The sequence below is a fragment of the Streptomyces sp. NPDC004134 genome, assembly GCF_042874195.1.
Lineage (GTDB): Bacteria > Actinomycetota > Actinomycetes > Streptomycetales > Streptomycetaceae > Streptomyces.
In genome coordinates this window covers 230,687-287,086 of the sequence record NZ_JBIAMS010000006.1, presented here as the reverse complement: position 1 = coordinate 287,086, position 56,400 = coordinate 230,687, and the positions used below count along the sequence as shown (strand labels likewise).

Genomic DNA, 56,400 nt, shown 5'->3' with positions numbered 1-56,400 from the left:
CTGGTTCCGGGACACCGGGCGCCGCGACATCCAGCGTGAGCTGCAGGAGCAGGCGGGCTGGCCGGAGGGTCCGGGGTTCACCGTACGCCCGGCGGGCGAGCGGGCAGTGCGGCGTACGGGCCGGGTGCTGGGCGTCGGAATCCCGGTCGTCCTGAACGTCGTCGCGAACGCGCTGGGCGGCGGCGGTTCGCCGTTCGGCGGCGTCTCCGTGCGGGGCCGGCCGGACGAGCCGGAGAACGAGGTCGACGACTTCCCCGTCCTGTGGGCCGGCCCGGGCACCCTGGCCCGTGACGCTCCCTGGCAGCTCGACCCGGGACGGCGGCCGGACTCGTACCGTACGCACCTGGTGCTGACCGACCGCCGGCTGGTCTTCCTCGGCACCACTGCCGGCTCGATCGACCCGGCGGACGTGCTCTGGGAGGTGCCGAGGGACACCGTGGGGGAGCTGCGGCGGATGCCGTACAGCGAGCTGGAGTCCGATGTACGCCTCACGTTCACCGACTCCTCCTGGCTCCGGCTGACGACGAAGAACCCCGACGACGCCGCGCTGCTGCTCCGGCATCTGCAGGGGACGGTCGGCAGTCTGCGGAAGTCGGACCTGACGGAGGGGCAGCGGATCCGGGTGGCCCGCTTCATGGCCGAGCTGCCGAAGGGCGCGGAGGAGCCGGTGTTCACCGTGTTGCCGAGCGGGATCGTCCAGGTGACCAGCCAGGTCCCCCCGAAGCGGGCGGACGGCCACCACGCGACCCACGCGATCCTCATGGACTCCTCCGGCGCCCCCGCCGAGCCCCGTCCCGGCGACCTCTGACCCGTCCCGGCCGGTCACCCGATTGCCCCTCCGGCGGCGGTGGTACGGGGCCCTGGTCCCTAGCGTGGGGACGCGGGCAGGACCGCCCGCCGAGGGAGCCGGGACATGAGCAGCGATCCCATGCACGCCGAGGTCGACCGGCGGTGCGCCGCGATCGAACCGCAGGTCGTCCGGTGGCGGCACCACTTCCACCGGAACCCCGAACTGCCCAACCGCGAGGCCGGGACCGCCGCGCTGATCGCGGACCACCTCACCTCGCTGGACCTCGACGAGGTCCGCACCGGCGTCTCGGGACACGGCGTCGTCGGCGTCCTGAAGGGCGGCGCGCCCGGTGACGGCCGGGTGGTCGCGCTGCGCGCCGACATCGACGCGCTGCCCGTACGGGAGGAGAGCGGCGAGAGCTTCGCCGCCACCGTCGTGGACGAGGACTACCCCGGCGGACCGTTCCCCGTCGCGCACGCCTGCGGCCACGACGGGCACACCGCGATGCTCCTCGGCGCCGCCACCGTCCTGGCCGGGCTGCGCGACCGGCTGCCCGGCACCGTCCTCTTCCTCTTCCAGCCGGCCGAGGAGGGCGCGCCGGCGGACGAGAAGTCGGGCGCGAAGGAGATGCTCGCCCAGGGGGCGTGCGACGACCCGGTGCCGACAATGGCGTTCGGCATGCACCTGGGCCCGCTGCCCGACGGGCACGCCGGCTATCGGGTCGGCAACCAGTTCGGCGCCTCCTGCCTGGTCAGGATCGTGCTCACCGGGCGGCAGGTGCACGGCTCCACCCCGTGGGAGGGCGTGGACCCGGTGCCCGCGGCCGGCGCCATCCAGGTGGGCATCGGGCAGGTGTACCGGCAGGTGCCGGCCTTCGACCCGATCACCGTCACCATCGGGCACGTCGAGGACGTCGGCCGGTTCAATATCGTGCCCGGTGAGATCACGCTGTGGGGCACGATCAGATGCGTCGCCGAGGCCGACATGGGCGACGTACGGAGGCGGCTCACCACGCTCGCGGAGCAGACGGCGGCCGCGTACGGATGCACGGCCTCCGTGGAGTATCTGCAGGACGTGCCGGCCGTGCGCAACCGCGGGGAGTGGGTCGACGCGGTCCTGCCGACCGTCGTGCGCGTGGTCGGCGAGGACGCGGTCTTCGAGACCCCGCCGACCCTCGGGTACGACGACGTCTCCGAGTTCGTCAACAGATTCGGGGGCGTGTACCTGATGCTCGGCGCGCAGGACGGCCGGCTGGCGGACGACGGCGGGCTGGAGCCCGTACCGGGCGGGCGGGGGCTGGTCCCCAACCACAACCCGCGGTTCTACGTCAACGACGACGCCCTGCTGTCCGGTGTACGTCTGCACTGCCACGTGGCCTACGACCACCTGACCGGCGCGCTCCTGCCCCGGAAGTGACCGGGACCGAAGGAGCGAGGACCGGAGGAGCGGGGCCCGGCGGCTCGCGGCGCATCGCTGACTCCGCTTCCCGCGATGTCCGAATAGTCTGAAGTCTCCTGCGCGAGAGCCTGCGCGCACGCCGCCGCCGGAGAGATCGGACGGGCCGATGGACCAGACCGCATCACCGCCGGACACGGTCGTACTCATCCACGGCCTCTGGATGACGCCCCTGTCGTGGGAGCACTGGGTCACCCGCTACGAGCAGCGCGGCATGAAGGTGATCACGCCCGGCTACCCGGGGATCGAGCAGGGCGAGGCCGGCGTCGAGGCGCTGCGCCGCGACCCCTCGCCGCTGGCGGGGCTCGGCGTGCGCGAGATCTTCGACCACCTGGCCGGGGTGGTGGCGGCGCTGGACACGAAGCCGGCCCTGATCGGCCACTCGTTCGGCGGCACCTTCGTGCAGCTTCTCCTCGGCGCGGGGTACGGCGCGGTCGGCGTGTCCATCGACGGCGCGCCCGTCAAGGGGATCCGGGCGCTGCCGCTCAGCGAGATCAGGGCCACCTTCCCGGTCCTGCGCAACCCGGCCAACAAGAACCGCGCGGTGCCGATCACCGAGAAGGAGTTCCACCACGCGTTCGCGAACAACCTGAGCGAGGAGGAGTCGAAGGCCGTCTACGACCGCTACGCGGTCCCCGTCTCCGGCCGGATCCTCTTCCAGGGCGGCTTCGCCAACGTCACGCCGCACGCCGCGACGGCCTACGACTTCGCCGACCGCGACCGGGCGCCCCTGATGTTCATCGCCGGCGGCAACGACCGCATCCTGCCGCCGGCCGTGCAGCACGAGAACTACCGGAAGAACGAGAAGCACGGCGGGGCCATCGTCGCGTACCGGATGTTCCCCGGCCGCAGCCACTACACCTGCGGCGAGGACGGCTGGGAAGAGGTCGCGGACTTCGCGCTCGACTGGGCGATCGAGCCCGCGCCCCTGCACATCGACGCGAACTGAGCGCGACGGAACGGGACGGAGCACGACGGAGCACGTCGGAGTACGACGGAGCGGGACGCCGCCGGCGGCCGGGGTGTCAGTGCAGGGTGGCAGTATCCCGGGCATGAGCGGCGACGGGTTCGACTGGCACGGGTTCCTTGGGCGTTGGCAGGACGAGTGGGTTCCGCGGGCGGACGAGGACGAGGACGACGAGGGCGGTGAGGAGGCCCGTTTCGTGCTGGGGCGGGCCGGGGCGGCGGAGGCGGTGATCGTCGCGGCCGAGGAGCGGCTGGGGCTGCGGCTGCCGGAGTCGTACCGGGAGTTCCTGGCCGTCAGCGACGGGTGGCACGTCGATCAGATGGCCGGGGTCTACCAGCTCGGGGGTGCCGCGGACATCGACTTGTTCCGGGATCCGTACGACCAGAGCACGGTGTACGAGGAGCACCTCGGCGACGAGCCGCGCACGGAGGACGTCCTGCTGGCCGGGATGTGGCGGCGGGCGGTGCGGCTGGAGACGGACTCGGACATGTCCCACGCGCTGCTCGACCCGGGCGACGTCGGCCCGGACGGCGAGTGGGCGCTCTACCTCTCCCAGGGCTGGAGCGGCGAACAGCCCGACCGCTACCCGTCGTTCCGCGCGTACATGGAGGCCATGCACCGCGGATTCCACCGCGACCGGGCAGAGCTGGCCGACTTCGTGAACGCGACGACCCGAGCCCAGGACGCCCGCGTGGAGGACGCCCGCCGGCTGGCGCTGCGCGGGCGGTACGAGGAGGCGTTGCCCCTGCTCGAAGAGGCGGAGTCCTACGGCCGGCCCGGAAGTGCCGTCCTGCTGAACCAGCTTCAGTACGTGCGGGCGCCGGGGAGTCCGCGGGCCTACGGCGATCTGGTGGCGGACCCCCGCTATCAGCCGGAGTTGCTGCCCGTGGAGGCCGTGGCGGTGGGACGTGACAGTTGGCGGCGGGACGCGGACGATCAGTGGCTCGGGATGATGGTCGCCCGCGGGGTCGACCGGGAGACCGCAGACGCAGTGCTGAACGCGGTACGGAACGGGACCCACGTCTACGCGCCCCCGGGCACCTGGGGCCGGACCGTCGCCGAGGCCCGGGAGGCGGCCCGCTGGGGGCTGACCGACGACGCGTGGCGGATCCTGCGCGGGGCGCTGCCGTCGTGGGAGGCGCCCGGGCCCTCGCTGATCGCCCCGCTCGGCCTGTTCGCCGACCCCGTGCTGGGCCCGCTGGTCACCCCCGAGCGCGGGCGGGAGCTCCTGGCGACCCCGCGGGCCGGGGAGAGCGGACCCGCCCCCGAGCCGGTGCCCGACCTCGACCCGCCGGGCCTCGCCTGGCTGGCGGAGCGCGCGGCGAACCGGCAGCCGGGGGACGGATACCGCGCTGTCTGGATCGAGGGGGCGGACCCCTCCGGCCTGCCCGCCCTGATCGGCGAAGAGGGTGCCGGGCTGAGTGCGCCCACGGACCCCCGCACGGCATCCTGGGGGGCACCAGGACCCCACGAGCGGGAGGGCGTGGAGCTCTGGGAGGACCGGCCCGTGGTCGCCGTCGGGCGCATCGCGGAAGGCTGGGCGTTCGCCGTCGACGTCAACTCCCACCGCCGTCTGACCGGCCTGTTCCACTCGCCGGCCGCGGCCGCCTCCGCGGCCGGCCGCGCGGTGGTGGTCTGGCGCGAACCGACGAGCCGGTCGGCCGACCACCCGACCGCGTTCCACCTGTCCGTGGCCGAACAGGGCGAGGAACTCTGGGCGTTCACCCTACGAGGCGCGAAGACCGAGCGCTCCGGCGCGATACCCGACGCCCTGGACCCCGCCCGGCTGTGCCGCCCGGAGGACACCGAGCAGGAGCGCGAAGCGCGGGTGCTGGCGGCCCTCCACGCCGAACTCGGCCTCTCGCTGCCGCGCTTCGCGCTCACCCGGGGCAGACTCCCCACCCTCACCACCCGGTCCTGGACCCGCGAGCCCCGCGAGGGTGAGGGGTTCGGCTACGCCTACGTCACGACGGGCCCGCACCGGGCCTGAACGTCCGCCTCGGCGCGATCGTTGTGCCTATCCGTTGAGATGACGGCGCATCACCCTCCGTCGTCGGCCGTGGCGTCCCGCGGTCACGGTGTGTGTCGGGCATGATGCTCGGCGTGGCGGTATGGGAGCCGGTGGCGGTGCTGCTCGGCGTGGTGATCGGCGGGGTCGCGGCGCTGCACGGGCTGGGCGCGTGGCTGCGGGGCAGGCAAGGGGCGCTGGAGTCGGGGCCGTTCAGCGGCGGACTGCCGCCCGCGGAGCACGCGTTCTCCCGGTTCCATGTGCGCTGGTATCCCGTGACGATGATCTTCCTGGCGTTCGACATGGAGATGCTCTTCATGTACCCGTGGGTGCGGGTCGTCAGCGAGATGGGCACGCCGGCGGTGGTCGAGATGTTCCTCTTCCTGAGCATCCTCTTCGCGGCCGTCGTCTACGCCCGCCGCGAAGGTGCGCTGCGGTGGGCCTGAGGCAAGCGCTGCGCCGCATGGGGACCCGGCATCCCGCCGTCCTGCTGGCCGTCCACCCCGGAGGTACGGAGACGCGGCTGGCGGTGGAGGCGGGGCTGCGGAGACGTGGCTGGCCGGTGGCCGCGAGCCCGGCGGCGGCGAGCGGGCTGCTGGTCGTGGGTGCGGGCGGCGCGGGGACGGGGGAGTGGACGGACGCGCTCTGGCGGCAGATCCCGTACCCCAAGTCCCGGTCCGCGGTGACCGGGGCGGAGGGCGTCGAGACGGCGCTGAACGGGCTGCTGCGGACGCTGGTCGCGCCCGCCGGTGGCCAGGGCGGGGGCATGGCCGGTCGCCTGGGCCCGGGCGGGGGTGGCGCGCACGGGCGGCCCGGTGCGTGGCATGGCGGTCAGGAAGACGACGGCGGCCACGGGGGTCCTCGTGGCCGGGAGGACCACCGCGGCCACGGAGGCGCCCCCGGCCACGAAGGTCACACGGGCCGCGAGAGCGCTGGTGGCCACGACGCGCACGGGAGCCACGGTGGTCACGGTGGTCACGGCGGTCACGGCGGCCACGGCGTGCACGAGGGTACTGGTGGCCACGGCGCGCACGATGCGCACGCGGCGCATCTCCATCACCTGGGCCCCGTCGCCGGGTTGCCCCTGGCCGAACGTGCCGACGACCGCGACGGGCTCCGGCTCGACCGGCTGCATCTGCCGCTCGGGCCCGGTCTCGCCGACTGGCCCGCCGGGCTCGTGCTCGACGTCGCCCTGCAAGGGGACGTCGTGCAGGACGCCCAGGTGCGTACCACCACGCCCGCCGCGGAGGAACTGCCCTACTGGGACGAGCCGTGGCTGCGGGCCGCCCGTGGCGAGGACGTCCTGCGCGGCGCCGCCCACCGGCGGTGTTGCGCCGCGCACCTGGACAGCATCGCGCGGCTGCTCGCGGTCTCCGGGTGGCCCGATCCCGCCGCCCGTGCCCGCCGGTTGCGCGACGCGGTGCTCGACGGGGCGCCGTTCGAGGAGTGGGGTGCGGGACTGGAGCGGCTCGGGCGGCGCGTGCGGCGGTCGCGCGTGCTGCGGGAGTCGACGGCCGGGCTCGGCGTGTTGCCCGCCGCGCGGGCGCGGCGGTCCGGGGTGACCGGTCCCGCGCTGGCCGCGGACGGCGACGCGTACGACCGGCTGCTCGTCTGGCTCGACGAGGCCGCGCGCTGCGCCGCAGGCGTCGACGACGACCGGTCCCTCGCCCCGTACGGCCAGGAGGGCCCGCGCGGCCGGCTCGACGGCCCGCGGCCGCCGTCGCAGGCGCTCCTGGACGTCCTGCCCGGTCTGCTGCGCGGCGCCGAGTTCACCTCCGCCCGCGTGATCGTGGCCAGCCTCGACCCCGACCTCGACGAACTGGCGGTGGCCGTCCATGGCTGACACCGCGCCCGTGTGGGCCGTCGTGCTGCTGCCGTTCGCCCTCGCCGCCGCGGCGGCCCTCGTCGCCGGCTTCGACGCCGTGCTGGCCGCGGCGGCGGCGGGCGGCCGCCAGGGCAGCCCCCTGCGTGCCGCGCAGGCGCCGCTGCGCGCGGGGCTGCGGCTGCTGGGCCAGCAGCCGCGGCGTACGACCGCGGGCGACCCGTGGCTCGGCCGCATCGGGCTCGCGCTCGTCCCCGTTGCCGCCGTGCTCGCAGGCGCCGTGCTCCCGTGGGGGTTCCGGGCCGTCACGGATCCGGTCGTGGGCGTGGTGTGGTTCAACGCGATGGAGGCCCTGGCGTGGGCGGCGGTGTGGCTGGCCGGCTGGGGGCCGAACTCGGCGCTGTCGCTGGTCGGCGGCTACCGCTTCCTCGCCCAGGGCCTCGCGTACGAGCTGCCGCACATGCTCGCGCTGACCACCGCGGCGCTCGGCGCTGAGTCGCTGCGGGTCGGCGAGGTGGTGACGGCGCAGCGGGGGCTCTGGTTCGCGGTGTGGATGCCGGTGGCGTTCGCCGTGTTCCTCCTGAGCGCGCTGGCGATGGCCTTCTGGGGCCCGTTCGATCACCCCCTCGGGCGGGACGCCGCGGGCGGTGCGGCCGCCGAGTACGCGGGCGTGGACCGGCTGGTGCTGCTGGCCGGGCGGTGGCTGCTGCTGGTGGTCACCGCCGGGTTCAGCGTGCCGCTCTTCCTCGGCGGCGGCCACGGGCCGTGGCTGCCGGCGTGGGCGTGGACGCTGCTGAAGACGGCCGCGGTGCTCGGCCTGCTGGTGGCCGGGCGGCGGCTGCTGCCGACGCTGCGCATGGAGCGCTACATGGAGTTCGCGTGGACGGTGCTCGTGCCGCTGACCCTGCTGCAGGCCCTGGCCGTCGCCATCGTCGTGCTCGACCGGTGAGGGCGCAACCGGTGAAGGCGCGGCCGATGACGGAGGGAGGCCGGGAAGATGCCCGATGACGTGGTGTTCTGGGTGCTCTCCGTACCCGCGGTGGTGAGCGGCGTCATGGTCTTCCGCTACGACTCCATGGCCCGCGCGACGTACGCGCTGCTGCTCTCCCTGCTCTGCGTCGGCGGCCTGGTCATCCGGCTCGGCCTCGACTACCTGGGCGTCGTCGTCATCCTCATGATGACCATCGAAATGGCCCTCATGGCCGTGTTCATGGTGATGTTCATGATGAACCCGGCCGGGCTGCTGCCCATGTCGATGCTGCACAACAAGCGGGGCGCGGCGGAGGTCAGCGCCGCCGTCTTCGTCCTGCTGGCCGCCGGCATCCTGCTGGCGCCCTGGCCGGGGCGGCGCGGGAAGCCCGACGACGACCCGACGATGGCCCTGGGCGAGTCGCTGATGGGCCCGCACATGCTGACGATGATGACGCTGGGCCTCGCCCTCTTCACCACCATCGTCGCCACCGTCGTGCTCGCCACCGGCCGCGGCCGGTACGACCGCTTCGGCGACGACCTGCGCTCCCGCCGCCCCGCCGATCCCGTACGCCCGGGGGCGCGCCGGTGACGCTGGAGCCGCTTCTGCTCGTGGCCGCCGCGCTGTTCTGCGTCGGGCTGTTCGGCGCGCTCTCGCAGCAGTCCGTCGTGATGCTGATGATGGGCCTGGAGCTCATGCTCGGTGGCGTCATCCTCGCCGCCGCCGCGGTCTGGCACTTCGTCGCGCCCGCCGCCACCGACGGGCAGGTGCTCGTCGTGCTGGCCGTCACCGTGATGGCGGTGGAGATGGCCGTCGGCTTCGCCGTGGTCACGGCCCTGTTCCGGAACCGCGAGGTCGACATGACCGACGACGCCGCGGAGTTGAAGGGGTGAGCGCGGCGCTGTGGGCGCTGGTCGCCGTGCCGCTCGCCGCCGGGACGCTGCTCGCCGCGAGCGGCCGCAGGGCCGACCGGTACGCGCCCGCAGTCGCCGTCGCGGCCTCCGCCGCCGCCCTCGCCCTGGCCGTCTCCGCCGCGGCGGCCCCGGCGGAGGTGCGGGCGCCGCTGCTGGCGGGGCTGCCGTTCGGGCTCGGCGCGCACGGGCTGTCCGGGCTGATGGCCGTGACCGTCGCCGCCGTCACCCTGGCCGTGCTCGTCCACAGCACCGGCGACATCGGCGCCGGGCAGCCGCGGGCCCGCTTCTTCGGCCTCATGCTGCTGTTCGGCGGCGCCATGCTGGTCACCGTCACCGCGACGACCCTGCCGGCGCTGCTGATGGGCTGGGAGTTCATGGGCGCCACCTCCTGGGCGCTGATCGGCTTCCGCTGGCACGATCCGGTACGGGCCGAGGGGGCGGGCGTCGCGTACCTGACCACCCGGGCCGCCGACCTGGGGCTCTACCTCGCCGCCGGCGCTGCCCTCGCCGCCGGTCAGGCGTCCGGTCTGGCGTCCGGTCTGGCGCTCGACCGGCTGCACGAGGTGCCCGCCCCCTGGCTGCACCTGCTGACCGCGGGCGTCGTCGCCGCGGCGCTGGGCAAGTCCGCCCAACTCCCGTTCAGCTTCTGGCTGTCACGCGCCATGCAGGGCCCCAGCGCCGTCTCCGCGCTGCTGCACTCCGCCACGATGGTCGTCGCCGGCGCGTACCTGCTGCTGCGGCTCCAGCCGCTGCTCGCCGCCTCCGGCTGGGGCGACGACGCGGTGGCCTGGACCGGCGCGGCCACCGCGCTCGCCCTCGGCCTGGTCGCGGTGGCGCAGAGCGACCTCAAGCAGCTCCTCGCCGCGTCCAGTTGCGCCCAGATCGGCTTCATGGTGCTCGCCGCGGGCGCGAGCGCGACCACCGGCGGCACGCTGCAACTCATGGCGCACGCCGCGGCGAAGAGCCTGGCGTTCCTCGTGGCCGGCTTCTGGCTGACCGCGTTCGGCGCCGGTACGCTGCCCGCGCTGCGCGGCGCCGCCCGGCGGAACCGGATCGCGGGCGCGGCGTTCACCGTGGCCGCGCTGAGCCTCGCCGGGGTGCCGCCGCTGTCGCTGTGGGCGGCGAAGGACGTGCTGCTGGCCGGGGCGCTGGAGCACAGCCCGGCGCTGTACGCGGCGGGCCTGGCGGCGGCCGTCATCTCGGCGGTCTACGCGGTCAAGGCCCTCTGGTACGTAGGGCGCCCGCCCGGACCCGTACGACTCCCGGCCACGGCCCCGGCACCGCCCCCGGCGGCGGCCGGACGAAGCGGAGCCGGGCCACAGGACCGCGGCCCCCGTCCCCTCCCCGCACCCGAGACGGCGGCGTTCGCCGCGCTCGCCCTCGCCGTCGCCGCCCTGGCGGCCCTCGCCCTGCCCGGGCCGCGCACCGCCGTCGCCGACCTGATCGGCGCGGGCGGCGAAGCCGCCCCGTCCGCCTGGGAGTTCGCCCTCCCCGCCGCCCTCGCCCTCGCCGCGTCCGCCGCCGCCTGGGCGTGGGGCGACCGCCGCAGCCCCCTGCCCGCGCGGCTCACGGCCGCCGCGTCCGGCTGGCTCGGCCTGGAGGCCGGGGTCCGCGCCGTTCTCGTACGCCCCGTGCGCCGCCTCGCCGCCGCGCTGGCCGCCTTCGACGACCGGGTGCTCGACCGCGGCGTCGACGGCCTCGCCCGCGGCACCGTCCGGCTCGCCGGCGGCGTCGACCGCCGTGCGGAAGCGGCCGTCGACGGCGCCGTCGAGGGCATCGGCGCCCTGAGCCGCGCGCTGGGGCGGCTCGCCCGCCGCCCGCAGACCGGCCAGGTGCACACCTACCTCGCCCAGGCCGTCGCGGCCTTCACCGTCCTCGCCGCCGTCTTCGTCCTCGTGAGGTGACCGCCCCCGTGCTCACGGCCATCGTCTTCCTCCCCGCCGCCGCGGCAGGCGCGCTGCTGTGCGTGCCGCGCGCCGCCGGCCGCCGGGTCTTCCTCCTCGCCTGGGCCGCCGTGTCCGCCGCCGTCCTCGCGCTGACCGTCGCGCTGTGGCTCGGCTACGACCACGGCGGCGGCATCCAGTACGAGACGCACGCCCGCTGGATCCCCAGCGCCGGCATCGGCTACCACATCGGCGTGGACGGCCTGTCGCTGCCGCTGCTGGCCCTGACCGCCGTCCTCTTCCCGGCCTGCGCGCTGTACGCGCTGCGCGAGACCCGCCGGGTACGGGAGTTCGCCGCCCTCTTCCTCTTCCTGGAGACCACCAGCCTCGGCCTCTTCGCCTCGCTCGACCTCATCCTCTTCTTCGTCTTCTTCGACCTGTCGATCGTCGCGATGTACTTCGTCATCGCCGGCTGGGGCCACCCGGGCGCCGCGCGCGCCGCGCAGAAGTTCTTCCTCTACACCTTCCTCGGCTCGCTCGCGCTGCTCCTCGGCTTCATCGGCCTCTCGCTCGCCGCCACCCCGCACACGTTCGACATCGTCGCGCTGGCCGAGGAGAACCCGCTGGCCGGGCGGTCCGGCTACGGCGCCCTGGTGCTGCTGGCGATCGGCCTCGGCCTGGCGGTCAAGACGCCGACGGTGCCGTTCCACACCTGGCTGCCGCCGGCCCACACCGAAGCCCCCGCGGCCGGTTCCGCGATTCTGGCCGGGGTGCTGCTGAAGATGGGCACGTACGGGTTCCTGCGCATCGCGATGCCGCTGCTGCCGGGGTCGTGGCGCACGTACGCGGCGGTCTTCGTGGTCGTCGGCGTCGTCTCCGTGCTCTACGGGGCGCTGGTGGCCCTGGCGCAGACGGACTTCAAGCGCATGATCGCGTACACGTCGGTGAACCACATGGGTTACATCCTCCTGGCCCTCGGCGCCGCCGCCGCGCTGGGCGAGGACACCGCGGCCGCCCGCCGGCTCGCCGTGACGGGGGCGACGTACCAGATGGTCAGCCACGGGCTGCTGACCGGCGCGCTGTTCCTGCTCGCCGGCGCGCTCCACGAGCGCGGCCGCACGTACGCCATGGGTGCCTACTCCGGCGTCGCCGCCCGCGCCCCGGTCTTCGCCGCGCTCACCGGCGTCGCCGTCTTCGCCTCCCTCGGGCTGCCCGGGTTCTCCGGCTTCATCGCCGAGTTCCAGATCCTCGCCGGCAGCCTCGGCCCGCGCCCGGTGGCGACCGCGCTGGCGGTGCTCGGCATCCTGCTGACCGCCGCGCTGCTGGTACGGGCGCTACAGCGGATCTTCCTCGGCCCGCTGCGGCTGCCGGACTCGCCCGGCACCCCGCGGCCGTTCCCCGACCTGCGCGCACACGAGGCGGCGGCGATCGTCCCGCTGCTGGCGCTCGCCGTCGTGCTCGGCGTCTTCCCGCGCTTCGTCCTCGACGTCATCGAGCCGTTCTCGCGCGGCGTCCTGGAGCTCGTCGCCCGGTGAGCGGGACGGCGAACGGCATGAACGAGAACCCGCTCGACCTGCTGCCCGAAGTGCTCCTGGCCGGCTCCGCCGTGCTCGGCCTGCTGCTCGGCGCCTGGCTGCCGCGGCGGCGGCAGTGGCTGGTCGGCGCGCTCGGCCTGGCGGCGTGTACGGCGGGCATCGCAGCGGCGGCCGTGGCGGCGGGCGGCGGGCCCACGGCCGCCTTCGACGGGGCGTTCGCCGTCGACACGGTGACGTCGACCAGCCGTATCGTCATTCTCGCCGGCACCGTGATCGTGCTGCTGCTCGGCCTCGCCCCGTTCCGCGGCGACGCGCGCGAGAGCGAGTTCCACGTCCTCGTCCAACTCGCCGCCCTCGGTGCCCTGATGCTCGCCGGCGCCCAGGACCTGCTGCTGCTCGCCGCCGCGTACCTGCTGGCGAGCGTGCCCTCGTACACCCTGGCCGGCTTCCGCAAGGACGCCCCCGGCACCGAGGCGGCGCTGAAGTACTTCGTCATGGGCGCGCTGCTCGGCGTCGTCATGCTCGCGGGCATCACCGTGCTGTACGCGGCCGGGCGCGCCAGCGCGTACCCCGCGCTCGGCGACGCGCTGCCGGGCGCCCCGGCCGTCCTCGTGACCGCCGGCACCGTCGGGCTGCTGGCCGGGCTGCTCTTCAAGACCGGCGCCGTGCCGGGACACTTCTGGGTGCCCGACGCCGTCGAGGGCAGCAGTCCGCCCGCGGCCGCGCTGCTCACCACCCTGCCGAAGGTCGGCGCGCTCGCCGCGCTCTACCGGCTGGCTGCCGTGCCGCTCGCCGGCTCCGGGGTGCCCTGGGACGAACTGCTCGCGGTGCTGGCCGCCGCGTCCATGACGCTCGGCAACCTCGCCGCGTTCTTCCAGACCGACGTCAAACGGCTGCTCGCCTACTCCACCGTCAGCCAGGTCGGCTACCTGCTCCTGCCCGTCGCCGTGGCCACCCGCGCCGACGAGGCCCAGCGGGCGCTGCTGTTCTACCTCGCCGGCTACGCGGTGACGAACCTCGGCGCCTTCGCCGTCGTCTGCGCGCTGCCGCACGCCCGCACCCTGGCCGACTACCGCGGGCTCCTGCGCGCCCACCCCGGCCTCGCGCTCAGCCTCGTCGTCTGCCTGCTCGGGCTCCTGGGCACCCCGCCCACCGCGGTCTTCCTCGGCAAGCTGGAGGTCTTCACCGCGGCCGTCGACGGCGGTTACCTCTGGCTCGCCGTCCTCGCCGCGGTCAACACCGTGGCGTCCCTCTTCTACTACCTGCGCTGGATCCGCCCGGCGTTCGCCGGCGCCGCAGGACCCGGCCCGCAGCCGCTCGTCCGGCCCGCCGCCCTGACCGCATACGCCACGGCCGCCGTCTCGGTCGCCCTCGGCGTGGCCGCAGGCCCGGTCCTGGACCTCCTCGAAGGACCGCTCACCCGCTGACCGCTCACCCGCCGACCCGGCACGCGCCGACCGCCCACTCGCCGGCCGGCCGTGCCCGGCGCGGGCTCACTCGCAGGTGACGCTGTCGCGCGGGGTGTACGTCGTCGTGAACGTCTCCCGGTCGACCTCCCGGCCGCCGGACTTGAATATCCGCTCCACCTCGACGTCGAACCCCTCCAGCGGGGTCTGCGGCTCACAGGCGTCTTCGTCGCCCTTGCGGGTGCCCGCCTCCACCACGTTGGTCCGCGGACCCTTGACCGACTCGATCTCGTCGTACTTCCTGGTGCCGAGGAAGGAGATCGTCACGGAGTCCTCCGTAGCGCTCGCCTCCACGTAGATGGCGTTGCCCGAGTCGTTCCGGAACTTGAGGTCGAGGCTGCCCCAGGCCACGGTCGCCTCCCGCCCCTCCGGGTAGCGCTCGATGTAGAAGGAGTGCGCCCCGTACTCCTCGAAGTCGACGCCCGCGAAGAAGGCGGCGTTGAAGACGGTGGTCGCGACCGCCGAGACCCCGCCGCCGGTGGCCCGCGTGTACTTGCCGTCCAGGATCATGATCCCCTCGACGAACCCGTTGGCCTCCGTCCGCTCGCCCACGGTGTCGTTGAAGCTCCAGGTCCCGTCCGGGAGCACCACCGAGCCGTCGATCAGCTTCGCGGCCTGGCCGACGTTCTGCGTGCGGTACGGGGCCGGGGGGAACTCGACGGTGAAGCTGGACATCTGCTCCTTGATGCCCAGCCGGCCGGCGCTCTCGCCGGTGAGCTGCGGCTGGTCGACCCGGGTGGCCACCGGCCCCGTACGGGCCTGTGCACCCTCCTCCGGCAGGAGCTTCAGCACGGCCTTCGCCAGCGCCGTGCGCGTGATCTCGCGGCCCTCGGTCGCCTCGGAGGCCACCACGACCTGCTCGCCGTCCCAGCGCAGCCGGGCGTTCTCGGCCTCGCCGCCGACCTGCCCGACCTGGGCCGCCACCTCGGGGGCGCGGAAGAGCCCGCGGCCGTCGAGCCGGGGCGTCAGCCGGTCCGAGTCGTCCGGCTCCATCGCGAGGTGCTCGCCCAGCACCTCCGGCGCTATCTCGATCTCCCCGCCGCCCGTGACGGTGAGCGTCACGGGACCGGACATGGCGGGAGCGGCGAACCCGGCCATGGCGCGGTCGACTTCCGCCGCGCCGACCTTGGGCTCGGTCTCGCGCACCGGGAGCACCAGCGGGTCGTCCTCCCGGTCCGGGGCGGCGTCCTCCAGCTCCGCCAGCGCCCCGTCCACGTCGAGCGACCTGCCGGCACGCGGCTGCACGGCCGCGGGTTCGCCGTCGTGGAAGGCGATCGAGCCGTCGCGCACCTTGCGGTCGTACGACTCGGCGAGGCCGGCGAGCGCCGCGCGGCCCTTCTCCCCGTCCACGCGGACCACCGGCTCGACGTCACCGCCGCCCCCGGAGAAGAGCCGGCCTATGACGGTCAGCGGGCCGGACCCCGACTGCGCGGCGTCGTCCACGGTCGCCTCGGCGTCCAGCGTGACGCCCGCCGCCCGGGAGTCCAGCTCGCCGGCCTCGCCGCCCATGCGCACGGGCAGGCGGTCCGGTACGAGCTCCGCCCTGTTCCGCTCCAGCTTCTCCTGGGCCGCCGCGCGGCTCATGCCCCCTATGTCGAGGTCGAGCACGCGGGTCCCTGAGGGTATGTCGTCACCGCCTACCAGCAGGCCGAGGACGTAGAGGAAACCGAAGACGACCGCGACGGCCGCGGCCGCGACGCCCGCCACCAGCGGGGGGCGGAAACGGCCGGCGGGCGGGCTGTCGGGCGCCTCGCGACCCGGGGAACGGAGCACGAACTCTCCTCTGCGTGGCTCGACCTCTGGCCGTCGGCTGTTTTCCGCTAAGAACCTTAGCGGACGTCTCTGACAGCCCGGCCGGGCGGGGTGGCGGTGGTGGACGGGGTCCGGCTGCCGCTGTCCGCGCTCAGCCCAGCGCCGGGCCGCAGGCCAGCAGCAGCGGCGGTAACGGGGCGGCGAGGGAGGCGGCGACCAGGCTCCAGCCGGTGGCGCGGCCCGGCTCGTGCGGCGGCGCCAGCATCCGGCGCAGCCGGATCAGCGCCCCCGGGCCGCCGGCGCCGACCGCCGCCTCCGGGGCCTGGCCCGCCGCGACCTCGTACATCGCGCTCGCCAGGACGTCGCGCGGGTGCGAGGACATCGCCCGGTCGTCCGCGGTCATCTCCAGCAGCAGCGCGGTCTGTTCGCGGCCCAGCCTGGCCAGCGGCAGGCCGGGGAACGCGCGCTGGAACGCCCGGGTGGTGGCGAGCAGCAGGTGGTGGCGGCCGTCGAGGTGCGCGCGCTCGTGCGCCAGAACGGCGCGCAACTCCGCATCGGTCAGCGCGTCGAGCGCGCCCTGTGTCACCACGATGCGCCGGGATCTGCCGGGCAGGCAGTAGACGGCCGCGGCGGGGTGGTCCACCACCGTCACCCCGTACTCCGGGTCCTGGCGGCCGACGAGCGCGAGCATGCCGAGGGAGCGGCGCCGCGCGCGTGCCGTCTGCCGCAGGCAGTGCAGCAGCCAGCCGGTCGGTACGAGGACGACGACGAGCGGCGGCAGCAGGAGCAGGGCGTCCGCCGGGGCCGGCGCGGGGCCGCCGGTGGCGGCCCGGGACAGACCGCAGACGCCGAGCAGCCCGGCGAGGCCGCCGTGCATGTGCTGCCCGGCGAGGGCCAGTTGGTGGACCGCCGACGCGGCGGTGACGACGAACGCCGCCATCAGCCCCTGCCAGACGACCACCGCGGCCTTCGGCGCCCGGTACGCCCACCGCGCGCCGGCCAGCGCGTACGGTGCCACCGCCCCGGCGAGGGCGGCGTACGCGGCCAGCGCGAGGACGGTGGTCACGGGCCGGTCCGCCGCTTCGCCGACCGCAGGGCGGAGCGCAGCGCGTCGGCGTCCGCCGTCGACATCTGCGCCACGAAGCTCATCAGCGCGCCGGCCGGGTCGGGGTTGCTGCCGAGCGCGTCCTGCATCAGCGCGGCGGTGTACTCCTGGCGGGTCAGCGTGGGCTCGTACACCCAGGCCCTGCCGTCCTTGGCGCGCCGGAGGACGCCCTTGCGGTGGAGGATGTCGGCGACGGTCTTGACCGTGCTGTAGGCGAGGGGCCGCGTCTTGTTCAGGTCCGCGAGGACGTCGCGCGCCGTCGCGGGCCGCCCCCAGCCCCAGAGGCGTTCCATGATCTCCGCCTCCAGCTCACCCAGACGTCGCACGCTCGCTCCCTTCGGGCCCGGCCCGGCGGTGGGCCGCGGCATCGGCGCGGCCTCATCGTAGTCGTCGCGCCGGCCGGGAACCGGGCCGGAGCGTCTACGGCCGTTAAGGAAGTTAGCGTTTCGCGGGCGGGAGGCCGCGTCAAGCGGGGGCTCGCGCTCCGGCGTTGGGGGAAAAGGCCGCGGGCCGGGCGGTGGGATCACCGCCCGGCCCGCGGTGCGGATCAGGCCCGGCCCACCAGCTCGTAGCCCGCCTCCTCGACCGCGCCGCGCACCTGCGCGTCGTCGAGCGCCGCGCCCGCCTGGACGGAGACCGTCCCGGTGGCGGCGTCGGCCTTGACGGAGGTCACGCCGGGGAGGGCGGAGATCTCCTTGGTGACGGACGCCTCGCAGTGCGCGCACGTCATGCCGCTGACGGTGAAGACGGTGCCGGTCTGCGGGGTGGCGGCCCCGGTGGTGGCGCCGCCGCAACTGCCGTCGGTGGAGCAGCAGGAGTTGCCTTCGCTCATGGTTCTTCCTCCGGAATGACAGGTGGAACGCGAGGGGCGTGTGCCGCACTCACCCGGCCGAGGGTAATACCCCTAGGGGGTATTCGCAAGTCGCTGCCCGGTCTCCGCCGGAAGCCGGCGGCGGCCGGGCGCCGGGGCATCATCCGCCCCACGGGCACCGGTAGGCGGTCTACAACGCCTGCGTTCCGCGGCGTACAACTGACAGACGGGCGTTCCGCAGGACCGCCCGCTCGATCGGTCCCTCTTGCCCTGAACTCCTCCGTATCGTCCCGTACTGCTCCTGTACCGTACGAGTCCCGGGAGGACCCTTGGACGCCGAGCTCTTCGACCTCTCCCGCCGCCGCTTCCTCCAGGCCACGGCCGCCGCCACCGCGGTCACCGCCGGCGCCGTCCTCGACACCCCGGCCGCCGCCGCCGCACCGCGCGCCGCCGCCGGCACCCTCTCCTTCACCGCCGCCACCAACGGCTCCGCCACCCTCGCCCCGGCCGGCGACCACCTGGTCGCCGAAGTGCAGAACGTCCTGTGGTCGATCCCTCGAAAGGGTGGCAAGGCGACCGCCCTGACCACCGCGGGACTGGAGCCCAACCGCCCGCAGTTCGCGCCCGACGGCAGCCGCCTGGTCGTGTGCGCCTACCGCGGCGGCGGCTTCCACCTGTGGACCCTGCGGCCCGACGGCTCCGGGCTCACCCAGCTCACCGACGGGCCCCACGACGACCGCGCGCCCGCCTGGTCGCCCGACGGCAGCCGTATCGCGTTCTGCTCGGAGCGCGGCGGCGACCCGGTGGCCGGCAGCCCGTACCGCATCTGGATCCTCACGGTCGCCAGCGGCGAACTCGCCCAGGTCACCGGGCTCCCCGACCAGCAGGGCCCCCACCAGGGCGGCGCCTGGGAGGACTTCGACCCGGCCTGGTCGCCGGACGGCGCGCGGGTGTTCTTCGTCCGCGCCGCGGTCGGCGCGGGCGGCACGCTCACGGCCCGCACCGTCGCCTCCGCGGCCGCGGACGGCCCGGGGGAGGTGCGCACCGAGCACACCGAGACCACCGAGGCGCAGGTGATGACCCCGGCGGTCGGCCCTGACGGGCGGCTCGCGTATCTCCGTACGACCGCCGCGCCTTCGGCGTCGTGCACGCTCGTCGTCGACGGCGCGCCCGTCGACCTCGGCGACGCGGACGTGTCGCCCGTACCGCCCCGCTGGATCTCCGGCGACGCGCTGCTGCTCACCGCCGGCGGCCAGTTCCGCATCGTGAACCCCGCGGCCCCCGCCGGTCCGGAGACGATCCCCTTCGCCGCCGCGCTGCCCGTCGAGCGCCGGCGGTACCGCACCAAGGCGTACGACTTCGCCGACGGCGGCGTCCGCCGGGTACGCGCCGTCCACCTGCCCGCGCTGTCGCCCGACGGCCGCAGCCTGGCGTTCTGCGCCCTCGGCGCGCTCTGGACCGCGGACGTCACCGGCGGCGGCAAGCCGCGCAAGGTCCTCCAGGCGGAGAAGACCCGCTACGTGCTCGCCCCCGCCTGGACCCCCGACGGCCGCGGCCTGGTCTACGCCGACGACCGTGACGGCCTCTTCGCCGTCCGCCGCCGCGACCTCGACTCCGGCGAGGAGACCGTACTCGCCGCGGGCGGCCGGGTCTTCCCCGCGCTCTCCCCGGACGGTACGCGGCTCGCGTGCGTCGACATGACCGGCAACCTCGTCGTCACCGACCTCGGCTCCGGCACGGAGAAGGTGCTCGCCGCGCCGCTGGGCGCGGGCGGGCTGCCGGGCCGGCCGAGCTGGTCACCGGACGGGCGCTACCTCGCGCTCTGCGACCGCAACCGGCTCAACCAGCGCTTCCGCGAGGGCTACAACCTCATCCGCCTCGTCGACGCCGCCACCGGAGCCGCCCGGCTCCACCCCGTCGCCCCGCACACCTCGATCTCCGACCGCTACGACTCGGGACCCGTCTGGTCGCCGGACGGCCGGTGGCTGGCGGTGGTCGCGGAGTCCGCGCTGTGGCTGCTGCCCGTACGGCCCGACGGCACCCCGGACGGCGCCCCGCGGCAACTGACCGACGAGGCCGCCGACCACCCGTCGTTCTCCGGCGACGGCCGGCGGGTGGCGTACCTGTCGGCGGGGCGCGTCCGCATCGCCGACGTCGCCACCGGCGCCGCCCGCACGGTCCGCATCCCGCTCGACTACCGCCGCCCCGTCGCCCCCGACACCGTCGTCCACGCCGGGCGGCTCTGGGACGGCACCTCCGACGCCGTACGCGACGACGCCGACGTCGTCATCCGCCGCGGCCGCGTGACCGCCGTCGAACCGCACCGCGCGGGACGCCCCGCCGAGCGCCGCGTCGACGCCTCCGCGCGGACCGTCATCCCCGGGCTCTGGGACGCCCACATCCACCCCTGGCAGTCCACCTACGGCGGCCGGCAGACCGCGCTGCAACTCGCGTACGGCATCACCACCGCCGTGTCGCTGGGCGGCTTCGCCTACGAACAGGCCCGCATCCGCGAGGCCGCCGACGCCGGAGAACTGGCGGGCCCCCGGCTGCTGGCCACCGGCGAACTGCTCGACGGCGCGCGGGTCGCGTACAGCATGGGCCGCGCCCACGGCACCCGGGCCGGGCTGCGCCGTTCGCTGGCGCGGGCGGAGGGGCTGGACTGGGACTTCGTCAAGACCTATGTCCGTGCGCCCGGTTGGGTGATGGCGGAGGCGGCGGCGTTCGCGCACGAGCGGCTGGGGGTGCGCAGCGGAAGCCACCTGTGCTCGCCGGGCATACAGCTCGGCCAGGACCTGACGACGCATCTGCAGGCCACGCAGCGGCTGGAGTTCGGCCACGCGACGACGGCCTCGGGGCGCGCGTACGCCGATCTCGTCGACATCTACGCCGCCACCGGCGACTTCCACCTCATCGGCACCCCTTTCACCGCGCTCCCGCTGCTCGGCGCCGACCCCGCGCTGGCCGCGGACCCGCGGGTGACGGTCCTGATGCCCCCGTGGGACACCGCGGCCGTCGTCCAGCGCGCCGGGCAGCCGCCCAGCGAGGCGGAGTTGCGGACCCTGGCCACCGAGACGGACGTCTACCGCCGCATCCTGGCCGCGGACGGCGTCGTCGCCCTCGGCACCGACCAGCCGCTCGTCCCCGTGGGCCTCCACCTCCACCTCGCCCTGCGCGCCCTGCACCGCGCGGGCCTCTCCCCGGCCGAGGCACTCCGCACCGCCACGGTGCTCCCGGCCCGCGCCTTCGGCGCGGCGAAGGACCTCGGCACGCTGGAGCCGGGCAAGTTCGCCGACGTGACGGTGGTCGACGGCGACCCGTTCACGGACTTCGCGACGCTGGTGCGCACGGAGTCGGTGCTGCGGGGCGGCAGGCCGTTCGCGCAGGAGGACCTGGTGGGCTCCTTCGAGCCGCGGGCGGCCCCGCGCGCGGATGCGGACGCGGATGTGGACTGGCTGGACGTCGGCCGCCTCATGCGCCGCGACGGCTGCTGCGACACGGGCCTGTAGCCCACCGCAATCCGGGCCCGGCTCTCCCCGCGGGGAGAGCCGGGCCCATCCTGGTGCGGAACGCCGGCGCGGGGGCCGGGGACAGGGGAGGAGCGGCGGCTCGGTAGGGGGCCTGACCGGGGGTTTTCCGCTGTCGGCAGGCCGCTGGGCAGGGCGGGCGTGGTCTAATGAGTGCGCCCCCGACCCTGAGGACCAGCATGACCGCCACCCTCCCGCGCGCGGCCGTCCGCGCGCTCGTGGTGGTGCTGGCGGCGCTGATCTCCCTGGCCTGCGCCCCGGTGGCGCAGTCCGCCGCCGGTGCGTCCGCGGCGGACTCCCGCGGGGCCGTGAGCGCGCCGCGGGACGCCGCTTCCGAGCAGGTGTCCGCGGGCGACGAGCGGGACGCCCCCGGGTGCCGGAAGTCCGGCAAGGCCGTGCAGCAGTCGGTGCCGAGCGTCCGGGCGGGCAGCGACCAGGGCGTCGTCTCGTACGCGGTACGGGACACGCGGGCGGCCGGTGCGGCCGCGGACTCCGGCGCGGCGGCGGCCCAGGGCCGGACACCGCCGGGGCCGGACATAGCGCGACTGACGGTGCTGCGGCTGTAGGAGGCGCCGCGGCCGGCTCGGCGTACGCAGGAACCCGTACCGCGAGCCGCCGCTGCCGCCTTGCCGCCTGCGCGCCGCCCACCCGCTCCGTTCGAAGGACGACGGTCCCGCGCGCACGCGGATCTTCCGCGTATCCCCGACTCGACCGCAGGACACCTCATGCCCTTCTTCCGTAACCGCGTGCGCCTCGCGCTGCGCACGCTCGCCCTCTGGGGCGCCGCCCGCCGGCTCACCGCCGCCGTCGCGGCGGCGGCCACCGCCCTGGCGATCGGGCTGCCGACCGCCCTCGTCCCCAACCCCGTCTTCGGCCGCGAGATCGCGCCGGAGTGGTGGAGCTACCCGGTGCTGGCCGCCACCGCCCTGCTCGCCGGGGTAGTGCTGGCCACGTACGTCCGCCGGCCGGAGGCACCGCACGGGCCCGGACGCGGCTCCCGGCTGGGGGCGGCGGGCGGCGTGCTGTCGTTCCTGGCCGTCGGCTGCCCGGTCTGCAACAAGCTCGTCCTCGTCGCCCTGGGCACGTCCGGCGCGCTGTCCTACTGGGCCCCGCTGCAGCCCCTGATCGGCGTCGGCTCCGTGCTGCTCCTCGCGGTCGCCGCGGTGCAGCGGCTGGCCGGCGAGGCGGCGTGCGCCACCGGCACCGCGCCGGCCGTGCCGGCCGCGCCGGCCGCGGCGGCCCCCGAACGCACCGCCACCTCGCCGGGCGCGGCCCCCGCCGAGCCCACCGCCACCCCCTCCGAACCGACGCGCTGACCCGGGAGCCACCCCATGAACACCGACACCAGCAAGCGCACCCGCAAGGCGTCCACCCTCGTCGTCGCCCTGATCCTCGCCGCCGCCCTCGGCCTCGGCTCCCTCTCCCTCTTCGCGGGAGCGGGCTCCGACTCCGGCTCCGCCGGCGGCCGTACGGCGGACGCCGACCCCGGCGGCGACGCCGAGAAGGACGCGCCGTCCGCACAGGACCGCGCGCTGCTCGCCCTCCAGCGGCGTGCCGCCGGGGACCCGATGGCCCTGGGGAAGAAGGACGCGCCGGTGGTCCTCATCGAGTACTCCGACTTCCAGTGCCCGTTCTGCGGCAAGTTCGCCCGCGACACCAAGCCCGAGCTGGTCGAGAAGTACGTGGCCGCGGGCGTGCTGCGGATCGAGTGGCGCCACTTCCCGATCTTCGGCGACGAGTCGCAGGCAGCCGCGCAGGCCGGCTGGGCGGCCGGGCAGCAGGGCCGGTTCTGGGAGTTCCACGACGTGGCCTACGGCGAGGAGCGGAAGAAGAACAGCGGCGAGTTCGCCGACGACGAACTGATCGCCATGGCCGAGCAGGCCGGGGTGAAGAACCTGGCGCGGTTCGAGCGGGACATGGCGGGCGCGGCGGCCGAGAAGGCCGTGGGCGGTGACGCGGCCGAGGGCCGGAACCTCGGCGTGACCAGCACCCCCGCCTTCCTCGTCAACACCACACCCGTGCTGGGCGCCCAGCCCACCGAGGTCTTCGAAGAGGCCGTCGACGAGGCCCGCAAGGCGGCGGCGGAGGCGGAGTGAGCGCGGACATCGGCTACCTCACCGCCTTCCTCGGCGGCCTGCTCGCCCTCCTCAGCCCGTGCAGCGCGCTGCTGCTGCCCTCCTTCTTCGCCTACTCCATCAGCGGCGCCGGCCGCCTCCTGGCCCGTACCGGGATCTTCTACGCCGGGCTGTGCACCACCCTGGTGCCGCTCGGCGTGGCCGGCTCGTTCGCCAGCAGGCTCTTCTACGGCCACCGCGAGCTGCTGATCGCCGTCGGCGGCTGGACGGTCGTCGCGCTGGGCGTGGCCCAGTTCTTCGGCTTCGGCTTCGGCTCGCGGCGGATGCAGCAGGCCGCGGGGCGGATCCGGCCGGAGTCGGCGGTGAGCGTGTACGCGCTGGGCGCGGTGTACGGCTTCGCCGGGTTCTGCGCCGGGCCGATCCTGGGGTCAGTGCTGACGGTGTCGGCGCTCGGCGGCGACACCGTGTACGGCGGGGTGCTCCTCGCCTTCTACGCCCTGGGCATGGCGGCGCCGCTGTTCGTACTCGCCGTCCTGTGGCACCGGTTCGACCTGGGCCGCCGGAGATGGCTGCGCGGGCGGGCGGTCCGCGTCGGGAAGCTGGAGCTGCACTCGACGCAGATGCTCTCCGGCGCCCTGTTCGTCGTCCTGGGCGCGGTGTTCCTGGCGTTCGACGGCACCGGCGCGCTGCCCGGCGCGGTCGGCGTGGAGGACGAGTTCGCGCTGGAGCAGTGGACCCGGGAGGTGGGTTCCGCCGTACCCGACGTGGTGCTCGTCGCCGTGGCGGCGGCGGTCGCCCTGGCCGTCGCGGCGGTCGGCCGGCGCCGGAGCCGAGCGACGCGGAACACCGCTGACGTGCAAGGGGAGTTGCCGGCGGGGGAGGGAACGGCGCACGGCAGCAACGCGGGTGGCGCGGGGATCCGGAGCTGACCCGCTCCGCCGCCGGTGCCCGGGCACCGGCGGCGGCGGGTCCCAGAACTCATTGCTATCAATCTATTGATTGCAATGTTTTCATGTCCCATACTCAGGGACCAACGCGCACCGCGTTGATCGATGCGGCCGTTCCCACGGCCGCGTGTCCGGGAGGGAGGCGGGGCCATGAGCGTATGGACGGTCGAGCGCACCGTCGGCGAACTGCTCCGCCGCGAGCGGGAGCGTCGCGACGGCGGGCGGATCACCGACGAGTGGCCCGGCCTCGACCTGGACACGGCATACCGCGCACAGGACGAGCTGCTGGCCCGCAAGGTCGCCGCTGGGGAGCGGGTCGTCGGCGTCAAGCTGGGGCTGACGTCCGCCGCGAAGCAGCGGCGGATGGGCATCGACGCCCCGCTGACCGGCTGGCTCACCGACGCGATGGTGCTGCCTGCGGGAGCGCCCGTACCGCTGGCGGAGACCATCCACCCGCGCGTCGAGCCCGAGATCGTCTTCACCCTGGGCCGGCGGCTCGCAGGGCCAGGGGTGACGGAGGCGAGCGCGCTCGCCGCCGTCGCGGAGGTACGCGCCGGGTTCGAGGTCATCGACAGCCGCTACCGAGACTTCAGCTTCGCCCTTCCCGACGTCGTCGCCGACAACGCCTCGTCCTGCCGGTTCACCGTCTCCGCGGACCCCGTGGACCCGGCGGGACTCGACCTCGCCGCCGAGGTCTGCCGGCTCACCGTCGACGGCGAGGTCGTCGACACCGCCACCGGCGCGGCCGTCCAGGGCCATCCGGCCCGGGCGCTCGCGCTCGCCGCCAACGCCCTGTCCCGGCGCGGTATCGCCCTCGAAGCAGGGTGGACCGTGCTCACCGGCGGGCTCACCGACGCCGTCTTCGTCGAATCCGGGCGGACGATCTCCGCCGAGTTCGCGACGCTCGGCACCGTCACCGCCGTCGGCGGCTGAGGCGCCGCACCACCCACCGCGCCCCGCCCCGACCCCGTTCTTCCCCTACGGGCCCCGCCCCCCGCCGCCGTACCCGGCGCCCGGCCCGTCCGCACGCCTACGTCATCCCCCTCGCCCGCCGTCCCCGCCGTGCCCGTAGCGGCCGCCGACGGCTACCCCATCGATCGTTCACGCAGCAGGGAGTCCGGTATGTCGTCATTGCGCCGTCGTCACAGAGCCCTCTCCATAGCGGCCGGGGCCGCTCTCCTCCTCACCGCAGCGACCGCATGCGGCTCGGACGGCGGGGGAGAGGACACCGGGTCGGGACCCACGGACATCACCCTCGGGGTCATCCCCATCATCGACATCGCCCCCGTCAAGCTCGGCATCGAGAAGGGCTTCTTCAAGGAGCAGGACCTCAACCCGACGCTGCAGAACTCCCAGGGCGGCGCCGCGATCACCCCCGCGGTCGTCAGCGGCGACTACCAGTTCGGCTACTCCAACATCGTCAGCCTCCTCATCGCCAAGAGCGAGGGGGTGCCGGTCACGATGCTCTCGGTCGGCGCGCGCGCCTCCGACGACGTGCTCGACGACGGCTCCGGCCAGCTCATGACCAAGGACGACGGCATCGAGGACGTCGCCGACCTGGAGGGCAAGACCATCGCCGTCAACACCCTCCTCGGCATCAACGAGGTCGCCGTACGCGCCAGCCTGGAGGACGCGGGACTGGACCGGGACGCCGCCAAGCTCGTCGAGGTGCCCATCCCCGACATGCCCGCCGCGCTCGACAAGGGCAACGTCGACGCCGCCATGCTGAGCGAGCCGTTCATCAGCATCGTGGAGAAGGACGGCGGGCACGCGCTGCCCGTCAGCTACGCCGGTATGGGCAAGCAGCTCCCGTTCGCGGGCTGGTTCGCCTCCGAGTCGTACGCGGGCAAGAACCCCGAGGTCGTCGAGCGCTTCACCAAGGCGTTGCAGAAGTCCCTGCGCTACGCCGAGGAGCACCCGGACGAGGCGCGCGCCGTGCTCAACACCTACCTCGACCTCGACCAGGGCCTCACCGACGACCTGACGCTCCCCGGCTGGAACCCCGAGTCCGACCGCGACGAGATCGCCGGGCTGGCCCAACTGACCGCCGACGCCGGTCTGATCGACAACCTCGACCCGCTGGACGACCTGCTCGCCGACTGAGTGCCGCACCCCCGCCGGCCGCGTGCGCCGGCCGGGCCGCCGCAGGCCCCTGCTCTGCCCCGAGGAGCACCGACCCACCAGCCCCAGAGATGCCGGAGAAGACGTGAGAGTTCACCAGAGCGCCGACACCGGGCCGCCGCCCGCGCCGTCGCCGGCGGCGGACCGGCCCCCCGACCCGCCCGCCGCGGCCGTCCCCGCCCCCGCCGCACCCTCGCCCGCGGCCCGGCTGAAGGCCGTGCCCGACGCCGCGCTCGGCGTCCTCGGCATCGTCCTGTTCGCCGGTGTGCTGGAGCTGCTGCCGCGGGTGGGCGCGGTGCCCGCGAAGTACCTGCCGCCGTTCAGCGAGATGGTCCGCGCGCTCGGCGACGAGCTGGGCACGTCGGTCTTCTGGACCGCCCTGCTCGACACCGTGGAGGGCTGGGGGTACGGGCTGGCCATCGCCCTGGTTGCCGGCACGGTGCTGGGGCTGGTGATCGGCGGCGTCGAGGTGCTGCGCAGGGCCACCGCGTCCACCATCGAGTTCCTGCGGCCGATCCCCTCGGTGGCGCTGATACCCCTGGCAGTGCTCGTGCTGGGCACCGGGCTCGGCTCGACGCTGCTGCTGGTGGTCTACGCGGCCTTCTGGCCCGTGCTCCTCCAGGTGCTCAGCGGCGTCCGCGACGTCGACCCGGTCGCCCGCGACACCGCCGTCGGCTACGGCTTCTCGCCCTGGGCGCGGCTGCGTTACGTGGTGTGGCCCACCACGCTGCCGTACCTGATGACCGGGCTGCGGCTGGCCGCCTCCGTGGCGCTGATCCTGGCCGTCAGCTCGCAGCTCATCATCGGCAGCCCCGGGCTCGGCAGCGAGATCGCCCGCGCACAGTCCAGCAACGCCATCCCGCGGATGTACGCGCTCGTGCTGGTGGCCGGCGCGCTCGGGGTCTGCGTGAACGTGCTGGCCCGGCTGCTGGAGCGGCGCGTGCTGTCCTGGCACACCTCGGTGCGGACGGAGGCGGGCGCGTGAGCGGCATCTCCGGAACGAAGCCCGCGAAGGGCGAGCAGCCTGTGAACCCTGTGAAACCCGTGACGACTGCCGCGGACGCGGAGAGCCGCGGGGGCAAGGGGCTGCGGCTGCTGAAGAGCGGCGCGGTGCACCTGGCGTACCTCCTCGGGCTGCCCGCCGCGCTGCTGGCGCTGTGGTGGGTGCTCGCCGCGCGCAGCACCAACTTCTACTACCCGACGCTTGACGAGATCCTGGCCGCGTTCGCCGAGACCTGGTTCTCCGACCGGATCGTCGACGACGTGCTGCCCAGCCTCGGCCGGCTGGCCGCCGGCTATCTGGGCGCTGCGGTCATCGGCATCGCCCTGGGCGTGCTCCTCGGCACCCGGCCGCGGATCCGGGCGCTGCTGGAACCGGTCCTGGAGTTCTTCCGCGCCGTGCCGCCGCCGGTGCTCATCCCCGTCCTCATGCTGGTCGCCGGCATCGGCGACACCATGAAGATCGTGGTGATCATCTCCGGCGCCCTGTGGCCGGTGCTGCTCAACACCGTCGAAGGGGTCCGCGCGATCGACGAGGTGCTCTCCGACACCGCGCGCTGCTACGGCCTGACCGGCACCGCCCGGCTGCGCCGCCTGGTGCTGCCGGGCGCGGCACCGCAGATCGTCGCCGGGCTGCGGCAGGCGCTCTCGATCTCGATCATCCTCATGGTGATCAGCGAGATGTTCGCCAGCTCCAGCGGCCTGGGCTTCACCGTCGTGCAGTTCCAGCGGTCGTTCGCCATCCCGGAGATGTGGAGCGGCATCCTGCTGCTCGGTCTCCTCGGCTTCGCCCTGTCGCTGCTGTTCGCCCTGTTCGAGTCCCGAGTCCTCGGCTGGTACCGCGGCCTGAGGCAGTCGCAGCGAGGTGAGAAATGACCGGCACGAAGGTGGCCCCGGCCGCCGAGGACAGCGCGGGCGCGCTGGCCGTCCGCGGGGTGCGGAAGGTCTACCAGGGCTCCGGGCGGACCGTCGAGGCCGTCCGCGACCTGACGTTCACCGTCGGCGCGGGCGATCTGACGTGCATCGTCGGCCCGTCGGGCGCCGGCAAGACGACGCTGCTGAAGTGCGTCGCCGGGCTGCTCGCGCCCACGTCGGGCGAGGTGCGGCTCGGCGGCGCGCGGGTGCAGGGCCCGCCGCCGGGCATGGCGGTGGTCTTCCAGGAGTACGGCCGCAGCCTGTTCCCGTGGATGACGGTCGGCGCGAACGTCGAACTGCCGCTGAAGCAGAAGAAGATCCCCAAGGCGGAGCGGGCGGCGCTCGTGGCGCAGGCGCTGGAGTCCGTCGGGCTCGCCGACGCCCCGGCCGCGTACCCCTGGCAGCTCTCCGGCGGCATGCAGCAGCGCGTGGCCATCGCGCGCGCCATCGCGTACGAGCCGAAGGTGCTGCTCATGGACGAGCCGTTCGCCGCCGTGGACGCCCAGACCCGGGCCGAGCTGGAGGACCTGACCCGCTCGCTGTGGCGGAAGCTGGGCATGACGGTGCTGTTCGTGACCCACGACATCGACGAGGCGGTCTACCTGGGCGAGCGGGTGCTCGTGCTGTCCGCCTCGCCGACCGTGGTCATGGAGGACGTCGCCGTCGACCTGCCCGCCGAGCGCGAGCAGTTGACGACCCGCGCGCTGCCGCGCTTCGCCGAGCTGCGCGCGGCGGTCTACGGCCAGGTGCAGCGCGCCAAGACCTTCCACTCCGCCGCCCCCGCGGCCGGTGCGGGGGACCGGCCGTGACGGGCGGCGGAGTGGAGGGCACCAGCGGGGCCGGGACGGCGGAGGCCGCAGGGGCGGACCCGGCCACGGACGTGTTCGCGGCCACCATCGCCGAGCTGACCTGGTACGAGGTCGAGCGCGCGGCCCGCGGCGGGGCGGTGCTGCTCTGGGCCTTCGGCGTGATCGAGCAGCACGGCCCGCACCTGCCCGCCGGCACCGACGTCTACCTGCCCGGCGCCCGGCTGCGCGAGGTGCGGCGGCTGCTGGCGGCACGCGGCATCGAGGCGCTCATCGTGCCGCCGTACTACTGGGGCATCAACGTCGTCTCCGGCAGCTTCCCGGCCTCGTACGGGATCCGCCCGGAGCTGATGGAGCAGGTCATGGCCGATCTGTTCGCAGGCATGGCGGGCGACGGCTTCCGGCACGTCTTCTGCTTCTCCGGCCACGGCGACGCGCTGCACAACCGCACGGTGCACGCCGGGGTGCGGGCGGGCCGGAAGCGTACCGGTGCCGACATCAGCTTCGTCGTGGAGCCGGAGCTGGCGCAGCGGCTCGGCCTCGACCCGGACGACCCGGCGCTGACCGTGCACGCCTCCGCGGCGGCCGCGGGAGAGGCGCGCGGCGGGCGGGTGGCCGTCTCCTCGCCCGGCTCCGCCGCGGGCGGCGCGGGGCCGGGCGGGATCGACGTGCACGCCGGGCGGTGGGAGACGTCGGTGATGCTGCACACCCACCCCGGCCTGGTCCGCGACGAGGTACGCGCCACCCTGCCCGCCACCGGCCACGGGCTGTCCGAACTCGCCGTGTGGCGGCGGGGATACGACGACGCCCGGCGGGTCACGCCGCACGGCTACTTCGGCGACCCCGCCGCGGCCACCGCCGACGAGGGGCGGCGGCTGCACGCCACCGCCGCCGAACTGGCCGCCGACGCCATCGAGGAGCGGCTCGCCCCCGGCTGACCCCGCCGCCCGGCCGGCGCGCCCGGGCGCGTACCGCACGCGCACCGCACGACAGTTCAGCGACACACGACAGGAGCAGAGGAGCAATGGCAGAGATATGCCTGGCCCTGGCCGCGAGCCACACGCCCGGCCTGACCGGCTGGTTCGACAAGGCGCCCGAGCCCGAGCGCCGGGTGGTCAGCGAGGCGTACGACGCCGTGCACGACGCCGTCGTCGCCTCGGGCGCGGACGTGCTGCTCGTCGTCGGCAACGACCACGTCGCCAACGCCCGGGTGAGCGACTACGCCGACTTCACCTTCGGCCTCGCGGCGGAACACCGCGGCCCCGACGAGTGGTTCAAGCCCTGGCTGCGCGTCGAGGACTACACGCTGCCCGGCGATCCCGGCGTCGCCGCGGCCCTCTTCGAGGCCGTCGGTGACAGCGGCCCCGGCGTCCGCGCCGAGCCCGGCGACCTGCGCTTCGACGACAACCTCTCGGTGCCCACCGCCATGGCCCGGCTCGTCGAGACCGGCGTGCGGGTCGTGCCCGTGCTGCAGAACTGCACCGTCCCACCGGTCCCCGACGAGCGCGCCTGCTACGCCTTCGGCGAGGCGCTGGGCGAGGCGATCCGCGCCCTGCCCGACGGGCTGCGCGTCGGCCTGCTCGGCTCCGGCGGCCTCAGCCACGAGCCCGGCGGACCCCGCTACCTGGACATCGACGAGAAGTTCGACCGCTGGTGGCTCGACCTGCTCCAGGAGGGCGACCACGAGCGGATCCTGACCGAGGCGACGTTCGACCGCATGGAGCAGGCCGGCTCGGGCGGCACCGCGGAGCTGCTGTCGTGGGTGGTCGTCATGGGCGCCATCGGCCCGCGCCCGTGCACCTCGCTGGGGTACGTCGCGGTCGAGCAGTGGCGCTGCGGCGTCGGCGCCGTGCAGTGGCACCTGGACTGACCGCCGGCACCCGTCACGACGCCCGTTCACTACAGAAGGACACCTGATGGCACTCGACCATTTCGATCCGCGGCTGCGGACGAACGACCTGGTGCAGGAGCTGAAGTGGGACCGCGAGCTGCGCACCCGCTTCGAGACGTCCGAGGCGGAGGTCCTGGCCGCGTACCCCCTCACCGAGGAGGAGCGCACCGCGATCGCCGCGCGCGACTTCCGCCGCCTCTACCACCTGGGCCTGCACCCCTATCTGCTGTCGCAGTTCGCCCGGCTGATCTACGGCACGGGCGAGAAGGCCGGCACCTCGGAGGCGGCGACGGCGCTGATCCGCTCGCTGCTGGGGGACGAGTACGAGACCTACATGGCGGCGCGCGGTGACTGACACGCCGACCGGCACGGGGACCGCACCCCCCGCGCCCGTGGTCGACATCCATACGCACGCCATGCCCCTGCCGCTGCTGCGCGCGCTGGAGCGGGAGGGGCGCGCGGACCTGTCCGGGGCCGCGGACCACGTGCTGACCCTGGACCCGGCGCTGTGCGGGCTGCCCGCGGGGGCGCCGGTGCCGCTGCCGCCCGAGCAGTACGCCATGGACCGCAGGCTCGCCCTGCTCGACGCCTCCGGCGTCGACCACCACGTGGTGGCCGCGCCGCCGTTCCTCTTCGCCTCGCAGGCCGCGGACGACGCGCTGGCGCTGGAGCTGGCCCGGCGCTCGAACGACGCGCTGGCGGAGTTCGCCGCGGGCTCCGGCGGCCGGCTGCACGGGCTGGCGACCGTACCCGTCGGCCACCCCGGCGCGGCCGCGGAGCTGACCCGGGCGCTGGACGAACTCGGCCTGGTGGGCGCCACGATGGGCACCTTCGGCGCCGGCCGCGAGCTGGACGACCCGGTCAACGAGGACCTCTGGTCGGTGCTGGCGGCGCGCCGCTGCTTCACCCTGCTGCACCCCAGCCGGGTCTCGGAGCGCGACCGGCTCGCCGACTACCACCTCGTCCAGCTCCTCGGCTATCCGCTGGAGACCGCCCTCGCCGTCTCCCGGCTGATCTTCGGCGGCGTACTCGAACGGCACGAGCTGACCCTCTGCCTCGCCCACGGCGGCGGCTGCGCGCACGCCGTCGGCGCGCGGCTCGACCTGGGCTGGCACCGCAAGCCGGTGGCGCGCGTGGTCGGCAGCGAGCCGACGGAGTTCCTGCGCCGGCTCCTGTACGACACGGCGGTCTTCGACGTACGGACCATCGCCCGGCTCGTCGAGGACGTCACCGCCCGCAACGTCCTGCTGGGCACCGACACCCCGTTCGACCTCATGGACGACCGGCCGCTGGAGACCGTGCGGCGCATCGGCCTCGACGCCGCGGACGAGGCCGCGATCCTCGGTGGCAACGCCGCCGCGCTGCTGCCCGGCCTCGGCCTCGGTACCGGGCCCGCGCGGGCCGCCGGCGGGCGCTCGCTACCCTCGCCATCCCATTCCATCCAGTCGAAGGGCTGAGGACATTGAGCAGCGAAGCAGGGACGGACGAGCTGCGCCGGTCATCCCGCGCCGAGGCGGTCGCCAAGCGGATCGAGGGGCGGATCGCCGAGCACTCCCTGCCCAGCGGTCACAAGCTGGGCACCAAGGAGAGCCTGCGGCGCGAGTACGACGTGGCCGCGGCCACGTTCAGCGAGGCCGTCCGGCTGCTGGTCTCCCGCGGCACCGTCTCCGTGCGCCCCGGCGTCAAGGGCGGCATCTTCGTCGCCTCGCCGCCCGCGCTGGTCCGGCTGGGCCGCAAGATGCTGGAGCTGAGCGGCGATTCGGTGTCGGTCTCCGACTGCCTGGTGGTACGGGACAACCTGGAGCCGCTCGTCGCGCAGGAGGCGATGCGCCACCGCACCGACGCCGACTTGGCCGAACTGCGCAGGCTCGCCGAGGAGATGGCCGTCGAGGGGCTGTCCGCGGCCGACTACCTCGCGGCCAACTGGGCGCTGCACCGCAGGATCGCCGAGATCACCCCCAACCAGATCCTGCGCCACACCTACGTCTCGCTGCTGGAGTTCGTCGCCAGCAGGCTGCGCGGCGTCACCGCCGACGAGCCCAGCCGGATCAACCCCGAAGGCCCCGCCGTGCACCGCGAGCTGGTCGAGGCCATCGCCTCCGGCAGCAGGCAGCGGCTCGACGCCGCCATGGAGGCCCACGCCGGCCTCACCGTCACCCCCAGGGAGCCCGGATGAGTCGACCGACCTCGTCTGCCACCACGGCGCTCGTGGTGATCGACGTCCAGAACGACTACTGCCACCCCGACGGCGTCTTCGCCGCGGCCGGGCTGCGGGTCGCGGACCTCGACGGTCTCGTGGCGCGGATCAACGCCCTGGTGGCGGCGGCCCGCAGCGGCGGCCGGCCGGTGGTGTGGGTGCGGATGGAGTGGCCCGACGACGCCGCCGTCGGGCTGCTCGCCGAGCGCAGCCCGTTCCTGCGCGAGCGCGGTCTGCGGGCCGGCACCTGGGGCGCGGAGCCGGTCGCGGGACTCGACCGGCGGCCCGGGGACCACGAGGTGGTCAAGCCGCGGTTCAGCGCCTTCCACCGCACCTCGCTCGACGGCCTGCTGGCCGGGCTCGGGGTCGGCACCCTGGTCATGGCGGGCGTACGCACCGACTTCTGCGTGGAGTCGACCGTGCGCGACGCCTTCTTCCGGGACCTGCGGGTCGTCGTCGCCCGCGACGCCGTCGCCGGGTACGTCGAGGAGCTGCACGCCGCCAGCCTGCGGCTGATGGGCACCGTCTTCGCCGAGGTCGTCGGGGGCGGGGAGGCCGCCGCGCTGCTCGCCGGCGGAGCCGGCACGGAGGGGGCGTACCCGGAGCCGGGCGAGAGGACGCAGGAGATGGCGCACGAAAGGAGCAGGACCGGTGCCGCTGGTCGAAGTGACGCTCGTTGAGGGCCGCTCGCCGCGCCAACTGCGCGCGCTGATCGGCGAGGTGACCCGGGCCGTGGCCAGGACCGCGGACGCGCCGCCCGGGGCCGTCCGCGTGATCGTCCGCGAGGTGCCCGCCTCGCACTGGGCCGCGGGCGACGTGACCATCCAGGAGCAGCAGGAGAAGCAGCAGCAGAAAGGCGAGGACCATGGACCTCATTCCGCACATCGTTGACGGCCGGGAGACCCAGTCGGCCTCCGGCGAGACCTTCGCCACCGTCGACCCGTGGACCCGCGAGCCGTGGGCCGAGGTCTCCCTCGGCGGCGCGGAGGAGGCCGGGCTCGCCGTCGCCGCCGCCCGGCGCGCGTTCGACGACGGGCCGTGGCCCCGGATGGGCTTCGCCGAACGCGGCGCGATCCTGCACCGGCTCGCGGACCTGATCGACGAACACCGCGATGAACTCGCCCTGGCCGACACCACCGACATGGGCAAGCCGATCGCGGACAGCACCGCCAAGGACGTCCCCCGCTCGGCCCTGAACTTCCGCTTCTTCGCCGACCACGCCCGGCTCTCGGCCGGCGACGCGCTGCCGATGGACAGCGGGCACCACGCGTACAGCCGGTTCGAGCCGGCCGGGGTGGTGGCGGCGATCGCGCCGTGGAACTTCCCGCTGATGCTGGAGACCTGGAAGGTCGCGCCCGCGCTGGCCTGGGGCAACACCGTCGTGCTCAAGCCCGCCGAGGACACCCCGGCCTCCGCGACGCTGCTCGCCAGGCTCGCGCTCCAGGCGGGCATGCCGCCCGGCGTCCTCAACGTCGTGCACGGCTACGGCCCTGCCGCCGCGGGCGAGGCGCTGACCACCGACCCGCGCGTGGACCGCATCACCTTCACCGGCGAGTCCGGCACCGGCCGCGCCATCGCCCGCGCCGCCGCGGCGAACCTCACCCCCGTCAGCCTCGAACTCGGCGGCAAGGGCGCCAACGTGGTCTTCGCCGACGCCGACCTGGACTCCGCCGTCTCCTGGTCGATCAAGGCGATCTTCAGCAACGCCGGTCAGGTCTGCCTCGCCGGCAGCCGGCTGTACGTCCAGCGCGAGGTCCACGACGAGTTCCTGGCCCGCTTCACCGCTGCCGCCGAGGCGCTGGTCACCGGCGACCCGAAGGACCCGGCCACCCAGCTCGGGCCGCTCGCCTCGGCCGAACACCACGCCAAGGTCACCTCCTACCTCGACGGCGTGCCCGCAGACGGCGGCACCATCGTCACCGGCGGCCGCGGCGACGGCTGGACCGTCCGCCCGACCGTCGTCACCGGCGCACCGCCGGAGGCGCGGATCCACCGCGAGGAGGTCTTCGGCCCGGTCGTCGTCGTCACCCCCTTCGACACCGAGGCGGAGGCGGTGGCCGCCGCCAACGACAGCCCGTACGGGCTGAACGCGATGGTCTTCACCGAGAACCTGTCCCGGGCGCACCGCGTGGCCGCGGCGCTGAAGGCGGGCACGGTCTGGGCCAACTGCTTCTTCATCCGCGACCTGCGCGCGCCGTTCGGCGGGGTCGGGGACTCCGGGGTCGGGCGCGAAGGGGGGAACTTCAGCAGGGAGTTCTTCACCGAGCCGAAGGCCGTGGTGATGGCCGTGGCGCCCGCCTGAGACAACCCCTCCCTTCGCCCCTTCCCCTCTTCCCCCTTCTTGCACCGTCCGTTCTCTCACGTCAGGAGTGCCCGCATGCCTGCTCCCTCCCGGGCCACAGGCGCCGCCCCGCCGTCCGACGCGGTGGCCGCGGCCGCCGACGCGCTCGCCGCCGCCGCCAGAACCGGCGTCCCCTGCCCGCCCGTACGCGGCCTGATCGACGCCGATGACACGGCCGCGGCGTACGCCGTGCAGCGGCTGAACACCGAGCGGCTGCTCGGCGGCGGGCGCCGCGTCGTCGGCCGCAAGATCGGCCTGACGTCGCCCGCCGTGCAGCGGCAACTGGGCGTCGACCGGCCCGACTTCGGCGCGCTGCTGTCCGACATGGCGGTCCCGGACGGCGGCACCGTACCCGCCGGCAGGCTGCTGCAGCCCAAGGTGGAGGCGGAGGTCGCGCTCGTCCTGGGCGCCGGGCTGCCGCACGCGCAGAGCACCGTCGCCGACGTGCTGCGTGCGGTGGACTTCGCGCTGCCCGCGCTGGAGATCGTCGACAGCCGGATCGCCGGCTGGGACATCACGTACGCCGACACCGTGGCCGACAACGCCTCCAGCGGGCTGTTCGTGCTCGGCGGCACGCCGGTCCCGCTGACCGGCGTCGACCTGCGGGCGGTGGAGATGGTGCTCACCCGCGACGGCGAGCAGACCTCCGCCGGCCGCGGCACCGACTGCCTCGGCGGGCCGCTGAACGCGGCGGTCTGGCTGGCCTCCACGCTCGCCGCCGCCGGCGACCCGCTGCGCGCGGGCGACGTGGTGCTGACCGGCGCGCTCGGGCCGATGGTGCCGGCGGCGCCGGGCGACGAGTTCGAGGCCCGTATCACCGGACTGGGTTCGGTCCGGGTCACCTTCGGGAAGGGAGAGGCGCGATGAGCGACGGGACATCCGGGGGTACGTCCCGCGGTACCCCCAGCGGTACCTCCAGCGGTGCCTCCAGTGGTACCTCCGGCCGTACGAGGGTCGCCGTCATCGGCTCCGGCAACATCGGCACGGACCTCATGATCAAGGTGCTGCGGCTCTCCGGCAGCCTGGAGATGGCCGCCATGGCGGGCATCGACCCCGCCTCCGACGGCCTGGCCCGCGCCCGCCGCCTCGGCGTGGCCACCACGCACGGCGGGGTGGACGGCCTGCTGGAGCTGGACGAGTTCGCGGACGTGGCGGTCGTCTTCGACGCCACCTCCGCGGGCGCTCACCGCAGGCACGACGAGGTGCTGCGGGCCGCGGGCCGCCGGGTGATCGACCTGACGCCCGCCGCCCTCGGTCCGTACGTCGTACCGCCGGTGAACCTCGACGCCCATCTGGACGCCCCCAACGTCAACATGGTCACCTGCGGCGGCCAGGCCACCGTCCCGGTCGTCGCCGCCGTCAGCCGGGTCACCCCGGTGCACTACGCGGAGATCGTCGCCTCCATCGCCTCCCGCTCCGCCGGTCCCGGCACCCGCGCCAACATCGACGAGTTCACCGAGACCACCGCCGCCGCGCTGGCGCAGGTCGGGGGCGCGGCCAGGGGCAAGGCGATCATCGTGCTGAACCCGGCGGACCCCCCGCTGATCATGCGCGACACCGTGTACTGCCTCGTCGGCCCCTGCGACGAGGAGGCCGTCGCGGACTCCGTGGCCGAGATGGTCGCCTCCGTGCAGGCGTACGTGCCCGGCTACCGGCTCAAGCAGCGCGTCCAGTTCGACCGCGTCGCCGCCGGCGACCCGCTCGGCGCCCTCGCGCCGGAGCCCGGCGGCGCCCTGCGGGTCTCGGTCTTCCTGGAGGTCGAGGGCGCCGCCCACTACCTGCCGTCGTACGCGGGGAACCTCGACATCATGACCTCCGCCGCGCTGCGCACCGCGGAGCGGATGGCCGCCGACCGAACCGCGAAGGTGAGCACCCCGTGACCGACACCCCCGCCGCCGCCCCGCTGTACGTCCAGGACGTGACCCTGCGGGACGGCATGCACGCCCTGCGCCACCGCTACACCGTCGAGCAGGCCCGTACCATCGCCGCCGCGCTGGACGCCGCGGGCGTCGGCGCGATCGAGATCGCCCACGGCGACGGCCTGTCCGGCTCCAGCATCACGTACGGCATCGGCGCCCACACCGACTGGGAGTGGATCGAGGCCGTCACCGACGCCGCCCGCACCGCCGTCCCCACCACCCTGCTGCTGCCCGGCATCGGCACCCTGGCCGATCTGAAGCTCGCGCACCGCCTCGGCATCCGCTCGGTGCGCGTCGCCACCCACTGCACCGAGGCGGACATCTCCGCCCAGCACATCTCGGCGGCCCGCGACCTGGGCATGGACGTGGCCGGCTTCCTGATGATGTCCCACATGGCCCAACCGGCCGAACTCGCCCGCCAGGCCAGGCTGATGGAGTCCTACGGCGCCCACTGCGTCTACGTCACCGACTCCGGCGGCCGGCTGACGATGGACGGCGTCCGCGCCCGCTTCCGCGCGTACCGCGACGCCCTCGACCCCGCCACGGAACTCGGCATCCACGCCCACCACAACCTGGCCCTCGGCGTGGCCAACACCGTCGTCGCCGTCGAGAGCGGCGCCGTCCGCGTCGACGCCTCGCTGGCCGGCCAGGGCGCGGGCGCGGGCAACTGCCCGCTGGAGGCGTTCGTCGCGGTCGCGGACCTGATGGGCTGGCAGCACGGCTGTGACCTGTTCCCCCTGATGGACGCCGCCGACGACATGGTCCGCCCGCTCCAGGACCGCGAGGTCCGCGTCGACCGCGAGACCCTGACCCTGGGCTACGCGGGCGTCTACTCCAGCTTCCTCCGCCACGCGGAGTCGGCGGCGGCCCGCTACGGCCTGGACACCCGCACGATCCTGGTGGAGGTGGGCCGCAGGGGGATGGTCGGCGGCCAGGAGGACATGATCACCGACATCGCCCTCGACCTGGCGGGGACGTGACCGCAAGGACGCCCCGCCGGTGGTGACGGTGGGGCGTCCCTCGGGGTGTTTCCCTGGGGGTGGCGGTCAGTTCGGGTAGAGCTGCCGCTGCGGGATGATCTGCTGGTCCTGGCCCGGGCTGGACCAGAGGAGCTTCATGTGGGCGTCGCCCGTCTGCTCCGCGTACTCGACCTTGAGGGAGTGGCGGGTGCCCGCCGCCAGGTCGACCTGGGCCTTGTCGACGGCGGTGCCGTGCGGCGTCCAGTTGTCGATGACCAGCTTGCCGTCCAGCCAGACGCGCACGTTGTCGTCCGAGACCGTGGTCAGGGTGTACGTCTCGGAGCGGCGCGGTTCGACGCTGCCCGTCCAGCGGACGCCGAAGCCGTCGGCCGGGATGTTCTTCGCCGGTGAACCGGTGTACTTCCAGGAGTGGTTGATGTCCGCGTCCGTGCGGGTGACCTTCGGCGTGCCGGTCAGCGCGGGGTTGTCGTAGACCTCCTGCTTCAGGCCGGTGCCGCGGCCCGGTGCGGCCGTCGGGCCGGGGTCGACGGTCAGCTCGATGACGGTGGCGGCCTCGTTGGTGGCGCTGCCTGCGGGGGTGAGGTCGTAGCCGTCGCCGGCCTCGGTGACGGTGACCTGCTGGTCGGAGCCGAGCACCCGGGCACCGGTCACGTCGATGTCCGTACGGGCCTTGAGGTGCAGGGAGCCGCCGGCGGCGGGCCACTTGGTGACGGCCGCGTAGAGCTTGCCGCCCTTGCGGCTGACGTAGCCCCAGTCGGGCTGCTCGACCAGCCCGCCGAACCCGGCGCCGTAGACGGCGTCGCCCTGGCCCGCGGTGCGCAGCCAGTCGCCCATCTGGCCGAGCCGCTGGACGGAGGGCCCGGGGACGCGGCCGCGGGCGTCGGGGCCGACGTTGAGGAGGTAGTTGCCGCTGCGGGAGGCGGTGGAGAGCAGGTTGCGTACGAGCGAGGCGCTGGACTTCCAGTTCTCGTCGTAACGGGCGTACCCCCAGTGGCCGTTGAGGGTCATGCAGGACTCCCAGAGCTGCCCGTCGACCGGCGCGCCGGGGATCTCCTGCTCCGGGGTGCCGTAGTCGCCGTCGGTCACCCGGCGCTTGCCGACCCGGTTGTTGACGACGAGGTCGGGGTCGAGCCCGCGGAGGTACGTCTCCAGCCGCTCGCCGTCCTGCGCGGTCCAGGGGTTGTGCGGCCGGTCAGTCGCCCACTCGCCGTCGAACCACAGCAGCGCCGGGTCGTATGTCTCGACCAGCTCCTTGAGCTGGGCGTACATCCGCTTCTCGTACTGCGGGAAGGTCGCCGGGTCGGCGAAGTCCGGGTCGTGCCAGTCCCAGATCGAGTAGTAGAAGCCGAGCTTGATGCCGGCCTTCTTCGCGGCCTTCTTCAGCTCGGCCATGATGTCGCGGCGCTTGTCGAACGCCGAGTGGTCGCGGAGGTTCCACGAGTTGACCTTCGTCGGCCACATCGCGTAGCCGTCGTGGTGCTTCGACGTGATGACGATGTACCGCATGCCCGCGTCCTTCGCCGCCCCGACCACGGCCTCGGCGTCGAAGTCGGCGGGGTTGAAGGTCGCGGCCTGCTTCTCGTACTCCTCGTTCGGGATGTTGCACTGCCGCTTGATCCACTCGGCGTCGCGGCAGACGGTGCCGTCGGGGCGGGTGTACTCGCCCTCCAGGTTGGAGTACGCGCCGAAGTGGATGAACATCCCGAACCGGTCCTGCCGGAACCAGCTCGTCCGCTCGGATGTGAAGGGATCGTCCACGGCGTGATCGGTCCCGGGCCCGCTCATGGGCCGCGGCGCCGCGGCGGTGTCGGTGGCGCCGGCCGCGCCGCCGGTGCCCGCGGCACCGGCGGGCAGCGCCGCGGCGGCGACCGCGGCGGCGACGAGCAGGGGCAGTGCGGTGACTCTCCGCGTGGTGCGGGGGCGAGGGGTGCGCATCGCAGCTCCAATTCATCGGATGACCCGGAAGGTAGGAATGGATACATCGGATGTCAATGCGCTGCGCAGGGGTAGAAGGCGGCCAGTTGTAGGTGATAGCTCCGATGTATCAGTCTGCGGGGGCCCGGTCGAGCCCCCGCAGCGCCCGGGCTACGCGAAGCGCAGCTTGTCCTTCCGGGCCAGATGGAGGGTCAGGAACGCCTGGCCCGCCATCGCGCCGATGCGGTGTTCGCGGCCGTAGTACGTGTTCTCGCCGGACGGCCCGTACGTGCGGCCGTCGTCGAAGCGCGCCATCATGGCGAGTTGCTCCTCGTTGTGGCGGCGCTCCCAGGAGGCGGCGGCCGGGTCGATGCCGGTGTCCTGGGCGGTGAGGGAGACCAGCAGGTCGAAGTTGCCGAAGTAGAAGGGGAAGTGGGTGCCCCAGTCGTTGCCCTCGGGGTAGTAGATCTCACCGCTGCGCGGCTGGTAGATGGTCTTCATGGTGCCGTCCGGGGCCCGGAAGGGCAGGTCGACGAGGGCGGAGTAGACGCGGGTGATGTTGTGCAGGGCGGCGCGCGGTGCGGCGCGCCCCGCGAGGCCGTAGACGAAGCCCTCGTAGAGGCTCTGGTCGAACGCGACCATGTAGAGCGGGTGCAGGATGTGGTGGTTGTCCAGGGTGCCGTCGTCGGCGATGTTCGTGCCCTGCAGCCAGGTGGACAGGTCGATGCCGTTGATCGTCTCGCCCCCGGTGAGGTCCGCGGGGCAGGCGGCGGCGGCCAGCAGGAGTTCGATGTTGCGCCGGGCCCAGACGGGGGCGCGCGGGTCGTCGGGCATCATCGCCTCGGCCAGGGAGAGGACGGCGGCGCTCCAGTTGTCCTCCTCCGCCTTGCTGTCGCCGGGGGTGACGGCGGTGCCGTCGCGGCGCTTCTCGTAGAGCTGTTCGCCGGAGGTGCCGATGAGGTGGACGTCGTTGCCGGTGGTGAGCCGGTCCGCCTCCCAGGCCGTCATCGCGGCGAGGTGGCCGCGCTCCCTGTCGTCCAGCTCGTCCCAGAAGAGCCAGCCGGCGAGGGCGGTGTAGTACGCCCACAGGGCGCTCTGCCAGACGTTGCCCCAACGGGTGGCGGGATTGGTGTTGTTGGCCAGGTGCCGGGCCGCGATGGTGCGGATGAGGTTGCGGGTGCGGATGGTGGCGTTGGCGGCGGAGAGGGTGCGCGGGTCGTAGACGCCCGTGACCAGGGCGGTGGTGGCGGCGACGGCGGCCATGGCGGGCAGCCGGATGGCGCGCTCGTCGGTGCCGCGGAGGTCGATGTAGCCGTCGGGGAGGTACGAACGGTAGGTCCCGGCGTACCAGGGGCCGATGAGATAGCGCGCGCTGCCCGCCAGGATCGCCCTGACCCGCCGTCCGGCGGCGTCGTCGGCGCCGTACGAACCGAGCCGGGCCCAGTCGATGGGTACCACGCCGGGGGCGGCGGCCGTTCCGGCGGCCCGGGCGGCGGCCGGCAGCCCGAGGATCGAGGCGGCGCCGACGGCGGCGGAGGCGCCGAGGAGGTGGCGGCGGGACAGACGGTGCGAAGAGGTCATACGGCGCTCCTGCGGTCTGTGAGGAAATCGTCTCTGTGGATTCTCACGTGGGAATGGCATCTGACAAGGGGCGGCGTCGATACGCTGCGCACCACTCGGGGGCCGTCGGCGCCACGCCGGCGGCCCGGGCCGCGCCGCTTCGGGAGGAGATCCGTGGAGGACGAGTCGCAGTCAGGGGAAGCGAGCCCGGCGGTGCGGAAGCGGGTGCGGGAGAGCTTCGGCCGGCAGGGCCTGATGCGCCATCTCGGGGCGCGGATCTCCCTGATCGCGCCGGGCCGCGTGCACATCGTGCTGCCCGCGCGGCCCGAAGTCACCCAGCAGCACGGCTACTTCCACGCGGGTGCCACGAGCGCGATCGCGGACAGCGCGGGCGGGTACGCCGGGTACACGCTCTTCCCCGAGGACGCCGACGTCCTCACCGTCGAGTACAAGATCAACCTCCTGGCGCCCGCGGTGGGCGCACACCTGGAGGCGGTGGGGACGGTGCTGAAGTCCGGGCGCACCCTGACGGTGTGCGGTCTGGAGGTCTTCGGGCACCGTGCGGACGGCGTACGCAAGCTCGTCGCCAACGGCCAGCAGACGCTGATCCGCGTGCCGCGGGAGCGATGACCCCGCGTAGGCTGACCGCGACCTTGTGGGGGGTTTCCGATGCGCCGGACGCTTGCGGGCTGTGCCGTTCCGATCGCTCTGCTGGCCGGGTGCTCCGGGTCCGGTGAACTCGACCCCGTCACCGGTGAGTGGGCGGCCGACGGCGCGCAGCCCGGGGGCTTCGCGCACTTCGCGGACGGCGCGACGATCAGCGTCGACGGCGGCGAGGCCACGCTCGGTACGCCGCCTTCGAGCCTGTGCGGCGGCGCGAACGTGGAGGCCACGGGCGACGGCCGCTTCCGGATCGCCTTCGCCGGCTCCGGCTCGTGCGTCACGGTCGACGTGCCGGTGAGCCTGGACGTCCGGGTCGACGGCGACACCCTCCGGGCCACCCCGGCCGGCGCCCCCGGCGACGCGGTGTACCGCTTCCGCCGCGCGGACTGAGCGGACTGAACGGCGGCGGGCGACCGCCGGCCCGGGCCGCGTCAGCCGATGCGGCGGGCGAGGAGGGCGGCCTGGGCGCGGTCGCGGCAGCCGGTCTTGGCCAGGAGTCGGCTGACGTGGCTCTTCACCGTGTGCTCCGAGACGACGAGGCGGGCCGCGATCTCCGCGTTGCTCAACCCCTCGCCGATCAGGGTGAGTACGTCGTGCTCGCGCGGGGTGAGGCCGGCGACGCGGTCCAGGCCCGTGCGGCGGGTGCGGCGGCCGGCGGCGTAGTCCTGGATGAGTCGGCGGGCGACGCTGGGGCTGAGCGCGCCGTCGCCCGCGGCCGTGGCCTCGACGGCGGCGGTGATCTGTTCGTACGACGCGCTCTTGAGCAGGAAGCCGCTCGCGCCGCCGGTGAGGGCCTCGTCCACGTACTCGTCCATGTCGAAGGTCGTGAGCATCAGCACCCTCGTACGGTCCAGAAGCCCGCCCTCCGCGAGCCGGGCCAGCGCCCACAGCCCGTCGTGGCCCGGCATGCGCACGTCGAGCATGAGGACGTCAGGCGCGAGGTCGCGGGCCAGCCGCAGGGCGTGGTCGCCGTCGCCCGCGGTGCCGACGACGGCGAAGCCGGGGCGGGCTTCGAGCATCAGGCGCAGCCCGTCGCGTACGACGCGCTCGTCGTCGGCGATGACGACGCGGACGGCGGCGGCCCCGGGGTCAGCGTTCGGCACCGACGGACCCTCCCTTCGGGGACGCCGGCGGGGAGCCCGCCGAGGGTGCCGCCGAGGAATCCGCCGGGACCGGCGCCGGGACTGCCGCCGGGATCGTGGCCGGGACCGCCGCCGGGATCGTGGCCGTGACGGCGAAGCGGCCGTCCGGTGCCGGGCCCGCGGTGAGGTCGCCGCCGAGGGCCGCGATGCGCTCGCGCAGCCCGGTGAGCCCGACGCCGCTGCCGGGGGAGGGGGCGTGGCCGGGCGGCGGCGGGCCGCAGTCGACGCGTATCCGGGTGCCGCGCGCGTCGGCGCCGACCCGGATCTCGACCTCTCCCCCGGGAGCGTGGCGGCGGGCGTTGGTCAGCGACTCCTGGATCAGCCGGTACGCCGCGAGCTGCACGGGACGCGGCAGCGCGGCGGCCGGCTCGCCGATCTCCAGGCGCACCCGGCCGCCCGCCCGCTCCGCGGCCGCGACCAGCCGCGGCACGTCGGCCAGCCGGGGCGCGGGGCTGCGCGGAGCCGCCTCGCCGGTCTGGTCGCGCAGGACGCCCAGCATGTCGCGCATCTCCGTGGTCGCCTGCCGGCCCGCGCTCGCGACGGCGTCGATGCCCTCGCGCGCCCAGTCCGGCAGTTCGCCGGAGCGTGCCCGCAGCGTCTCGGCGTGCAGCACCAGCAGCGTGAGGGAGTGCGCCGCGACGTCGTGCATGTCGCGGGCGATCCGCACCCGTTCGGCCGCCGCCGCCCGCTCCGCGAGCAGCGCCTGCTCGCGCTGGGCGTCCGCCGCGCGCCGCTCGGCGGCGGCCAGTTCCTCGCGACGGGCCCGCGCGGCGAGCCCCAGCGCCCAGGCGGCGGGCAGCGGGGCGAGCACGGCCAGCACGTCGGAGCCGCCGCGCCAGTCGTCGGCCGCCGTGGCGTGGTTGACCACCACGGCGAGGGCGACGAGCGCCGCGCCGCCGCCCAGGGCGAGCGCGGAGTGCCGCGGCGGCGCGTGGGCCCCGGCCGCGTAGAGCGCGAACGCCAGCGGCAGGACGGCCAGCGGGGTCAGGCCCACCTCGGCCCACGCGCAGGCCACTTCGGCGACGACCAGCGCGACCAGCACGGCGGCCAGCGCCGCCAGCGGGCGGCGCCTGCGTACGGCGAGGCCGAGGGCGGCGGCGAGGCCGTAGCCGGCGAGGGCGAGCCAGCCGGCGGCGGAGCTGTCGGTGGTGGCCTGGTCGAGGAACGCCGGCGCCAGCGCCGCCGCCACCACGGCGATCTCCAGCGCCGCCACGGACCCGGGGCGGGCGGCGGTGAGCAGGGCGGGGGTGTCGGGCGTCGCGGTCATCGTGCCGAGCGTACGGGGACGGAAGGCGGGCCGGCGCCGTCCGCGGGAGCGATCCGCGGCGGCGGCGACTGGTCCCTGAGAGTGAGAAGGGCGCGGGGCGATGGGCTCGCGGCGGCGATGCCCGCGCGGGCCCGCCTCGCGCTCAATGGCCTCATGGCAGCGAACGCGAAGATCCCCAACGACCCCGCCCCGCCCCCGGGTACGCACCCCGGACCGACCCCCGGGCCGCCTCCCGGGCCGCCTCCCGGGCCGCACCCCGGTCCCACCCGCCTGGGCCGGACGCTGCGGCGGACGAAGTGGCTCGTGGTGCTGGTGTGGCTGGGGCTGGCCGCCGCCGGCACCGTCCTGGCCGCCGGGCTCGGCGACGTCCAGCGCGACGACGCCGCCGCGTACCTGCCCAGCGGCTACGAGTCCAGCGTCGTCGCCGAGTTGACGGAACCCGACGCGGACCACCCGCGGGCCGAGACCGCCCTCGTCGTCTTCAGCCGGGAGCGGGGACCGCTCACCGACGCCGACCGCGCGGCCGTCACCGCCGGCCGCACGGCGCTGGCCGCCGTCGACGCCCCGGGCGTCGGACAGCCCGGCGCACCGGTGCTCTCCGACGACGGCCGGGCCGCCCTCGTCCCCGTACGCATCCAGCCCGAACACGCCGACGACGAGCGGCTGGAGAACGGCGTGGCCGCGCTGCGGACCGCGCTCGACGGCATCGGGGACTCCGGCCTGCGCGTCCAGGTCGCCGGCGAGGCCGCCCTCGGCGTCGACAACAGCGGCGGCGACGTGGACGCGGCGCTCATGCTCACCTCCATGGTGATCGTGGCGGTCCTGCTGCTGCTCACGTACCGCAGCCCGGTGCTGTGGCTCGTACCGCTGCTCGCCGCGCTGGCCGCCGTGCTGACCGCGCGCGGCGCGGCGTACGGGCTCGCCAGGGCCGGGCTGTCGGTCACGGACCTGTCGTCCGCCATCCTCATCGTCCTGGTCTTCGGCGCCGCCACCGACTACGCGCTGCTGCTCCTGGCCCGCTACCGCGAGGAACTCGCCCGCCACCCCGACCGGCACGAGGCCATGGCCGAGGCGCTGCGCCGCACCACCCCCGCGATCGTCGCCAGCGCGGGCACCGTCGTCGCGGGACTGCTGTGCCTGCTGGTCGCCGACCTCGCCGGGCTGCGCGGCCTCGGCCCGGTGGCCGCGTCCGGCATCGCGGTCGCGCTGCTCGCCATGCTCACGCTGCTGCCGGCGCTGCTGGTGTGCGCGGGCCGCTGGCTGCTGTGGCCGCGCAGCCCGTACCCCGGGAAGCCGCGCGGCGCGGACAGCCACCGCATGTGGAGCGCGCTCGGCAGCCGCGTCGTCCGGCGGCCGCTGCGCTACGCGGTCCTGACCACCCTGGCCCTGGCCGCAGGCGCGGTCGGGCTGACCGGGCTGCACACCTCCGCCGACCCGCTGGACAAGGTGCCGCCGTCCGCCGAGTCCGCCGCCGGGCAGCGGGTGCTCACCGGCCACTTCCCCGACGGGGTCTCCGCACCCCTGACCGTCGTCCTGCCCGCCGACGCCGCGCCGCGCACCCTCCGCGCCGCCGAACGCACCGCCGCGGCCCTGCCCGGGGTCGCCGCCGCGGAACCCGGCGACCCGGTCGCCGGACGGCCCACCGTGCGCGTGGAGCTGGACGCCGACCCGTACGGCGACGCCGCCCGCGACACCATCCGCCAACTCCGCCTCGACCTCGCCCGCGTCACCGACGGCGCCCTCGTCGGCGGCACCCCCGCCGTCCAGCTCGACTACCGCAGTGCGGCGCTCGACGACACCCGGCGCATCGTCCCGCTCGTGCTGCTCGCCGTCGCCGCCATCCTCACCCTGCTGCTGCGCTCCCTGGTCGCCCCGCTGGTGCTGATGGCCGCGAACGTCCTGTCGTTCGCCGCCTCACTGGGGCTGGCGACGCTGGTCTTCGACCACGTGATGGGCTTCGGCGGCGTGGCCGCGGACCTCTTCGTCTACATCTTCGTGTTCCTCGTCGCGCTGGGCGTCGACTACACGATCTTCCTGATGGAGCGCGTCCGCGAGGAACGCCGCCACGCCCCCACCCGCGAGGCCGTCCACCGCGGCCTCACGGCCACCGGCGGCGTCATCACCGCCGCGGGCCTGGTGCTGGCCGGCACGTTCGCCGCCCTGGGCCAGATCCCGGACGTGACGGTCGCGGAGGTCGGCATCGCGGTGGCGATCGGCGTCCTGATCGACACCTTCCTCGTACGCTCCCTGCTGATCCCGGCCGCGGTCACCCTCCTCGGCGAGAAGACCTGGTGGCCGTCCCGCCCGCCACGACACCACGCCGGTGCGGCCGGACGGTCAGCGGCGCGGCACTGAGCGGAGGAACGGGACCGAGCTCGTTCCGGCCGGAGATCCGACACCGACTGGTCGCAGGTCGTCGCCCTGTACGACCAGCTCGTACGGATCGATCCCTCGCCGGTCGTCGCACTCAACCGGGCCGTCGCGGTCGCCGAGATCGACGGACCCGACGTGGCGCTGGCCGCCGTCGACGGGCTCGCGGACGGCCTCGCCGGCTACCACGCCTTCCACGCCACCCGCGCCGACCTGCTGGGCCGCGGCGGCGCGGCGCGGGCGGCGTACGACCGGGCGATCGAGCTGGCGGGCAACACCGCCGAGACCGCCTATCTGACCCGCCGCCGCGGCGAGTTGGGCTGAGGCGGCAGGCGGTCAGCGGTCGTCGGTGTCCGCGAAGGTCTCGCTGATCATGCGGGTGGCGAAGTCGGGGTCGTCGGTGAGGCGGTTGATGTACTCGGCGAGCAGCAGGGCGGTCGCCTCCAGGGGGTTCATCTCGTCCCGCGACCAGTCGCCGAACTGCCGCCGCCACAGGCTGGGGCTGAGCCCCGTGCCCGCGGCGACGAGCAGCCCCGCCATGGTCGGGATCGTCTCGGCGCGGATGCTCGCGGGCATCATGCGCAGCGACGCCACGAGGTTGGGCACCACGTACTCCACGACGTCCTTGTGCTGCGCCTCGTGGGCCATCCGCAGCCACTTCATGAACATGAAGATGAGCGTGCACGTGCCGTCCAGCACGTCGTCGACGCCCTGCGGGCCCATGGCGCCGGTGAGCTGGCCGACGAGCGCCCGCTGCTCGGCGTCCGTCCCGGTCCTGCCGTCGCGGATGCCCTTGAGCTGGGAGTCGATGAGCATGAGGGCGGCGCCCACATCGCCGGCGGACGCGTACCTGGGGTCGCAGGGCGATGTCATGGGACTCCTCACCGGATGATTAGCATATGTAGCTCTACGTGGTTGTACCGTAGACCCTGCGTGAGGTGGGGAGTCCGGGGTTCACTCGTCAGGGTGGCGCACCGGGGCGGGGAGGGGCGCGAACGGCCGGGTCAGCGCGCCTCGTTGAGCGCGCGGAGCTGCCGGCGGTACGACAGCGCCGCGGTCACCGCGAACACCAGCGGCAGCCCGGCGCCCATGACGGTGTACGGCGCGAGGACCGTCTCCAGGAGGTCCGGCAGGCTCACGAAGAGCGGCAGGAGCATCAGCACGACCAGCGGGAAGAACGACACGAACGTCCAGGCGAAGGCCACCACCATCGCCGAGCGCCGGGCGGCCAGCCGGTCGATCCGGTCGGCGGCGGCCGGGTCCGGCGTCCAGTCCTCGCCGCGCAGCCGCTCCCAGTCCGCGCACAGCGCGTGGAACTCGCGGTCGACGTCGACGTGGCGGTCGTCGAGGTACGGCAGTTGCAGCCGGCTGCCGTCCGGCCCGTACGCGCAGGTGAGTATCTCCGGCGCGTGACTCTGGGTGCCGGCGCCGGGGTTGGGCTCGATCCGCAGGTCCTGGATCTGCGCCCAGGCCAGGGCGCGCTGCCGGACGACCCCGCGGACCTTGATCCCCTCCTCGTCGGCGGTGGTCGCGCAGCGCAGGGCGCCCCGCACGAGGAAGACCACGAGCAGCAGGACGGCCCCGCCGGCGGCCACGCGGACCTGCCGGGGGACGTCCTCGACGAGCAGCAAGGGAATCACGCCGGCCACCGACGCGAGGGCCACCGCCGTGATCATCGCCCCGGCCTGGGCCGCGCTGATCCGGTACGTCCGCGGCAACCCGTCCTGGCTCATGCGCCGTTCCCTCCCCGCCGTCCGGGTTCCGGCCGCCGGCCGCACCGCACATGCTGCCCCGGCGGGCACGCCCCGTCGAGTGCCGGCCGGCCCTAGCGCGCGACCTTTCCGCCCTCGATGCGGGTCTCGCCGAGCGGCGTCGCGTCGCGGAACTCCGGCAGCGTCATCGGCTTGTCGTAGAGGAAGAAGCTCTGGTTGCTGCCGATGGTGAACTCCATGTACGCGCCGGTGGTGGCGTCGAAGCCGTAGTACGCGCTGCACTGGCCGCCCGAGTAGTAGACGCCGTCCATGCCGGGCGCCGTCTTCGTCACCATGCCGCTGTTGGACGAGTCGACGTCCTCCGGCGGGGTGAGCATGGCGCAGTACGAGACCGGCAGCCCTTCGAGGACGAAGTAGCCGTACTCGCCGTTGGCGTTCTGCAGGTAGACGTACGACAGCTTGCCGGGCTTCTCCCAGTTGTCGACCCACTTGTTGATGGTCTCCCGCGTCGGCGAGTACCGCATCGCGTCCGCCGGCTGGCGCTGGACCAGCCGGTCGTAGCCGGACTGCTTGGTCCGCGACTCCTGGGCCTGCGAGGAGTCGTCCGTGCAGGCCGCGGCGGTGAACGCGAGGGCTGCGGTCGCGGCGAGGGCGGTGAGGACACGGGTCAGGCGGCGCACGAGGTCTCCTTCGCGTCGGTGCTCAGCTCGGCGGGCAGCCCGGCGTCCTTGAACGCCGCGCGGTGCTCCTGCCGGGACTTGGCGTTGTAGTCGTTGACCAGCTCGGACCGGGCGGCGCGCAGCGCGGTGAGGGAGGTGGTGATCTGATCGGTGCGGTACTCGGACGGCTTGGTGTCCAGCTCGTCCCGGAGCGCGCCGATCTCGTCCTCCTTCGTCTGCACCGCCGCGCACAGGTCGAAGAACTCCTCGTACGTGGAGATGCGGAACTCGCCCGAGCCCACGGTGCGCTCGCGCGCCTCCGCCGCGCCGCGGAAGGGCGCGGTGGACCAGGCCGCCCCGCCCCAGGCGAAGACGCCGGCGACGTAGACGAGGGCGAGCAGCACGATCCCGGCGAGCGTGTAGCGCAGGGCGCGGCTGCCTTCGGCGAACACTCGTGAGTCGGTGGGCACGGGTCCTCCTCGCGGTCGGGCGCGGCCGGGCCGGGTGCCCGGTCGTGCGCGCGGCTGGCGCGGCCCGTCCCCCCGCCGCTGCGGGTGGAGGGGAGCCGGCCGGTACGGTCCGTGTCCGTCCGGCCGCCGCCGCCTGCTCAGTTGTACTGCGCGGGTCCCGGGACTCCTCCCGAGCACACGTGCGGGGTACGGGCCACGGCCCCGCCGTGCGGCGGTGAACCGTGGCCCGTACCCCGGTGGTGCGGCGCGGCGGCCGCCGTCAGAGGCGTACCTCCTCGGCACCCGCACCCGCACCCGCGTCCGCACCGGCCCCGGCGCCACCGGCCGCCGGGCGGCTGCCGCGGCGGCCCATGAACAGCACGGTCAGCAGCGCACCCGCCGCCGCCACCGCGGCGGCGCCGGTGAACGCGGCGCTGAACCCGTCGGTGAGCGCCGGCAGGTCGCCGAGGCGGTCGGCGCCTTGCGAGGTGGCCAGCGCGGTCAGCGCCGCGAGGCCGAGGGCGGAGCCCACCTGGTACGTGGTGTTGACGATGCCGGACGCCAGCCCGGCCTGCTCCTGCGGGACGCCGGACATCGCGGCCATCAGCCCCGGGATGTACGCCAGCGACATGCCCAGCGCGGCGACCAGCGAGGCCGGCAGGACGTCGGCCGCGAACGACCCGGTGGGCTCGACCGCCGACAGCCACAGCAGTCCGGCCGCCAGCGTCAGCAGCCCGCCGGCCAGCAGCGGCTTGGGCCCGAACCGGCCGAGCAGCCGGGCGGAGAGCAGGGTCATGACGACCATCAGCAGCCCGGTCATGGGCAGCAGCGCGGCGCCGGAGGCGAAGGCCCCGTAGCCGAGGACCTGCTGGAGGTAGAGGTTGAGGAAGTACCACATCGGGATCCAGGCGGCGCCGAGCAGCACCATGGCCAGGTTCGCGGACGCCAGCCGCGGCGTACGCCACACGCCCAGCGGCATGAGCGGCGAGCGGGCGGTGCGCTGGATCACCAGGAAGAGCGCCAGCAGGGCCGCGGCGCCGGCCAGTTGGACAAGGGTGCCGGCGGCGCCCCAGCCCACCTCGGGGGCCCGGACGACGGCGAAGACCGCGAGCGCGAGCCCGGCGGTGACGGCGCCGGCGCCGAGCACGTCCACGCCGCCGCGGCGGGGCTGGACGGACGGCAGCAGGCCGGTGGCGAGCAGGGTGGCGACGCCGATGGGCACGTAGATGATGAAGATCCACGGCCAGCTCAGCCACTCGGTGAACACGCCGCCGAGGAATACCCCGGCGGTGCCGCCGGCCGGGGCGGCGGCACCGTAGAGGGCGAGCGCCTTGCCCAGTTCACGCGGGTCGTGGCTGAAGAGGATCATCAGCAGGGTCATCGCGGACGGCGCGATGAGCGCCCCGCCGACGCCCTGTACGGCGCGCCCGGCGATCTCGACCGCGGCGCTCTGCGCCGCCGCGGCCACCACGGAGCCGGCGATGAGCACGCCCCAGCCGGTGACGAACACGCGCCGGGCGCCGAGGAGGTCGGAGAGTCGGCCGCCGAGGAGCAGCAGGCCGCCGAAGGCGACGACGTAGGCGTTGAAGACCCACTGCAGATCGCCGGGCGAGAAGCCCAGGTCGCGCTGCATCTCGGGGAGCGCGACGCCGATGATCGAGGTGTCCATGATGACCATGAACTGCGCGGTGGCGAGCACGAGCAGTGCCCACCAGCGGCGGGGGTTGGCGGATGACATGGCAGTACGCCTCCTCTGAGTGGATACCCCCTGGGGGTATACGAGGAAGATATAACATTACCCCTGGGGGGTATGCAAGTCCGGGGTGGCTGAGGGTGCCGTCCGGGACGGGGTGGGGGTGATCCCTGACGCCTTCGGCTCGCGGCGCCTGTTGACTGCGGTCAACGGCGCGCGGCGACCGCCGCGGGCCGTACGTGACTGAGGGGGATCGACATGACCGAGGGCACACGCGCGACGGGGCGTCGCTGGGCGCTGCTCGCCGCGGTGGGGGCGCTGGTCGCGGGCGGTATCGCACCCGCCGCCGCGCTGGACGCCGGGCAGCGGGACGCCGGGTTACCCGCCGCGCACGACGGCACGCAGGCGGCGCTGGACGCGATCGTCGCGGAGGGCACCCCGGGCGCGCTCGCCGCGGTGCGCGACGGGCGGCAGCGGTGGTACGGGAGCGCCGGGGTGGCGGACCTGGCGACGGGCGAGCCGCGGCGGGACCGCGACCGGTTCCGGGTGGGCAGCCTGACCAAGACGTTCACCGCCACGGTGCTGCTGCAACTCGACGCCCGGGGGGTGCTCTCGCTGGACGACACGGTCGAGCGCTGGCTCCCCGGCGTCGTACGCGGCAACGGCAACGACGGCCGCAAGATCACCGTGCGCCAACTGCTCAACCACACCAGCGGGATCTTCAACTACAACCGCGACGAGGGCTTCCTCGCCAAGTTCACCGGCGAGTCCTTCCTGGAACACCGCTACGACGGTGCCACCCCGGAAGAGCTGGTCGAGATCGGCCTGTCCCACCCGCCGCTCTTCGCCCCGGGCACCGGCTGGGAGTACTCCGACACCAACTACATCCTCGCCGGCATGGTCATCGAGAGCGCGACGGGCGACGACTACGCCTCCCAGGTCGACCGGTGGATCGTGGAGCCGCTGGAGCTGCGGGCCACCTCCGTGCCCGGCTCCTCCGCCGCGGTGCCGCGCCCCCACGGCCGGCACTACTCCAAGCTCTACGAGGAGGACCCGAACGCCCCGGTCCACGACGTCACCGAGTTCAACCCCACCGTCGCCGGGAGCGCCGGTCAGATCATCTCCGCCACCGGCGATCTGAACCGCTTCTACGCGGCCCTGCTGAGCGGTGAACTGCTGCCCCGCGAGCAGTTGGGCGAGATGCTCACCACCGTGCCCATCGAGTCGGAGGAGCCGGGTGCGAGCGGCGCCACCACCGCCGCGTACGGCCTCGGCATCCGGTCCGACCGGCTCTCCTGCGGGGTCACGGTCTGGGGCCACGGCGGGCAGGTGCCCGGCTCCCTGTCCCGGGCGGCGGCGACCCGCGACGGGCGCCACGTGCTCACCATGAACCGGAACGGCGACTGGGGTGCCCAGGAGGGGGAGAACGCGGTGCTGGAGGCCGAGTTCTGCGACTGACGGCCGGAGGGCCGCCCCGCCGGGAGCGGGGCGGCCCTCGCCGTGTGGCCGCCGGTGCGGTCCGCCTCTCCCGGGGCCCGTGGGGCGGTCGCCGCGCGGGGGCGCGGGCGGCGCGCAACCGCCGGTCGGGATGCCTGCGTCCGAGAGGGGTACGGACCGGGTGCCGCCCGCGCCCGCGCGGGTAGCCTGCTCCCGGCGCGCGCCGAACGGGCCGTGCGCCGGGGCGACTTGGGGGGAGTGCCGGGGATGACGGGGGAACCACCGGTCGGCGTGCCGCAGGCGGCGCCGGCCGAGGTCGGGCCGTACCGGATCGTCAGACGGCTGGGCGCCGGAGGCATGGGGCAGGTGTATCTGGCGCGCTCCGCCGCCGGCCGCCCGGTGGCGGTCAAGACGGTGGACTCCGGCGGCCCGGTCACCGACGACGCGCGGCGCCGGTTCGCCCGCGAGGTCGCCCTGGCCCGCCGGGTGAGCGGGGCGTACACGGCGGCCGTCGTCGACGCGGACCCGGACGCGGCGGTGCCGTGGATGGCGACGGAGTACGTGCCCGCCCCTTCGCTGGCGGAACTGGTCCGTACCCGCGGCCCGCTGCCCGCCGACGCCGCGCAGTGGGTCGCGGCCGGCACGGCGGAGGCACTGGCGGCGCTGCACGCCGAGGGGATCGTGCACCGCGACCTGAAGCCGTCGAACGTGCTGCTGCCCGTGGCGGGTCCGCGCCTCATCGACTTCGGCATCTCGCGCCCCGCCGACCTCACCCGTACGACCGTCAGCCTGGGCAGCGTCGCCTTCAGCGCCCCGGAGCAGGCGCGCGGCGAGCCCAGCACGCCGGCCGCCGACCTGTACGCGCTGGGCGCCACGGTGTTCTACCTCGTCACCGGCCGCCCCCCGTACGCCGACACCGCGGACTTCTTCCGGCTGCTGCCTCGCGTGGCCAGGGCCGAGCAGGACCTGACCGGGCTGCCGCCCGAGCTGGCGGAGGCGGTGCTGCCGTGCCTGCGGGCGGAGGCCGCCGAGCGGCCGGACGCGGCGGCGGTCGTCGCCGAGTTCGGCTCCCGGCTGGCGGCGCGGCCGGGTGCGGCGGGCGGCGGGGACTGGCTGCCGGGGGAGTGGCTGGCGGCGATCCGCGAGCGGGAAGCGGGCGAGGACGGCGGCTCACCGGGTGCGGCAGCGGGCGGTACGCAGTCCGCGGGCCCGGAGTCCGCGGGCCCGGAGTCCGGCGGTACGGACCGGACCCGGATCGCCGGTGACGTGGCCCGTACGGCGGAGGCGCCCGGCGGCGCCCCGGCCGCACCAGCCCCCGCGCGGCCCCCGCTCCGGCGCCGCCGGCTGACGTGGCTGGTCGCCTCCGCCGCGGTCGTCGCCGTCGCCGTGTCCTCGATCGTGCTCGTCGCCCTGGCCGACGACGACGGCCGGAAGCTCCCGCCCACGGCCGCGGACGGCGGTGCCGGAGCCGACGGCGCCGCGGACCGCGACCCGCCCGCAGACGACGCGGCGGACCCGGACGGGAAGGACGAGGCGGACCGGGAGCCCGAGGACCCGTACGCCGCGCTCGAAACGAAGGAGGACGTGGCGAGCGCCAAGCTCATCGACTCCGCGCGCAAGGGCGACTGCCTGACGGTCCACTACGCCGTCATCGGCTTCGAGCCGGAGAAGGCCACCCCCGACAAGGTCCCCTGCGACTCGCCCCGCGCCGCCACCCTCGTCACGGGCAAGTCCGAGGGCACGTCCGACGACTGCACCGGAGGCCCGGACAGCGTGGAGTGGTCGCTGCTCGACTACGGCACCGGGCTCTGCCTGGACCGCAACTTCCAGGTCGGCGACTGCTTCCCGGTCCGTGAGTACGTCGGCGGCAACCGCGACGAGGGCTACGCCGTCTCCACCTCGCGCCGCTGGGCCGCCAACCTCGCGTCCCAGACCGACTGCTCGGGCGGCAGCCCGTCGCGGATCTTCGAGCAACTGGCCCGCGTGACCGCCGTCCATCCGGCGTCCGCCGCCGACGACGGCGTGTGCACCGACGCCTGGAAGGTGCAGAGCGGCACCCGGGCCATCTGCACGGAGGTGATCGCGTGAGCGCGGGCGAAGGCGCGGGTCCCGGCGACCGGTTCGGCCCGTACGAGGTGCTGCGGCTCCTGGGCCGCGGCGGCATGGGCGAGGTGTTCCTGGCCCGCTCGCCCGCCGGGCGGCCGGTCGCGGTGAAGACCCTGCTCTCCGAGACGGCGCCGCTGGGCGCGGCCGAGCGCGCGCGGTTCGCCCGCGAGATCGCGCTCGCCCGCAGGGCCGGCGGCCCCCACACCGCCGCGGTCATCGACGCGGACCCGGAGGCGGCCGTGCCGTGGATGGCGACGGAGTACGTCGCCGCCCCCTCGCTCGGCGAACTGGTCCGCGACTGCGGGCTGCTGACCGGCCCTGCGGCGGTCGGCTGGGTCGGCGCGGGCGTGGCCGAGGCGCTGCTCGCGCTGCACGCCGTGGGCGTCGTCCACCGGGACGTCAAGCCGTCGAACGTGCTGCTGCCCCCGGCAGGACCGAAGGTCGTCGACTTCGGCATCGCGCACGCCGCCGACCTCACCCGCACGCAGGTCACGCTCGGCACCATCGCCTTCACCTCGCCCGAGCAGGCGCGCGGCGAGCCCAGCACGGCGGCCTCCGACGTGTACGCGCTGGGCGCCACGCTCTTCCACCTCGCCACCGGGCACCCGCCGTACCCCGCGAGCGAGCCGCTGCAACTGCTGGTCAGGGTGGCCGAGGCACGCGTCGAACTCGCCGGGCTGCCACCGCAGTTGGACGACCTGATCCGCCCCTGCCTCCGGCTGGCGCCGGCCGACAGGCCCGCGGTGCGGGAGCTGCTACGGGACCTGACCGCCCGCGTCGCCGACACGCCCGGCGCGGTCGGCGGCGCGGGGCTGCTGCCGGGGGAGTGGCGGGAGAGGATCGCGGCGTACGAGCGCACGGGCGCCGCCGCGGCGGCGGAGGCGGAGACGGCCCCGGCCCTGGCGGACGCCCGCCCGGCGGAGCCGGCCGGGCAGGGCGGGCAGGGCGAACGGGCAGATCAGATCGAGCCGGCCGGGCCGGGCGAACGGGCCGAGTCGGCCGGACCGGCCGGGGGGAGCGGGCCCGGCGCCCCTGCCGCCGCCGTAACGGGCACCGGCACCCTTCCCCTGCGTGCCGATGCCCCCGAGCCCGGCCCGGGCCCCGGCGGGCCCGGTGCCGCGACGACCGCGCCCGCCCCGGTACGTACCGGCAGACGGGCCGCCACCGCACCGCTGCTGCCCTCCCGCGGACCGGCCAGACTCGCCGCGTTCACGGTCCTGCTCTGCCTCGGT

Annotated in this window: 52 protein-coding genes and 1 pseudogene (2 of these 53 only partly in view); 40 read left to right on the top strand and 13 right to left on the bottom strand. The window is 74.8% G+C overall.

Annotation, left to right across the window (positions count from 1 at the left end):
- From ACFYVJ_RS11510 to ACFYVJ_RS11455, 12 genes are all read left to right on the top strand, one after another.
- Window positions 1-808: the 3' portion of a hypothetical protein gene (locus tag ACFYVJ_RS11510; RefSeq protein WP_388889219.1), read on the top strand. The gene continues 92 nt to the left of window position 1, outside the view; 808 of the gene's 900 nt are visible here — the last part of the coding sequence; the start codon falls outside the window, past its left edge; its stop codon occupies window positions 806-808.
- Window positions 809-913: 105 nt separating this feature from the next.
- A complete protein-coding gene (locus tag ACFYVJ_RS11505; protein ID WP_388889216.1) occupies window positions 914-2,206 on the top strand; it encodes a M20 family metallopeptidase in 1,293 nt (430 codons plus the stop codon).
- Window positions 2,207-2,354: 148 nt separating this feature from the next.
- On the top strand, window positions 2,355-3,194 hold the full coding sequence (locus ACFYVJ_RS11500) for an alpha/beta hydrolase (protein ID WP_388889213.1): 840 nt from the start codon (window positions 2,355-2,357) through the stop codon (window positions 3,192-3,194).
- Between the two features lie 103 nt (window positions 3,195-3,297).
- Complete coding sequence (locus tag ACFYVJ_RS11495; protein WP_388889211.1) at window positions 3,298-5,202, top strand: SMI1/KNR4 family protein; 1,905 nt, start codon at window positions 3,298-3,300, stop codon at window positions 5,200-5,202.
- A 101-nt stretch (window positions 5,203-5,303) separates the two neighbouring features.
- A complete protein-coding gene (locus ACFYVJ_RS11490; RefSeq protein WP_388889208.1) occupies window positions 5,304-5,666 on the top strand; it encodes an NADH-quinone oxidoreductase subunit A in 363 nt (120 codons plus the stop codon).
- The gene (locus ACFYVJ_RS11485; protein ID WP_388889205.1) at window positions 5,657-7,063 is read left to right on the top strand and encodes a hypothetical protein; all 1,407 of its coding nucleotides are present in this window, start codon (window positions 5,657-5,659) and stop codon (window positions 7,061-7,063) included. The genes ACFYVJ_RS11490 and ACFYVJ_RS11485 overlap by 10 nt, the downstream gene beginning before the upstream one ends.
- Complete coding sequence (locus tag ACFYVJ_RS11480) at window positions 7,056-7,991, top strand: complex I subunit 1 family protein (protein ID WP_388889203.1); 936 nt, start codon at window positions 7,056-7,058, stop codon at window positions 7,989-7,991. Before ACFYVJ_RS11485 ends, ACFYVJ_RS11480 begins: the two co-directional genes overlap by 8 nt.
- Before the next feature lie 48 nt (window positions 7,992-8,039).
- Window positions 8,040-8,603 carry an NADH-quinone oxidoreductase subunit J gene (locus tag ACFYVJ_RS11475; RefSeq protein ID WP_388889200.1) on the top strand — a complete coding sequence of 188 codons (564 nt, stop codon included), beginning with the start codon at window positions 8,040-8,042 and terminating at the stop codon, window positions 8,601-8,603.
- Window positions 8,600-8,905: an NADH-quinone oxidoreductase subunit NuoK gene (nuoK, locus tag ACFYVJ_RS11470; RefSeq protein ID WP_388889197.1), complete on the top strand. Its 306-nt coding sequence runs from the start codon at window positions 8,600-8,602 to the stop codon at window positions 8,903-8,905. The genes ACFYVJ_RS11475 and nuoK overlap by 4 nt, the downstream gene beginning before the upstream one ends.
- Window positions 8,902-10,830 (top strand): proton-conducting transporter membrane subunit, encoded by a 1,929-nt coding sequence (locus ACFYVJ_RS11465; protein ID WP_388889194.1) that lies wholly within the window; start codon window positions 8,902-8,904, stop codon window positions 10,828-10,830. Before nuoK ends, ACFYVJ_RS11465 begins: the two co-directional genes overlap by 4 nt.
- An 8-nt stretch (window positions 10,831-10,838) precedes the next feature.
- Window positions 10,839-12,344: a NuoM family protein gene (locus ACFYVJ_RS11460; RefSeq protein WP_388889191.1), complete on the top strand. Its 1,506-nt coding sequence runs from the start codon at window positions 10,839-10,841 to the stop codon at window positions 12,342-12,344.
- Between the two features lie 17 nt (window positions 12,345-12,361).
- Window positions 12,362-13,771, top strand: a complete 1,410-nt coding sequence (locus ACFYVJ_RS11455) for an NADH-quinone oxidoreductase subunit N (protein ID WP_388889188.1) — start codon at window positions 12,362-12,364, stop codon at window positions 13,769-13,771.
- 66 nt (window positions 13,772-13,837) lie between these two features.
- Here the strand turns inward: ACFYVJ_RS11455 and ACFYVJ_RS11450 are convergent, their stop codons facing one another.
- The 4 genes from ACFYVJ_RS11450 to ACFYVJ_RS11435 form a co-directional block, all read right to left on the bottom strand.
- Window positions 13,838-15,583: a VanW family protein gene (locus ACFYVJ_RS11450; RefSeq protein WP_388889185.1), complete on the bottom strand. Its 1,746-nt coding sequence runs from the start codon at window positions 15,581-15,583 to the stop codon at window positions 13,838-13,840.
- Between the two features lie 130 nt (window positions 15,584-15,713).
- The gene (locus ACFYVJ_RS11445; protein ID WP_388889182.1) at window positions 15,714-16,628 is read right to left on the bottom strand and encodes a M56 family metallopeptidase; all 915 of its coding nucleotides are present in this window, start codon (window positions 16,626-16,628) and stop codon (window positions 15,714-15,716) included.
- The gene (locus ACFYVJ_RS11440; RefSeq protein WP_388889179.1) at window positions 16,625-16,993 is read right to left on the bottom strand and encodes a BlaI/MecI/CopY family transcriptional regulator; all 369 of its coding nucleotides are present in this window, start codon (window positions 16,991-16,993) and stop codon (window positions 16,625-16,627) included. Before ACFYVJ_RS11440 ends, ACFYVJ_RS11445 begins: the two co-directional genes overlap by 4 nt.
- A 221-nt stretch (window positions 16,994-17,214) precedes the next feature.
- A complete protein-coding gene (locus tag ACFYVJ_RS11435; RefSeq protein ID WP_388889177.1) occupies window positions 17,215-17,499 on the bottom strand; it encodes a heavy-metal-associated domain-containing protein in 285 nt (94 codons plus the stop codon).
- Between the two features lie 308 nt (window positions 17,500-17,807).
- Between ACFYVJ_RS11435 and ACFYVJ_RS11430 the strand changes: the two genes are divergently transcribed.
- The 21 genes from ACFYVJ_RS11430 (at window position 17,808) to dmpG (ending at window position 38,196) form a co-directional block, all read left to right on the top strand.
- Window positions 17,808-20,987 carry an amidohydrolase family protein gene (locus tag ACFYVJ_RS11430; protein ID WP_388889174.1) on the top strand — a complete coding sequence of 1,060 codons (3,180 nt, stop codon included), beginning with the start codon at window positions 17,808-17,810 and terminating at the stop codon, window positions 20,985-20,987.
- A 197-nt stretch (window positions 20,988-21,184) separates the two neighbouring features.
- Window positions 21,185-21,571, top strand: coding sequence for a hypothetical protein (locus ACFYVJ_RS11425; protein ID WP_388889171.1), 387 nt, complete (start codon window positions 21,185-21,187; stop codon window positions 21,569-21,571).
- Between the two features lie 159 nt (window positions 21,572-21,730).
- Complete coding sequence (locus tag ACFYVJ_RS11420) at window positions 21,731-22,321, top strand: hypothetical protein (protein WP_388889169.1); 591 nt, start codon at window positions 21,731-21,733, stop codon at window positions 22,319-22,321.
- A 15-nt stretch (window positions 22,322-22,336) separates the two neighbouring features.
- Window positions 22,337-23,101 carry a DsbA family protein gene (locus ACFYVJ_RS11415; protein ID WP_388889166.1) on the top strand — a complete coding sequence of 255 codons (765 nt, stop codon included), beginning with the start codon at window positions 22,337-22,339 and terminating at the stop codon, window positions 23,099-23,101.
- Window positions 23,098-24,009 (top strand): cytochrome c biogenesis CcdA family protein, encoded by a 912-nt coding sequence (locus ACFYVJ_RS11410; protein ID WP_388889163.1) that lies wholly within the window; start codon window positions 23,098-23,100, stop codon window positions 24,007-24,009. The genes ACFYVJ_RS11415 and ACFYVJ_RS11410 overlap by 4 nt, the downstream gene beginning before the upstream one ends.
- 168 nt (window positions 24,010-24,177) lie before the next feature.
- Window positions 24,178-24,960 carry a 2-keto-4-pentenoate hydratase gene (locus tag ACFYVJ_RS11405; protein ID WP_388889161.1) on the top strand — a complete coding sequence of 261 codons (783 nt, stop codon included), beginning with the start codon at window positions 24,178-24,180 and terminating at the stop codon, window positions 24,958-24,960.
- A gap of 189 nt (window positions 24,961-25,149) precedes the next feature.
- Window positions 25,150-26,130, top strand: a complete 981-nt coding sequence (locus ACFYVJ_RS11400; RefSeq protein ID WP_388889158.1) for an ABC transporter substrate-binding protein — start codon at window positions 25,150-25,152, stop codon at window positions 26,128-26,130.
- Window positions 26,131-26,233: 103 nt separating this feature from the next.
- On the top strand, window positions 26,234-27,133 hold the full coding sequence (locus ACFYVJ_RS11395; RefSeq protein WP_388889155.1) for an ABC transporter permease: 900 nt from the start codon (window positions 26,234-26,236) through the stop codon (window positions 27,131-27,133).
- A 101-nt stretch (window positions 27,134-27,234) separates the two neighbouring features.
- Window positions 27,235-28,023 carry an ABC transporter permease gene (locus ACFYVJ_RS11390; RefSeq protein ID WP_125939422.1) on the top strand — a complete coding sequence of 263 codons (789 nt, stop codon included), beginning with the start codon at window positions 27,235-27,237 and terminating at the stop codon, window positions 28,021-28,023.
- Window positions 28,020-28,871, top strand: coding sequence for an ABC transporter ATP-binding protein (locus ACFYVJ_RS11385; RefSeq protein ID WP_388889152.1), 852 nt, complete (start codon window positions 28,020-28,022; stop codon window positions 28,869-28,871). Before ACFYVJ_RS11390 ends, ACFYVJ_RS11385 begins: the two co-directional genes overlap by 4 nt.
- Complete coding sequence (locus ACFYVJ_RS11380) at window positions 28,868-29,806, top strand: creatininase family protein (protein ID WP_388889150.1); 939 nt, start codon at window positions 28,868-28,870, stop codon at window positions 29,804-29,806. Before ACFYVJ_RS11385 ends, ACFYVJ_RS11380 begins: the two co-directional genes overlap by 4 nt.
- Before the next feature lie 86 nt (window positions 29,807-29,892).
- Window positions 29,893-30,738, top strand: a complete 846-nt coding sequence (locus tag ACFYVJ_RS11375) for a hypothetical protein (protein ID WP_388889147.1) — start codon at window positions 29,893-29,895, stop codon at window positions 30,736-30,738.
- A 46-nt stretch (window positions 30,739-30,784) separates the two neighbouring features.
- On the top strand, window positions 30,785-31,114 hold the full coding sequence (locus ACFYVJ_RS11370) for an extradiol ring-cleavage dioxygenase (protein ID WP_388889145.1): 330 nt from the start codon (window positions 30,785-30,787) through the stop codon (window positions 31,112-31,114).
- A complete protein-coding gene (locus ACFYVJ_RS11365) occupies window positions 31,107-32,216 on the top strand; it encodes an amidohydrolase family protein (protein WP_388889142.1) in 1,110 nt (369 codons plus the stop codon). Before ACFYVJ_RS11370 ends, ACFYVJ_RS11365 begins: the two co-directional genes overlap by 8 nt.
- Window positions 32,217-32,221: 5 nt before the next feature.
- The gene (locus ACFYVJ_RS11360) at window positions 32,222-32,935 is read left to right on the top strand and encodes a FadR/GntR family transcriptional regulator (protein WP_388889140.1); all 714 of its coding nucleotides are present in this window, start codon (window positions 32,222-32,224) and stop codon (window positions 32,933-32,935) included.
- Window positions 32,932-33,636: a cysteine hydrolase family protein gene (locus ACFYVJ_RS11355; protein ID WP_388889137.1), complete on the top strand. Its 705-nt coding sequence runs from the start codon at window positions 32,932-32,934 to the stop codon at window positions 33,634-33,636. Before ACFYVJ_RS11360 ends, ACFYVJ_RS11355 begins: the two co-directional genes overlap by 4 nt.
- Window positions 33,608-33,847, top strand: a complete 240-nt coding sequence (locus ACFYVJ_RS11350; RefSeq protein WP_388889134.1) for a tautomerase family protein — start codon at window positions 33,608-33,610, stop codon at window positions 33,845-33,847. The genes ACFYVJ_RS11355 and ACFYVJ_RS11350 overlap by 29 nt, the downstream gene beginning before the upstream one ends.
- Window positions 33,822-35,258 carry an aldehyde dehydrogenase gene (locus tag ACFYVJ_RS11345; RefSeq protein ID WP_388889132.1) on the top strand — a complete coding sequence of 479 codons (1,437 nt, stop codon included), beginning with the start codon at window positions 33,822-33,824 and terminating at the stop codon, window positions 35,256-35,258. The genes ACFYVJ_RS11350 and ACFYVJ_RS11345 overlap by 26 nt, the downstream gene beginning before the upstream one ends.
- A 75-nt stretch (window positions 35,259-35,333) precedes the next feature.
- The gene (locus tag ACFYVJ_RS11340; protein WP_388889129.1) at window positions 35,334-36,164 is read left to right on the top strand and encodes a 2-keto-4-pentenoate hydratase; all 831 of its coding nucleotides are present in this window, start codon (window positions 35,334-35,336) and stop codon (window positions 36,162-36,164) included.
- Entirely contained in the window at window positions 36,161-37,177 is a 1,017-nt protein-coding gene (locus tag ACFYVJ_RS11335) for an acetaldehyde dehydrogenase (acetylating) (protein WP_388889127.1), read from the top strand. The genes ACFYVJ_RS11340 and ACFYVJ_RS11335 overlap by 4 nt, the downstream gene beginning before the upstream one ends.
- Window positions 37,174-38,196, top strand: a complete 1,023-nt coding sequence (gene dmpG, locus ACFYVJ_RS11330; RefSeq protein ID WP_388889125.1) for a 4-hydroxy-2-oxovalerate aldolase — start codon at window positions 37,174-37,176, stop codon at window positions 38,194-38,196. Before ACFYVJ_RS11335 ends, dmpG begins: the two co-directional genes overlap by 4 nt.
- Before the next feature lie 66 nt (window positions 38,197-38,262).
- On the opposite strand, the gene ACFYVJ_RS11325 is transcribed toward dmpG, so the two are convergent.
- Both ACFYVJ_RS11325 and ACFYVJ_RS11320 read right to left on the bottom strand, forming a co-directional pair.
- The gene (locus ACFYVJ_RS11325) at window positions 38,263-40,131 is read right to left on the bottom strand and encodes an alpha-L-fucosidase (RefSeq protein WP_388889124.1); all 1,869 of its coding nucleotides are present in this window, start codon (window positions 40,129-40,131) and stop codon (window positions 38,263-38,265) included.
- 150 nt (window positions 40,132-40,281) lie between these two features.
- Complete coding sequence (locus tag ACFYVJ_RS11320) at window positions 40,282-41,691, bottom strand: hypothetical protein (protein ID WP_388889121.1); 1,410 nt, start codon at window positions 41,689-41,691, stop codon at window positions 40,282-40,284.
- A gap of 153 nt (window positions 41,692-41,844) precedes the next feature.
- On the opposite strand from ACFYVJ_RS11320, the gene ACFYVJ_RS11315 reads away from it, so the two are divergent.
- Window positions 41,845-42,300 (top strand): PaaI family thioesterase, encoded by a 456-nt coding sequence (locus ACFYVJ_RS11315; RefSeq protein ID WP_388889119.1) that lies wholly within the window; start codon window positions 41,845-41,847, stop codon window positions 42,298-42,300.
- A gap of 39 nt (window positions 42,301-42,339) precedes the next feature.
- On the top strand, window positions 42,340-42,723 hold the full coding sequence (locus tag ACFYVJ_RS11310; RefSeq protein ID WP_388889116.1) for a hypothetical protein: 384 nt from the start codon (window positions 42,340-42,342) through the stop codon (window positions 42,721-42,723).
- A gap of 41 nt (window positions 42,724-42,764) precedes the next feature.
- Here the strand turns inward: ACFYVJ_RS11310 and ACFYVJ_RS11305 are convergent, their stop codons facing one another.
- Together ACFYVJ_RS11305 and ACFYVJ_RS11300 are read right to left on the bottom strand one after the other, a co-directional pair.
- A complete protein-coding gene (locus tag ACFYVJ_RS11305; RefSeq protein WP_388889114.1) occupies window positions 42,765-43,436 on the bottom strand; it encodes a response regulator in 672 nt (223 codons plus the stop codon).
- A complete protein-coding gene (locus tag ACFYVJ_RS11300; protein WP_388889112.1) occupies window positions 43,423-44,742 on the bottom strand; it encodes a sensor histidine kinase in 1,320 nt (439 codons plus the stop codon). The genes ACFYVJ_RS11305 and ACFYVJ_RS11300 overlap by 14 nt, the downstream gene beginning before the upstream one ends.
- A 153-nt stretch (window positions 44,743-44,895) precedes the next feature.
- Between ACFYVJ_RS11300 and ACFYVJ_RS11295 the strand changes: the two genes are divergently transcribed.
- Both ACFYVJ_RS11295 and ACFYVJ_RS11290 read left to right on the top strand, forming a co-directional pair.
- Window positions 44,896-47,097, top strand: a complete 2,202-nt coding sequence (locus tag ACFYVJ_RS11295; protein WP_388889110.1) for an MMPL family transporter — start codon at window positions 44,896-44,898, stop codon at window positions 47,095-47,097.
- A gap of 39 nt (window positions 47,098-47,136) precedes the next feature.
- Window positions 47,137-47,436, top strand: a pseudogene (locus ACFYVJ_RS11290) (RNA polymerase sigma factor); the annotation flags it as partial.
- Window positions 47,437-47,448: 12 nt separating this feature from the next.
- On the opposite strand, the gene ACFYVJ_RS11285 reads toward ACFYVJ_RS11290, so the two are convergent.
- From ACFYVJ_RS11285 to ACFYVJ_RS11265, 5 genes are all read right to left on the bottom strand, one after another.
- On the bottom strand, window positions 47,449-47,985 hold the full coding sequence (locus ACFYVJ_RS11285) for a hypothetical protein (RefSeq protein ID WP_388889107.1): 537 nt from the start codon (window positions 47,983-47,985) through the stop codon (window positions 47,449-47,451).
- A 131-nt stretch (window positions 47,986-48,116) separates the two neighbouring features.
- Complete coding sequence (locus ACFYVJ_RS11280) at window positions 48,117-48,845, bottom strand: PH domain-containing protein (protein ID WP_388889104.1); 729 nt, start codon at window positions 48,843-48,845, stop codon at window positions 48,117-48,119.
- A gap of 92 nt (window positions 48,846-48,937) precedes the next feature.
- Window positions 48,938-49,504 (bottom strand): hypothetical protein, encoded by a 567-nt coding sequence (locus tag ACFYVJ_RS11275; RefSeq protein WP_388889101.1) that lies wholly within the window; start codon window positions 49,502-49,504, stop codon window positions 48,938-48,940.
- Window positions 49,492-49,953: a hypothetical protein gene (locus ACFYVJ_RS11270; protein WP_388889099.1), complete on the bottom strand. Its 462-nt coding sequence runs from the start codon at window positions 49,951-49,953 to the stop codon at window positions 49,492-49,494. The genes ACFYVJ_RS11275 and ACFYVJ_RS11270 overlap by 13 nt, the downstream gene beginning before the upstream one ends.
- A 259-nt stretch (window positions 49,954-50,212) precedes the next feature.
- Complete coding sequence (locus ACFYVJ_RS11265; RefSeq protein WP_388889096.1) at window positions 50,213-51,670, bottom strand: MFS transporter; 1,458 nt, start codon at window positions 51,668-51,670, stop codon at window positions 50,213-50,215.
- A gap of 213 nt (window positions 51,671-51,883) precedes the next feature.
- Between ACFYVJ_RS11265 and ACFYVJ_RS11260 the strand changes: the two genes are divergently transcribed.
- The 3 genes from ACFYVJ_RS11260 to ACFYVJ_RS11250 form a co-directional block, all read left to right on the top strand.
- Window positions 51,884-53,083, top strand: a complete 1,200-nt coding sequence (locus ACFYVJ_RS11260) for a serine hydrolase domain-containing protein (RefSeq protein ID WP_388889093.1) — start codon at window positions 51,884-51,886, stop codon at window positions 53,081-53,083.
- Window positions 53,084-53,329: 246 nt separating this feature from the next.
- Entirely contained in the window at window positions 53,330-55,150 is a 1,821-nt protein-coding gene (locus tag ACFYVJ_RS11255) for a serine/threonine-protein kinase (protein WP_388889090.1), read from the top strand.
- A protein-coding gene (locus ACFYVJ_RS11250; protein WP_388889087.1) for a serine/threonine-protein kinase crosses the window boundary here: on the top strand, window positions 55,147-56,400 show its 5' portion. Its footprint extends 669 nt past the window's final position; only the first 1,254 of its 1,923 coding nucleotides appear in the window; its start codon is at window positions 55,147-55,149; its stop codon lies off the right edge, out of view. Before ACFYVJ_RS11255 ends, ACFYVJ_RS11250 begins: the two co-directional genes overlap by 4 nt.

What these genes read in the sequence shown, in the direction of transcription:
- ACFYVJ_RS11300 (WP_388889112.1), bottom strand. Translation starts at nt 44,742, where the DNA reads ATGACCGCGACGCCCGACACCCCCGCCCTGCTCACCGCCGCCCGCCCC.
- ACFYVJ_RS11400 (WP_388889158.1), top strand. Translation starts at nt 25,150, where the DNA reads ATGTCGTCATTGCGCCGTCGTCACAGAGCCCTCTCCATAGCGGCCGGG.
- ACFYVJ_RS11355 (WP_388889137.1), top strand. Translation starts at nt 32,932, where the DNA reads ATGAGTCGACCGACCTCGTCTGCCACCACGGCGCTCGTGGTGATCGAC.
- ACFYVJ_RS11415 (WP_388889166.1), top strand. Translation starts at nt 22,337, where the DNA reads ATGAACACCGACACCAGCAAGCGCACCCGCAAGGCGTCCACCCTCGTC.
- ACFYVJ_RS11405 (WP_388889161.1), top strand. Translation starts at nt 24,178, where the DNA reads ATGAGCGTATGGACGGTCGAGCGCACCGTCGGCGAACTGCTCCGCCGC.
- ACFYVJ_RS11280 (WP_388889104.1), bottom strand. Translation starts at nt 48,845, where the DNA reads ATGAGCCAGGACGGGTTGCCGCGGACGTACCGGATCAGCGCGGCCCAG.
- ACFYVJ_RS11295 (WP_388889110.1), top strand. Translation starts at nt 44,896, where the DNA reads ATGGCAGCGAACGCGAAGATCCCCAACGACCCCGCCCCGCCCCCGGGT.
- ACFYVJ_RS11385 (WP_388889152.1), top strand. Translation starts at nt 28,020, where the DNA reads ATGACCGGCACGAAGGTGGCCCCGGCCGCCGAGGACAGCGCGGGCGCG.
- ACFYVJ_RS11480 (WP_388889203.1), top strand. Translation starts at nt 7,056, where the DNA reads ATGGCTGACACCGCGCCCGTGTGGGCCGTCGTGCTGCTGCCGTTCGCC.
- ACFYVJ_RS11325 (WP_388889124.1), bottom strand. Translation starts at nt 40,131, where the DNA reads ATGCGCACCCCTCGCCCCCGCACCACGCGGAGAGTCACCGCACTGCCC.
- ACFYVJ_RS11455 (WP_388889188.1), top strand. Translation starts at nt 12,362, where the DNA reads ATGAACGAGAACCCGCTCGACCTGCTGCCCGAAGTGCTCCTGGCCGGC.
- ACFYVJ_RS11320 (WP_388889121.1), bottom strand. Translation starts at nt 41,691, where the DNA reads ATGACCTCTTCGCACCGTCTGTCCCGCCGCCACCTCCTCGGCGCCTCC.
- ACFYVJ_RS11435 (WP_388889177.1), bottom strand. Translation starts at nt 17,499, where the DNA reads ATGAGCGAAGGCAACTCCTGCTGCTCCACCGACGGCAGTTGCGGCGGC.
- ACFYVJ_RS11285 (WP_388889107.1), bottom strand. Translation starts at nt 47,985, where the DNA reads ATGACATCGCCCTGCGACCCCAGGTACGCGTCCGCCGGCGATGTGGGC.
- ACFYVJ_RS11475 (WP_388889200.1), top strand. Translation starts at nt 8,040, where the DNA reads ATGCCCGATGACGTGGTGTTCTGGGTGCTCTCCGTACCCGCGGTGGTG.
- ACFYVJ_RS11345 (WP_388889132.1), top strand. Translation starts at nt 33,822, where the DNA reads ATGGACCTCATTCCGCACATCGTTGACGGCCGGGAGACCCAGTCGGCC.
- ACFYVJ_RS11310 (WP_388889116.1), top strand. Translation starts at nt 42,340, where the DNA reads ATGCGCCGGACGCTTGCGGGCTGTGCCGTTCCGATCGCTCTGCTGGCC.
- ACFYVJ_RS11375 (WP_388889147.1), top strand. Translation starts at nt 29,893, where the DNA reads ATGGCAGAGATATGCCTGGCCCTGGCCGCGAGCCACACGCCCGGCCTG.
- ACFYVJ_RS11420 (WP_388889169.1), top strand. Translation starts at nt 21,731, where the DNA reads ATGCCCTTCTTCCGTAACCGCGTGCGCCTCGCGCTGCGCACGCTCGCC.
- ACFYVJ_RS11490 (WP_388889208.1), top strand. Translation starts at nt 5,304, where the DNA reads ATGATGCTCGGCGTGGCGGTATGGGAGCCGGTGGCGGTGCTGCTCGGC.
- ACFYVJ_RS11340 (WP_388889129.1), top strand. Translation starts at nt 35,334, where the DNA reads ATGCCTGCTCCCTCCCGGGCCACAGGCGCCGCCCCGCCGTCCGACGCG.
- ACFYVJ_RS11425 (WP_388889171.1), top strand. Translation starts at nt 21,185, where the DNA reads ATGACCGCCACCCTCCCGCGCGCGGCCGTCCGCGCGCTCGTGGTGGTG.
- ACFYVJ_RS11265 (WP_388889096.1), bottom strand. Translation starts at nt 51,670, where the DNA reads ATGTCATCCGCCAACCCCCGCCGCTGGTGGGCACTGCTCGTGCTCGCC.
- ACFYVJ_RS11495 (WP_388889211.1), top strand. Translation starts at nt 3,298, where the DNA reads ATGAGCGGCGACGGGTTCGACTGGCACGGGTTCCTTGGGCGTTGGCAG.
- ACFYVJ_RS11370 (WP_388889145.1), top strand. Translation starts at nt 30,785, where the DNA reads ATGGCACTCGACCATTTCGATCCGCGGCTGCGGACGAACGACCTGGTG.
- ACFYVJ_RS11335 (WP_388889127.1), top strand. Translation starts at nt 36,161, where the DNA reads ATGAGCGACGGGACATCCGGGGGTACGTCCCGCGGTACCCCCAGCGGT.
- ACFYVJ_RS11505 (WP_388889216.1), top strand. Translation starts at nt 914, where the DNA reads ATGAGCAGCGATCCCATGCACGCCGAGGTCGACCGGCGGTGCGCCGCG.
- ACFYVJ_RS11500 (WP_388889213.1), top strand. Translation starts at nt 2,355, where the DNA reads ATGGACCAGACCGCATCACCGCCGGACACGGTCGTACTCATCCACGGC.
- ACFYVJ_RS11255 (WP_388889090.1), top strand. Translation starts at nt 53,330, where the DNA reads ATGACGGGGGAACCACCGGTCGGCGTGCCGCAGGCGGCGCCGGCCGAG.
- ACFYVJ_RS11260 (WP_388889093.1), top strand. Translation starts at nt 51,884, where the DNA reads ATGACCGAGGGCACACGCGCGACGGGGCGTCGCTGGGCGCTGCTCGCC.